We start from the raw sequence: 55,602 nt of genomic DNA on the forward strand, positions 1-55,602 counted from the left end.
CCATGGTCTCGTTCTACCAGATCGTGCGCCCCGCGCTCATGGCGATGGCGGGCGCGCAAGCGCAGCCCGTCCCGCTCGTGCCGGCACTGAGCGATCAGCCGATCAGAAAGCGGGCGGGACGCACGGAGTTCCAGCGCGGCCTTGCGCGCCGCGATAACAGCGGCCAGTGGCGCGTCACGCCGACCGGCTCGCAAAGCTCGGGCGCACTCAGCACGATGAGCGAGGCGAACTGCTTTATCGTGCTCGCCCACGAAGCCGGCGATCTCGACGCCGGCGACGCCGTCGACATCATGCTGTTCGATGGGCTCGTCTAGCGCGACGGCGCCGCAGAGGCCATCAAACGTATCCACACGTCCACACCTGCATAACGGACCGACTACTATGAAAAAACAGATCTCGTTCATCGCTGCGGGCCAGACCGCCAAGGCGCTCATCCTCGTGTACCTGACCTTCAGCGTGCCTATCGTGCTGCTCGGCGTGCTCGTGGCGTTCGTGCGCTATGGCTCGGTCGAACTCTCGACCATCTTCAGCGCGCTGCTGCTCAATGCGATCGTCGGCTTCATCCTGCTGTGGATCGCCTGCCACGCGTACAACTGGGTGGCCTCGCGCTTTGGCGGCATCGAGATCCATCTCTCCGACGTGCCCGAGGAAGCGTGATGACCGCAACGATTCGCGCCGCCACGCCCGCCGACGTCGGCGCCATGCACGCGCTGATGTATGAACTCGCCGAGTTCGAAAAACTCACGCATCTGTTCACGGGCACGGCCGACGGTCTCGCCGACGCCCTGTTCGGCGCGCGCCCCGCTGCCGAAGCGCTGGTGGCGGAAGACGCCGGCCGCATCGTCGGCTACGCGCTCTTTTTCCACAACTACTCGACCTTCCTGAGCCGCCGCGGTCTCTATCTCGAAGACCTGTACGTGCAGCCGTCGCAACGCGGCACCGGTCTCGGCACGGCAATGCTGCGCGCGCTCGCGGCGATCGCTGTCGAACGCGGCTGCGCCCGCTTCGAATGGACCGTGCTCGACTGGAACACGCCGGCGATCGGCTTCTATGAAAAGCTCGGCGCCACCGTGCTGCCCGACTGGCGTGTGGTGCGCATGACCGGCGACGCGCTCGACAAGCTCGCAGCGCCTGGCGAGACGGCGCTCGGGTAACACAACCGAACCGCACGCTCGAATGCAAACGGGCCGCCTGATTCAGGCGGCCCGTTCCCTTTTGGCGCGGCGGTTTTCCTCACTCGTCGCCGAATCCGCCTTCACCACCCGCTTCGCCATTGCGCAGCGCGTCGCCAAGCAGATTCGCGGCGGCCTCGCCCGGCAGCGCTTCGACGTCGCGCAGCTTGCGGTTCATCGCGCGAGTGCGCACCTCGGCGGCCTCGATGGAACGCGTGACGGTTTCGAGCTGCGACTTCGTGCGCGCGAGCACGTCGCCGAACTTGCCGAACTCCGTCTTCACCGCGCCGAGAACCTGCCACACCTCACTCGAACGACGCTCGATGGCAAGCGTGCGGAACCCCATCTGAAGACTGTTGAGGAGCGCCGTAAGCGTAGTCGGCCCGGCGACGCTCACGCGGTAGTCGCGCTGCAGCACATCGGTCAAACCGGGGCGGCGCAGGATTTCCGCGTACAGCCCTTCGGTCGGCAGGAACAGCAGCGCGAAATCGGTCGTGTGCGGCGGCGCGACGTACTTCTCGGCGATGGTGCGCGCCTCCGCGCGAATGCGCAGTTCGAGCGCGCGGCCCGCCTCCTCGATCGCGAGCGCGTCCGCGCGCTCCTGGGCGTCGATCAGACGCTCGTAGTCCTCGCGCGGAAATTTGGCGTCGATGGGCAGCCAGACCGGCTCGCCGGTTTCCCCAGCGCCGACGCCACGCCCGGGCAGACGAATCGCGAACTCCACGCGTTCACTGCTCCTCGGCACCGTCGCCACGTTTTTCGCGAACTGGTCGGGCGTGAGCATCTGCTCGAGCAACGCTTCGAGCTGCACCTCGCCCCACGTGCCGCGTGTCTTCACGTTGGTGAGCACCTTCTTCAGGTCGCCCACGCCCGCCGCCAGCGTCTGCATCTCGCCCAGCCCGCGATGGACCTGCTCCAGCCGGTCGGAAACGAGCTTGAACGATTCGCCAAGGCGCTGTTCGAGCGTCGCGTGCAGCTTCTCGTCGACGGTGCGGCGCATTTCCTCGAGCTTCGCCGCGTTGTTCGCTTCGATGTCCTTCAGACGCTGTTCGAGCGTCGCGCGCACTTCGGCGAAGCGCCGGTCGTTGACTTCGGTGAGTTGCGCGAGCTGCTGCGTGAGCAACGAGCCGAAGTGGCGCAGCGCGGCGCCCTGCTCGTCGCGCGCCACCTGGGCTTGTTGATGCAGGCTCTGGCGCACGGCGTCGAGCTGTTGCGTATTGGTCGCCGTGAGTTTGGCGAGCTGCTGGGCGAAGCCGTCGATCTGGCTGTTCTGCACCGTTGCCATGCTACCGAGCTGCGCTGCCAGCGCCTGCTGCACCTGCGCGAAGCCGCCGCCGAATTCGCTGCGCGAGCTTTGCGCGGTACGCGCGATCTCGTTGCGCAGTTCGCGCTCGATGCGCTCGGCCGCGCGCGCCTGCGTGTCGGTCGAGGCGGCGAGGCGATCGCTCAGCTGATCGAGCGCGTCGAGCGTGGCCTCGGTGTCGCCCTCGCCATGACCGTGACGCGCGCGCAGCAACGCGACGAGCGTCACGACGAACGCGATCGCCAGTGCGATGATCGCCAGCGACATGACTGCAAACGGGCTCATGTACGCGCTTTCCCCAGCACGGCGGGGTTGATCGGGTTAGGCGGCTGCCCCGCGCGCGGCCCTTCGCCGAGCGCGGCGATGAGGTTGTCGGCGGCGAGGTTCGCCATGGCGCGGCGCGTGGCCTCGCTCGCACTCGCAATGTGCGGCGTGAGCACGACGTTCTCCACTTCGAGCAGCGCCGGATGCACGCGCGGCTCGCCCTCGAAAACGTCGAGGCCCGCCGCCGCGATCTGGCGCGTGCGCAGCGCGTGCGCGAGCGCCGCGTCGTCGACGATGCCGCCGCGCGCGATGTTGGTGAGCGTGGCCGTGGGTTTCATCAGCGCGAGTTCCGCTGCGCCGATCGTGTGATGGTTTTCGGCCGTATAGGGCAGCACGAGCACGACATGGTCGGCCTGCTTGAGCAGGTCTTCCTTCGAGAGATAGTCGGCGTTCAGTTCGCGCTCGATCTCAGGCGCGACGCGCGAACGGTTGTGATAGACCACGCGCATGTTGAAGCCACGCGCGCGGCGCGCGAGCGCCTGACCGATACGCCCCATGCCGATCACGCCGAGCGTGGCGCCATAGATGTCCGAGCCGAGAAACGCGTCGAACGACCACTTGTCCCATTTGCCCGCGCGCAGGAAATGTTCGGACTCCGTCACGCGGCGCGCGGCTGCCATCATGAGCGCCCAGCCGAAGTCGGCCGTGGTTTCGTTGAGCACGTCGGGCGTGTTGGTGCCAAGCACGTTGGCCGCGTTGAAGGCGGCCATGTCGAAGTTGTTGTAGCCCACGGCCATGTTCGACACCGCGCGCAGGCGCGGCGCGGCGGCGAGCGCGGCGGCGCCAATCGGGTCGCCCGCGGTGAGCGCGCCGTCCTTGTCCGCGAGACGCTGGTGCAGCGCCTCGGGCGCAAGCGCCTCGCCGTTGTTCCAGTCCACGTCGAAATATTGCTTCAGCCGATCGATCACATCGGGAAAGATCGGGCGCGCCACGAGAATCTTTTGCATCGTTGCTCTCCACACTTCAGTCGTTGTCCGTCATTGTTGCGCGTGACGGTGCGCTCAGGGAAGTCTCGCGCGCCTTTCGAAAGCGGTTTCCAGGCGGCTTGCGGCTAGACGAAAAAGAGCCACGTGGCCGCGAGAAAGACAGGCGTGAGCAGCACGCCCGACCAGCCAAGATAGCCGAAGAAGCCCGGCATGCGCACGCCGCGCGACTGCGCGATCGCCTTCACCATGAAGTTCGGCGCGTTGCCGATATAGGTGAGCGCGCCCATCCACACGGCGCCCGCCGAAATCGCGGCCAGCGTCTTCGCGCCGCCGGACATGAGCGCATTGGCGTCGCCGCCCGCGAGATTGAAGAACACGAGGTAGGTGGGCGCGTTGTCGAGAAACGACGAGAGCAGACCCGTCGCCCAGAAGTACATCGCTTCGTTGGGGCGGCCCGGCGCGTCGTTCACGAAGCGGATCAGCGCGGCGAATGCGCCCGCCTCGCCCGCGCGCAGCATCGCGATGACCGGCGCGATCGTCACGAAAATGCCCGCGAAGAGTTTGGCCACCTCGACGATCGGCGCCCACTCGAAACCGTTGTCGGCGCGCGCCTGTTTCGACGTGAACGCAAGTGAGATGAGTGCGAGCGCAACAAGTCCCGCATCGCGCACGAGGTTCTGCAGCTGCACATGCGCGCCCGCGACTTCGAAGACGATACCCGGACGCCATATGCCGCTCATCAGCACGAGCGCGATGAGCAGCGCGAGCAGCACGAGATTCGCCTTGCCACCGATCGCGAGCGCGCCGGTGTCCGGCGTCGGGTCGAGCGAGGCGGCGCGCACTTCGCCGGCCTGACGGAAGTACCCGCTATCGAGCGCGTAAAACGCCGCGAGCAGCACGCCGCAGACGAACAGCATCGGAAGCGCTAGATGCTGCGCAGTCCAGAAGAATCCCACGCCGTTGAGGAAGCCGAGGAAAAGCGGTGGGTCGCCGAGCGGCGTGAGCAAGCCGCCCGCGTTCGCGACGAGAAAGATGAAAAACACGACCACGTGCACGTTGTGCCGTCGATTGTCGTTGGCGCGCAGGAGCGGCCGGATCAGCAGCATCGCCGCGCCCGTCGTGCCCATCACACTCGCGAGCACGGTGCCTAGCGCGAGGATCGACGTATTCATGCGCGGCGAGCCACGCAAATTCCCATACACGCAGATGCCGCCTGCGATCGTATAAAGCGCGCCGAGCAGCACGATGAACGGAAGATATTCGTCGATCACGGCGTGCACGAAGAGCGGATACGTCGCGCCGGGACCGTGCGTGGCCGCGAACGGCAGCAGGAAGGCCAGCGCCCAGGCCGCCGAGATCTTGCCGAAATGGTGATGCCAGAACGTGGCCGCGAACATGGGGAAGAACGCGATCGACAGCAGCATGCCGGCGAACGGCAGCGCCCAGGCCGCGCCAAGCGAGGCGCCGTCGAACGTCGCAGCGTGTGCGCTCGTGCTGAACAGTGTGAGTGCAGCGAAGAGCGCTCCCGCGCAGGCGCTCGCCGCGTTGCGCTTACGCGCCATGCACGACGATCACATGCACGCGATACGGCCCGTGCGCGCCAAGAATGATGGTCTGCTCGATGTCGCCGGTGCGCGAGGGCCCCGAAACGAAATTGACCGCACGCGGCAGTTCTCCGCGCTCGGCGCGCATGAGCGCGAAGGCGTCCTCGTGGCCCGCGACGATGCGCGAAGCGGGCACGACAGCGATGTGCGTTTCGGGCAACAGCGCGCCCGAGGCCCAGGTTTGCGGGCTGGAGAGCAGCACCAGCGTGCCGGTTTCGGCCGTGGCGCAAAAACACCCTGTGAGGCCGACGAGATCGCGGTCTTCCGGCTTGCGGAATTGAACCGCGAGACCCGCGCCGGCCCAGTCGAAGGTTTCGAGCGTTTGCCACGCGACAGCCTGCATCGGCAGGCTGCGCTCGGCGAGATAACGTTGCGCGGCGGCGGGCACGTCGGCCATCTGCTGGACTTCGTCGACGGTGCTCGACATCTTGCGCGCCTCGCCAACGAAGCGCGCAACGAGGTCGCCTTCGAGCGGCGGACGCGGACCTTCGGGATGCTGCGCGAGGTAATCGGCCACGGCTTCGCGTTCGTGCGCCGCGGGCGTAGCCTCGCGTCCCTGCGCCGCGCGAATGCGCGCGAGTATGCTGCGGCGGGCGGCCGTCGTGTCCATGAACGTCCTCGTCAGATGAAGAAAAGCGACGCGCCGATTATACCGGGGCGTCGCCTTGTGATTGACGGGTTCCGTGTGCGCTTCTTTACGCGCCTATTTGCCCGCGCACTCCTCTTCCACGGGCTGCTCGATGCCGAACACCTGGCGCAGATAGGCGAGATACGCCTTGTCGTCGCACATGTTCTTGCCCGGCGAATCGGAGAGCTTGGCAACAGGCTGGCCGTTGCAGCGAACCATCTTGATGACGATCTGCAGCGGCTGATAGCCAAGGTCGTTGGTGAGGTTCGTGCCCACGCCGAACGCGAGGCGGCAGCGGTCGCCGAAACGCTCGTACAGGCGCAGCACCTTGGGAATGTCGAGCGCGTCCGAGAAGATCATCGTCTTCGTGCGCGGGTCGCAGCGGTTGTCCTCGTAGTGCTTGAGCAGGCGCTCGCCCCACTCGAACGGATCGCCCGAATCGTGCCGTGCGCCGTCGAAGAGCTTGCAGAAGTACATGTCGAAGTCGCGCAGGAAGGCCTGCATGCCGTAGACGTCCGAGAGCGCGATGCCGAGGTCGCCGCGATACTCCTTCGCCCACATCTCGAAGCCATAGATTTGCGAGTCGCGCAGACGCGGCCCGAGCGCCTGACACGCCTGCAGGTACTCGTGCGCCATCGTGCCGAGCGGCGTGAGGTTGTGCTTCATCGCGTAGTAGACGTTGCTCGTGCCGGTGAACTGCTCGCCGAGATCGTCTTTAAGCGTGAGGATGACTTCCTCGTGCCAGCGCTTCGAGAAACGGCGGCGCGTGCCGTAGTCGGCGATCTTGCAGTCGGCGAATTCGGGCTTCGCGCCGAGCAGTTCGATCTTGTGGCGCAGGCGCTCGCGCCCCTCCTCATACTGCGGATGATGCTGCGTGTTGCGGAAATACACCTCGTTGACGATGGCGAGCACCGGGATCTCGAAAAGGATCGTGTGCAGCCACGGCCCCTTGATCTCGATGTCGATTTCGCCGTTGCCCTTGGGCGACGGCGTGATCGAGATGTACTTTTCGTTGAGGTGAAAGAGCGCGAGAAAGTCGATGAAGTCGCCCTTGATGAAGCGCATCTTGCGCAGATACTCGAGCTCGGGCTCGGCGAAGCGCAGCCTGCAGAGCTTCTGGATCTCGCTGCGGATCTCGTCGATGTAGGGCACGAGATCGACGTTCGGCGTGCGGCAGCGGAAACGGTATTCCACATTGGCCGCTGGGAAATGATGCAGCACCACCTGCATCATCGTGAATTTGTACAGATCGGTATCGAGCAGCGAAGTAATGATCATGATGGGCCAGCCGGACTGCAATCGGATAGCGCCCGCGAAGCGGGAACCGGAGCCGCTGCGCGGCAGATGCCTCGCAGCGGCTCCGGGCGGCGAGCGCCAGCGGTGCGCCCATGTTACCCGAATGCCTGCGCGCCCCGCTTGCCCGCCGGCACGTCCCCTTGTTCGCAAGGGGTAAAACGGTGCGGATCACCCCATCATATAAACTAATCACGAAACGATATAAGGACGGTTACGGGCCCGTGGTTGGGGTAATTCCTCATCAGTTACAATAGCGCCTTTGGCGAACCGCCATCCCCCGATACAAAAAGCTTGCAGGAGCTGCCTGAATGACTCACGTTGTGACCGAAAGCTGCATCAAGTGCCGCTATACCGACTGCGTCGATGTGTGCCCGGTGGACTGCTTTCGCGAAGGTCCCAACTTCCTCGCGATCGACCCGGACGAGTGCATTGACTGCGCCGTGTGCGTTGCGGAATGCCCGGTGAACGCCATCTACGCCGAGGAAGACGTGCCTGGCGACCAGCAATCGTTCATCGAGCTGAACGCCGACCTCGCCAAGAACTGGCCGAGCATCACCAAGACCAAGGCGCCGCTGCCGGAAGCCGACGAATTCAAGGACGTGAAGGACAAGCTCGCGCTTCTCGCACGCTGATTGCACGTTAATCGCACGCTGATCGCGGATTGCCCTTAAAGAGATAGCGACGGGGTATTGACAGGTCTAGCCATACCCCATAGAATCTCGTTCTCTGCTTTTGTTGATCCCCGATAGCTCAGTCGGTAGAGCGCCGGACTGTTAATCCGTAGGTCCCTGGTTCGAGCCCAGGTCGGGGAGCCAAGATTCGCAAAAGCCCGTTAATCACAACGGGCTTTTTTATGACGTAAAGAGTTGTAGCTGTATTGTTGTTCCCCGATAGCTCAGTCGGTAGAGCGCCGGACTGTTAATCCGTAGGTCCCTGGTTCGAGCCCAGGTCGGGGAGCCAAAATATCGAGGGGTTGCGTGTTTGCACGCAACCCCTTTTTCTTTTGCTGCGCGTGTTGTGCATACAGCGAGGCTGCATCGTCAGTGCAGCCGAATGTCTTCGCAGTCTCACCCTGACACTCCCCACCCTCCCCGATAATGTCGATTCGTCATCTTCGGGAATCCGCATGAAATCCGCCCGCCTCACCGCCCGCCTCACCGCCCGCCTCACCGCCCTCCTCGCCGGCGCGAGCCTCGTCGCCTCGGCCGCTGCCCACGCCGAACAGATCGGCAGCGTGAACACCAACTTCCGCGTGACCGGTTCCGACAAAGTCGTCGTCGAAGCCTACGACGATCCGCAGGTGCAAGGCGTCACCTGCTATGTCTCCCGCGCGCGCACGGGCGGCGTGAAGGGCACGCTCGGCATTGCGGAAGATCCGACCGAGGCGTCGATCGCGTGCCGGCAGGTCGGGCCGATCTCGTTCACAGGCCCGCTCAAGCAGCAAGACGACGTCTTCAACGAGCGCATGTCGTTCCTGTTCAAGACGTTGCACGTCGTGCGCGTGGTCGACGCGAAGCGCAACGCGCTCGTGTATCTGACCTACAGCGACCGGGTGGTGAGCGGCAGCGCCAAGAACAGCGTCACGGCCGTACCGGTGCCGGCGGGCACGACGATTCCGCTGCGCTAAACTGGGGATCTGAGCCGGATCCCTCACCATGACCGATTCCCGTTTTCGAGATTCCGCCCGCTACTGGCGCACGCCGCTTCTGCCCGGCGCGGATCTCGTCACGGCCGAATACAACGAACATACGTTCGCGCCCCACTGGCACGAGGCGTACACGATCCCCGTAATCGAGGGCGGCGCCGAATGCTATCGCTATCGCGGCGCGCAGCACGTCGCCGAAACGGGCAGCGTGCCGGTCATCAATCCCGGCGAGCTGCACACAGGCTCGCGCGCCGCCGAGGAAGGCTGGAGCTATCGGGTGATGTACGTGCCGATCGACTTCCTGCACGATCTCGCCGGCGAAATCGCGGGGCGCGCGCAGCCGCTGCCGTGGTTCGACACGGAGGTGATCCACGATCTCGATCTCGCGCATCGGCTCTCGCGCGCACACCGTCTGCTCGAAGCCGACGCCGACTGGCGGCGCGCCGCAGCGCAATCCAGCACGAGCGCCGGCTTGGCGGCGCTTCCCACCGCTTCCGATGCGCAGCGCTCCGATCTGCTCGCCGTAGAAGGTGCACTGCTCGACGCGCTCTCGACGCTGCTCACGCGCTACGGCCGCACGCGCGAGGCCGCGCTCAGGCATGGCCCGAACGATCCGCGTGTGGAAACGATGAAGGCGCTCCTCGCCGCCGATCTCGCCATGCCGCTGCGCGTAGCCGATCTCGCCCACGCAGTCGGCCTTTCGCCCTTTCACGCCACGCGGCTCTTCACGCAGGCGACCGGGCTGCCGCCGCACGCCTGGCGCACGCAGTTGCGCCTGCAACGCGCGCTCGGCCCGTTGCGCGAAGGCGCCTCGGTGGCCGACGTCGCCGCGGCGAGCGGCTTCACCGACCAGAGCCATTTCACACGGCACTTCCGGCGTATGTTCGGCGTGCCGCCGGGGCGCTGGCAGTCGTCCTGAAGGCGCAAGCCCGCCTCGCGCCGCAAGAACGTACAAGCCACCCGCACGGGCGGCCGTTATGCTGTCCCCTTGTATCAGGAGGACAGTTTGACCACGCATCCCAACCGCTTCACCGAATTCATCGCCGGCGCGCGCGACACGATCCCCATGATGATCGGCGCCGCGCCGTTCGGCGTGATCTTCGGCACGCTCGTCACCTCGGGCCCGCTTTCGCTCTGGCACGGCCAGTTCATGTCGCTCGCCGTGTTCGCCGGCTCCGCGCAGTTCATCGCGCTCGGGCTGATCGCCTCGCACGCGAGCTTCGCTGTCATTCTTGCCACCACGTTTATCGTGAACCTGCGGCACGTGCTCTACAGCGCAACGCTCGCGCCCTATGTCTCGCATCTGCCGCTGCGCTGGCGTCTCGTGCTCGGCGGCCTGCTCACCGACGAGGTCTTCGCCGTCGCGTGGGCGCATTTCCGCCGCCATCCGCCCGGCGACGACGTCTCGCCGTGGCATTTCCTCGGTTCGGGCGTCTCGATGTACCTGAACTGGCAGCTCTGGACCGCGGCCGGCCTGCTGTTCGGCGCGGCGTTTCCGGGCCTGCAGTCGCTCGGCCTCGACTTCGCAATGGTCGCAACCTTCATCGCCATCGTCGTGCCACAGTTGGTTGCCGTGCGCTACCTCGCCGCTGCCGCGACCGCGGGCGCGCTCGCCTTTTTCTGGCAGGGCTGGCCGTACAAGCTCGGGCTGCTCGGCGCCGTGCTCGCAGGCGTGGTCGTGGGCGTCGTCCTCTCGCGCCCGGGTTCCTCGCGCGGCGTCCGCGCCGCAAGCGACTCCGCCCGCAAGCCCACCAACGTCCAACGCACCGCAGGAGCCGGGCAATGAACTACGTCGTCCTGATTCTCGGCATGGCCCTCATCACCCTCGTCATTCGCACGGCGGTGTTCGTGCTCGGCGACCGGCTCGTGTTCCCGCCGCTCGTGCGCACCGCGCTCGGCTTCGTGCCCGTTACCGTACTCACGGCCATCATCGTGCCGATGGCGGTCTCGCCCCACGGCCAGGGCGCCGAGCTGACCTGGCGCAACCCGCAGCTCGTCGGCGCGCTCGCGGCCATTGTTGTCAGCGCGCTCACGAAGCGGCCGCTCCTCACCATCGCGGTCGGGCTCGGCGTGTTCTTCCTCTGGCAAGGCGTCGTGCTGCGCTAGAGCGTCCCCTCGCCCCTTACGCTCAAGTTTCACCCCGGCGCGCCGTTAAACCCGTCAAGGCCTGCTCTGGCAGGCCACTGCTCGAACGGCGAGAGCACGCGAGAAGCGATAAGGATTACACCGGGGCAACCACAATGGGGCATATCACCCTTAACCTGAAGGATGAAACGCTTGCGTCGCTGCGCAAGGATTTCGACGCGTTCCTGCGCGTCTCGCTCAAACTCGACCCGCAGTTCGCCACGCCGGAATTCGAGGACTACCTGCGTGCGAAGCTGCTCGACAACATGACGCCGCTCACGGAGCACGCTGTCCAGCGGCTCCTGCAAGGCGGCCAGTACGCATGGGCCAAGCGCACGCTCGACAAGGAGTTCCCCGAGGTCGTCTCGATCCTGATGCGTCAGGCGGGCGAATTCGGTTTCGGCTTTGCGTCGCGGCCCGAGTGGACACCGGACGAACTCTCGAAGCAGTGCCGCGACTGGGCGGCCGCCATCGTGAGCGAAGCCCAAGGCGAAGAAGCGCTGATCGATCCGCTGGCTGCGCAGATCAAATCGGGCGTGCAGGACATCCAGACGCTCGAAGAGACGATGCAGACGCCCGCGTGGCGGCTCACCGAGTCGCTGCGTCAGCGGGTGTACGAAGCGAAGATCGGCTGCGAGCAGGCTAGCGGCAGCCTGGCGCGCGAGCGCCTGGGTGAATTGCGCGGGCTCTTGAGGCTCGGCGTCACGCATGGCGTGTTCCAGAAGCAGGAAGCGCAACAGATCATGGAATATCTGCGCCTGCTCAAGCCCGAGATTTTCGTCGAGGAGCCCGACGACGTCTTCACGCGCCTCGCCGCGTGGCTGCGCAACTTCTTCATGCCGCCGCAGCGTGGCACCGCGCGCGAACAGGGGCGCTAGACGCGCCTCGCTGAGAACGCCCCGCCAGGCGCGCCCCGCTAGGCGCGCCCCTTAGTCCCACATCTTCCTGAGTTTCGCGGCGATCTCGACCTTCGCATGCGCGGCGGCGGCGAGTCCCGCCGCGCTCGGTGCGCTCGCCACGGGCGCGGGCGGCCATGCGCGCGATTCGAATAGCGGCAGCATCGGCGCGGCGATGAAGCGCGTGCGCGAGGCCCATACGTGCCGGTCGCCCGACGCCACCTGGTTGTGCACGTAAAAGCGCTGCGGCACGACGATGTGCAGATCCTCTTTCGCGCGCGTCATCGCCACGTAGAGCAGCCGCCGCTCCTCCTCCAGCTCCTCGTCGCTGCCCGCGCCGAGATCGGACGGAATGCAGCCGTCCACGCCATTGAGCACGAACACGTTGCGCCACTCCTGCCCTTTCGCCGAATGGATCGTCGAGAGGATCAGATAGTCCTCGTCGAGCAGCGGATCGGCGGATTCGGCGCTCGTGGCGTCCGGCGGATCGAGCGTGAGTTCGGTGAGAAAGCGCTCGCGCGAGGCGTAAGTGCTCGCAATGCTCTCCATTTGCAGCAAATCGGCCAGACGCACCTGGGCGTCCTCGTGATTGCGCTCGAGATGCGGCTCGTACCAGCGCCGCACGCGCTCGAATTCGGCGGGCCACGGTGTGGCGCGCATGGAGAGACTGTCGATCAGCGACGCGAACGCCGGCCAGTCCTCAGCCGCGCGCGGCGGCGGCGCGAAGGCCGCGAGCGCCTCGGCGGCGCGATACGCGCCCGTGCACGCGGCCACCTGGTCGAGCAGGCGCGCGGCGTTGGCGGGCCCCACGCCCGGCAGCAATTGCGTCACGCGAAAGCCCGCCACGCGATCGAGCGGATTCTCGGCCCAGCGCAACACCGCCAGCACGTCCTTCACGTGCGCGGCGTCGAGAAAACGCAGGCCGCCGAACTTCACGAACGGGATATTGCGCCGCGCCAGTTCGATCTCGAGCGTGGCGCTGTGGTGCGCCGCACGAAACAGCACAGCCTGCTGCTTGAGCTTCATGCCCGCTTCACGCGCCTCGAGAATCTGTTCGACGACGTAGCGCGCCTGAGTCGCCTCGTCGGCCACGGTGACGAGGCGCGGGCGCTGCTGCGAGGGGCGATCGGTCCACAGGTTCTTGGTGAAGCGCTCGGCGGCGGCGTCGATCACGGCGTTCGAAGCGGCGAGGATCGGCGCCGTCGAGCGGTAGTTGCGCTCGAGCGTCACCTGGCGCGCGGGCGGATCGAACTGCGCCGGAAAGTCGAGAATGTTGCGCACCGTCGCGCCGCGAAACGAATAAATCGCCTGGGCGTCGTCGCCGACCACGGTCAGGCCGCGGCCGTCGGGCTTGAGCGCGAGCAGGATCGAGGCCTGCAGGCGGTTGGTGTCCTGGTATTCGTCGACGAGGATGTGATCGAAGCGGCCCGCAAGATCGGCGGCAATCGCCGGCTCCGCGGCCATGTGCGCCCAGTAGAGCAGCAGGTCGTCATAGTCGAGGACGTTCTGCTTTTGCTTGGCGTCCACGTAGGCCGCGAACAGCGCGCGCAGTTGCGGCTCCCATTCGAGGCACCACGAGAACGACCGATTGAGCACGCTGGCGAGCGAGTCGCCCGTGTTGACCGCGCGCGAGTAGATCGCAAGGCACGTCGACTTCGAGGGGAAGCGCTTTTCCTTCGCCGAGAATCCGAGTTCGTGGCGCACGAGGTTCATCAGATCGGCGGAATCTTCGCGGTCGTTGATCGTGAACGCCGGCGAAAGGCCGATGTGATCCGCGTACTCGCGCAACAACCGTGCGCCTACGCCGTGAAAAGTGCCCGCCCAGCTGAGCCCTTGCGCGAGCACTGCGGCCGCGCCCGGCGCGCTGGCGGCGATGCGCGCCACACGCCGCGTCATTTCCTGCGCGGCGCGCCGCGAGAACGTAAGCAGCAGGATGCGGTGAGGGTCGGCGCCACCCGCGATCAGATGCGCGACGCGGTGAGCGAGCGTATTGGTCTTGCCCGACCCAGCCCCTGCGATCACGAGCAGCGGGCCCGGCAGCGCCGAGCCCGGCACGTAGCCCGCTTCGCCGCCGTGCTCGACGGCCTCACGCTGCGCGTCGTTGAGTTTCGCGAGCCACGAAGAAACGGCATTGGCCGCGTCGGCACGCACCTGGCTGGCGTCGGAGACAGAAGAATCGGCAACGGAAACTGTGGACACGGCGGGCGCTGGGACGATGGACGTGGCGAATCGGAAAGAGGCGACGCATACTGTATATCCATACACCCCGCATCCGCAAGCGCCTGATTCCATGGCGATCTGGCGGGATTTAACGACAACGCCGCGGCGCGTTTCGAGCATCATGAAGCGAAGCGGCGGCGTCCGTTGCCGGACGCCGCCGCTCTCGGTGTGCGAACAAGGTCAGCGCCCAGTACACGGACGCCGCCTGCATCAGCCGCGCGTTAGCGCGTTATTCCGATTGGCCGCCCTGCTGCTGGGCCGACATGCCGTTCATCTGATCCTTCATTTCCGAATCGTTGGCCTGACGGTCGGCCTTGTGGTTGATCTTCGCGTCCTTCACCTGCGCCTTGTACTGCGACTTCGCCTGCTTCTTCGCGTCGCTGTACTCGGCGTTCGCCGACTTCTTCGCGCTGCGGTATTCCGCGTTCGCGGCGGCGTTGGCGTTGCGCTTTTGCACCAGCGGGTCAGCGGATTGCGGAGCAGTCAGCGCTTGCGGGGCGGGCGCGGGTTGCGCGATGCCGGCGGCCGCCGGCGCGTGGCCCGTCACCTGGCCCGGCGCTTGACCAGGCGCAGCACCCGGCGCGCCGGAAGGCGCCATCGTTGGGGCTTCGCCGGCCTGTGCCGCGCCCTGGGTCGCGTTTTGAGCGGCGTTTTGCGCATACGCACCTTGCGCGAATACGGCGGCAGTCGTCACGGTGGCAAAAGCAGCGGTAACAGTGAGCAGCTTGCGAATCTGGGTCATGGCGTATCCTCCTTGCAGTGGTTCCGAAGGCGCGTTCGCAGCGGGCAAGCCCGCCGGAATCGCGCCCCCGCTCGACGAAGCCGCGCAACGCAAACTTGAGCGGCGCTGTCGATCCGGGTGAAACCATTTTGGTATGAAGATCACCGTGGGGTCCCGCAACGTTACTCAACGTTTCATTTTCTGACGAATTCATAACATCTGGCCCCGAGATGTGACAGCCGCCGCGGCAAAGCCGCCATCGCTTATGATGCTCACCCTTCGCGCGCTTGCCGCACGCCTTTGAAATTCCAATCCGCCATGCCCAACCTCGATTTCACGCTGACCGGCGACTACGTCGAACTGCACAACCTCCTGAAGATCACCGGACTCGCCGACAGCGGCGGCTCGGCCAAACAGATCGTTGCCTCGGGCGCGGTGAAGGTGGACGGCGAAGTCGAGCTGCGCAAGACGTGCAAGATCCGCGCGGGCCAGGCCGTGCTGCTGGGCGACACGCGCATTGCCGTCAAGGCGCACGAGTGAACCGCCCCGAAACTTGCCCGCAGGCGCCAGCTATGCACCAGATTTGAGCATCTGGATCGACAAGGTCGCTGTCTCGCAATAAGCTTTCAGTTTCGACAGACGAACCCTGCCGCGCGGCGCGCTTATATCGCGCCGCTTGTTTTTCATGACTCGAACCACGCTTTCCCGCCGCGCCGTTTCGGCGCCGCCCACGCTGCGCGGCCACGCCGCCGACACCGCCCGCCTCGCCGGCCCGCTTGCGATCGCCCAGCTCTCGCAGATGGCGATGAGCGTGACCGACACGGTCCTGCTAGGCTCGCTCGGCGCCGATGCGCTCGCCGCGGGCGGCCTTGGCGCGAACATGTTCTTCGTGGTGGTGACCGTGCTGCAAGGCGTGCTGACCTCGGTCAGCGTGAGCGTCGCGCAGGCGCGCGGCGCCGACAACGAAAGCCAGGTGCCGCACATCTACTGGACCGGCTTCGCGCTCTCCCTGCTGCTCTCTGTGCCGGCGTTCGCGCTGCTCTCCTTCGCCGAGCCGATCCTGCGCGCGCTCGGCGAGCCCACGCTGCTCGCGCATCACATCGGCGAGTACACGGCCGTGCTGCGCTGGGGCGCGCCCGCGAGCCTGATCGGCGTGGGGCTCATGCGCTCGTTCCTGCCCGCCATCGGCGCGGCGCGGCGCCTGCTGTGGGTGTCGATCGCGTGCGTGTTCATCAACGGCTTTCTCAACTACGGGCTGATCCACGGTGCGTGGAGCCTGCCGCGCCTGGGCTTTCTCGGCTCGGCGGTGGCCACCACGATCACCGTCTGGCTCACCGCGTTCGTGCTGATGGCGCTGCTGCACCTGCGGCCTTCGCACCAGCATTTCGTCGTTGCGCGCCGGCCGACGGCGCCGCTGATGGGCGAACTCTTCACCATTGGCTGGCCGGTTGCGATCACCTATGCGGTCGAGGCGACGCTCTTTCTCGCCACCGGCCTGCTCGCGGGCCTGCTCGGCGCAACGCCGCTCGCGGCGCACCAGATCGCCTTGAACGTGGCCTCCGTCACCTTCATGGTGCCGCTCGCGATCGGTCAGGCGGCCAACGTGCGCGTGGGTTACTGGTCGGGCGCGGGGGTGCCGCGCGCGGCGCGCCATGCGGGCTTCGTCGCGCTCGGGCTTGGCGTTGGCTTCATGTCGCTGTCGGCGCTCGTGATGGTGCTCGCGCCGCACTGGATCGTCGGGCTCTACCTGCACCTCGACGACCCGGCCAACGCGCACACGGTCTCGCTTGCGGCCACGCTGCTCGGCGTCGCGGCGATTTTCCAGATCGTCGACGGCGCGCAGACCGTCGGTTCGGGCTGCCTGCGCGGCCTGAAAGACACGCGTGTGCCGATGCTCGCGGCCACGCTCGGCTACTGGGGCATCGGCTTTCCGCTCGGCTACGTGCTCGCGTTCCACTTCGGGCTCGGCGCGCTCGGGCTCTGGTGGGGGCTCGCCGCCGGGCTCACCACGGTCGCCGTGCTCATGACGTGGCGCTTTCACCGTATGAGCCGGCGCGCGCAGGCTCACGCTGCCGCCACAAGCCGCGTTGGTTGAAGCGTTCACTTAACCGGCCAGGCCGTACCGGCGCGACCGGGTAAAATACGCGCCTGGCGCCGCACGCGGCGTCCGTCCCACGAGGGCAAGAACAGTTTGGAGACAGCCGCGCCCCGCGAGCGCCGCCGGCCACCCCGGCTACGCTTGCCGCGCGCGGAGCGCTCAGGTCGCACGCATCGACACCCCGCCACGATCCGACGCAAAGCGCGAAACAAACACGCGACGCAACAGCGCGCCATGCAAGCGCACACGCCCAGCGCGCGTGCCGCTGAAGCGTCCCGCGCCACGACATATAACGAATCCACTCACGGACCACCCTTTCATGCTTGCCCCGATTACCCGACTCTTTCCGCTCTGGGCCGTCCTCGTCTCATTGCTGGCTTACTTCGATCCGGGCCTCGTCGCGCCGATCGCGCCGCACGTCACGACGCTCCTGATGATCATCATGCTGTCGATGGGCGTCACGCTCTCGTTCGCCGACTTCCAGCGCGTCTTCACGCGGCCCGCGCCGGTCGCGGCAGGCATCTTCCTGCATTACCTCGTCATGCCGCTCGCCGCCTGGGCGATCGCCAAGGTGCTGCGCATGCCGCCCGATCTCACGGCAGGCATGGTGCTCGTGGGCAGCGTGGCAAGCGGCACGGCGTCCAACGTGATGATCTATCTCGCGCGCGGCGACGTCGCGCTGTCGGTGACGATCAGCGCGCTTTCCACCCTGGTGGGCGTGTTCGCGACGCCGCTGCTCACGCGTCTTTACGTCGATGCGTCGATCGTCGTCGACGTGCGCGGCATGCTCATGAGCATCCTGCAGATCGTCGGCCTGCCGATCGCCATCGGCCTCGTCGTCAACCGGCTCGCAGGCGGCCTCGTGCGCCGCGTCGAGCCTGTGCTGCCGCTTGTCTCCATGGTGTCGATCCTCGCGATCATCGCCGCCGTGGTGGGCGGCACGCATGCGAGCATCGCCACGGTCGGCCCGCTCGTCGCGCTCGGCGTGGTGCTGCACAACGGCATCGGGCTGCTTGGCGGCTACTGGGGCGGGCGCCTGCTCGGCTTCGACGAGTCGGTGTGCCGTACGCTCGCCATCGAAGTGGGCATGCAGAACTCGGGGCTCGCCGCGACGCTCGGCAAGCTCTACTTCTCGCCGCTCGCGGCCCTGCCGGGCGCGCTGTTCTCGGTGTGGCACAACCTCTCGGGCTCCGTGCTCGCGGGTTACTGGGCCGGCAAGCCGGCGCGCGGCAGCACGCGCAATGCGCAAAGCGCCGCGAACGCGTCGCCCGAGCGCGGTTGATCGATACGGTGGTCAAGCGCCGGGCCAGCGTTCCGACGCTTACGCCACACGCTCCTGCGGTGCGCGGTCTCGCGCCCCCGCCAGCCTGCGGGGCGCACGCCGCGTTAGCCTCACCTGCAGCCATGCTCGCAGCCTCGCGAAGCGCCATTCGCGCGGCTGTGCCAGAAGCTCGCCCTCGCAGCGCACTTCAAAGCGCACCCCCTCCCGCCATCCACTGATGCGCGCCCGCTCACCAGGCGCAAGCGGCAGTGCTTCGCCCGGTTCGAGCCAGTAGTCTTCGGTATCGCCTTCGACCGTCATCCAGACGCGGCCCTCGAGCGCCATCACCACGCCGCCCTGCGCCGCGCGAATCGTGCGGCAAGCGTCACACGGCACCCACAGCGCCAACGCGTCCTTGAAGTCTGCGTGCATCACCACGCGGGTTTCTGCTCTCATTGCGCGCTCCGTTCGTTCGAGATGCGCGCAGTGTCGCGCCGCAAGCCCCACGAACGTTTCCGGCCGCGCTGAAACGTCAGTTGCATGCGGCCCAAGAATTGCTCAAGGGACTTGCTCGCCGCCGCAGGACCAGTAGGCCGCTTCCCGTAGAATTTTTGTGAAGTCGTGCAATGAAAACGAACCATCATGCGGCGTGCCGCCATGGAGAATCCGCTTGCCCGCGCATCCCGCCCCAACCGCAGCCGCGACGCGACGCATAACGAAGCCGGGCGCCTCGCCGTGCGCGCCCACGGTTGCGCTGTATGCCCGCTTTGCGCTCGTTTGCCTTGCGCTGGTCGCCGGCTGCGCAACGCGCCCGCCCGCCACCGACTACCCGCGCGAGACGAGCGCGGCCCTGCCGGCCACGCAGGCCAGCGCCACGCCGCTTGGCGCCGCGCTCGCCGCGCCCGAAGCCGCGCACCCGGGCGAATCGGGCTTTCGCCTGCTCGCCACCGGGCCGGACTCGCTGCAGATGCGCGTCGCGCTCGCGCGTGCGGCGACGAAAACGCTCGACATGCAGTACTACATCGCCAACGAGGACACCACCGGCAAGCTGCTGCTAGGCTCGGCGCTCTATGCGGCCGATCGCGGCGTGCGCGTGCGCATGCTGGTCGACGACCTGAATTTTCACGACATCGACCAGCTGATGGCCGCGCTCAACAGCCATCCGAACATCCAGATCCGCGTGTTCAACCCGTACGGCAGCACGAGCGAGTCGATGTACCTGCGCACGCGCAACTTCTTCTCGAACGTCGACCAGTTCACGCGGCGCATGCACAACAAGGCGACGATCGTCGACAACGAGATGGCGATCGTCGGCGGGCGCAATCTCGGCGACGAGTACTTCAACGCCAGCCCGACGCTCGACTTCCGCGACCTCGACGTGCTCACGGCCGGGCCGGTCGCGCAAAGCGTCTCGGCAAGCTTCGACGAGTACTGGAACAGCTCGATCTCGTACCCCTTGAGCGTGCTCAATCATCAGAAGTTCGACGCGCACGATCTCGACACCGCGCGCGACGACCTGCGCAAGCACTGGCGCGAAAGCGCCGAGCCTTACAACGCCAAACCGCTCAACGCCACGCCGCTCGCGCAGCAAATCACGGGCAATACGCTCGCGCTCGTCTGGGCGAAATGGGCGTTCGTGGCCGACTCGCCAGGCAAGATCGCGGGCAGCGAGAAAGGCGAATTGGGCGACGCCATGCGCTCGCTGCTCGACCGCATCCATCAGGCGCATAGCAGCGTGCTGGTGTTCTCGCCGTACTTCGTGCCGCACGACACGGGCGTACAGACCATCCGCACGCTCACTGCGCACGGCGTGCGCGTGGCGATCCTCACCAATTCGCTCGCCGCCACCGACGCCGTTGCGGTGCAGGCCGGCTACAGCCCTTACCGCGTGCCGCTGCTCGAGGCCGGCGCCGAGCTTTACGAGTTCAAGCCGCTGCAGCCCGAACACGCCGACCAGCGGCGCTTCGGCGTGGTCGGTTCGCGCTCGCGCGCGAGCCTGCACGCCAAGGCCTACGTGATCGACGACAGCACGCTCGTGATCGGCTCGCTCAATCTCGACCCGCGCTCCGCGCGTCTGAATACCGAGCTTGCACTCACCGTGGAGAGCCCACCGATCGCGCACGAAGTGGCCGACCTGTTCAAGCGTGCGATCTCGCCGCAGGTGAGCTACCACGTGACGCTCGCAACGCCCGCGCAACTGGCGCAGCTCCAGGGCACGACGGTCAACTCGCCGCTCGTCTGGACCGACGAGGAGAACGGCATGATCCGCACCTACAACCTCGACCCTGGTGCGGGTTTCTACAGAAATGTCCTAACCGGGCTATTCTTGCTGTTGCCGGTCGACAGCCAGCTGTGAACCGGTCGTGAAGCGACTGTGAGCACGACCTGGCTGTCGCCCGCGCAAGATCGCTTGATTTACGTTGTAACGTCCGCCGTCGAGCCAGCCGCGAAGCCGCCTTCATCGCCATGAGCGTCGGGCCTTCGCAGCGGCCGCGCCAGCATAGCGCCGCCGCCCAGCCACCACGCGGATCCGAACCCGTCACGAAAGCGGCGCCCTCGCGCGAGCGAGGATGCGCCGCCTCAATCACCGGAGTATCAAATGACCGCAAGCAACGAAAACGTCCGCATGGAGCGCGACACGTTCGGCGAGATCGCCGTGCCCGCCCAGCAGCTTTGGGGCGCGCAAACGCAGCGATCCCTGCAAAACTTTCGCATCTCCACCGAAAAGCAGTCGCCGGAACTGATCACCGCGCTCGCGACGATCAAGCGCGCCGCCGCCGAAGTGAATCTCTCGCTAGGCGTGCTCGACGAGAACAAAGCGAAAGCGATCATGCAGGCCGCCGACGAGATCATCGCGGGCAAGCACCCCGGCGAGTTCCCGCTCGCCGTGTGGCAAACGGGCTCCGGCACGCAGACCAACATGAACCTCAACGAGGTGATTGCGAACCGCGCGAGCGAGATTCTGGGCGGCGAGCGCGGCGAGGCGCGCAAGGTGCATCCGAACGACGACGTGAACCGCGGCCAGTCCTCCAACGACGTGTTCCCGACCGCGATGCACGTGGCGGCCGCCTACGGCATCGTCAAGCATTTGCTGCCGGCGCTCAAGACGCTGCGCGATACGCTCGACACCAAGGCCAAGGCTTTTGCCGACATCGTGAAGATCGGCCGCACGCACCTGCAGGACGCCACGCCGCTTACGCTCGGCCAGGAGTTCTCGGGCTATGTCGCGCAGCTCGATCACGGCATCAAGCACGTCGAATCTTCATTGCCGCATCTCTACGAACTCGCGCAGGGCGGCACGGCCGTGGGCACCGGCCTGAACGCACATCCGCAGTTCGCGCACAAGGTTGCGGAAAGCATCGCGAAGCTCACGGGCGTGCCCTTCGTCACTGCGCCCAACAAGTTCGAAGTGATGGCCGCCGCCGACGCGCTCGTGTTCGCACATGGCGCGCTGAAGACCGTGGCCGCGAGCCTCATGAAGATCGCCAACGACATCCGCTGGCTCGCCAGCGGCCCGCGCTGCGGTCTGGGCGAATTGTCGATTCCCGAGAACGAGCCGGGCAGCTCGATCATGCCGGGCAAGGTGAACCCTACGCAGTCCGAAGCAGTGACGATGCTCTGTTGTCAGGTGTTCGGCAACGACGTGGCCGTGAACATGGGCGGCGCGAGCGGCAACTTCGAGCTGAACGTGTTCCGCCCGATGATCGCGCACAACGTGCTGCAGTCCATCCGCATGCTCGCCGACGGCGCGCTCAGCTTCAACGATCACTGTGCAGTGGGGATCGAACCGAACCGCTCGCGCATCGACACGCTGCTCAACGAGTCGCTCATGCTCGTGACGGCGCTCAATCCGCACATCGGCTACGACAAGGCCGCGCAGATCGCGAAGAAGGCGCACAAGGAAGGCACCACGCTCAAGGCCGCCGCGCTAGCACTCGGCCACGTGACCGAGCAGCAGTTCGACGAGTGGGTGAAGCCCGGCGAGATGGTGGGCGAGGCGAAGAAATAAGCCCTGTTTGAAGGGCTGAAATGCATAACGGGCGGCGAGGTTCACACCTTTGCCGCCCGTTTTTTCATGCCGCCGCAACGGCGCGCATGCGGATCAAACCTGCCCTTTCGCCACTTCCTCGGGCTTGAGTTCGACGATCGCGTCGAGCGCTTCCTTCACGTCGAGCGCGTATTTCGCGAGGCGCTTCTGCTCGTCCGTTTCCGGTACGTACGTCGGCACGGGAATCGGGTTGCCGTTTTCGTCGACGGCCACGAACACGATCAGGCAGTCGGTGGTGAGGCGCAGCTGGCCGCTCTTCGGGTCGCCCGCATGCACGGTGATGTGGATGTGCATGGACGTGCGGCCCGTGGCGACCACGCGCGCGCGCAGCTCGACCATGTTGCCGACGAGAATTGGCCGGCGAAAGCGGATGTTGCCCACGCTCACCGTCACGCAATAGCGGCCGGACCAGACCGCGGCACACGCATATGCCGTCTCGTCGATCCATTTCATCAGCGCACCGCCGTGCACTTTGCCGCCGAAGTTCACCGAAGTCGGCTCGGCGAGGAACCGGAACGTCGTTTCCGAACGGTCCAGCGGCTGGGTAGGCGTCTTCATCTCGGCTTGGCTCATGGCGATTACCGCATACGGCGGCCCGTATCGTAGTGTGGGGAATGGAGGCGTCGATTATACGAGTGCAATAAGACAGACAGTCGCAGCCGCTTGCGAAACCCCATTCGCGATTGATTCAGCTCGCCGCGAATCGCGCCCGGTAATCGAGCGGCAGCACGCCATAGCATCGCTCGAACGCGCGCCGCAGATTCTGCTCGGTGCCGAAACCGCAATCGGCCGCAATCCGCTTGAGCGGCCGGCGCGACTGCGCGAGCGCGTGCGCAGCGGCCTCCACGCGCATCGCCGCAACCGTGCGCGCAGGCGTGCGCCCCACCGCGTCGACATAGCGGCGCGCAAAGGTGCGCGGGCTCATGCGCGCTTCCTCGGCGAGGCGCTCGACGCTGAGCGCGCCGTGCAGGTTGGCGGCCATCCAGCCGTGCAGCGCGTCGAACTCCCCGCCCGCGGTGGCTTGCGCCGCAAGCGCCTCGCTGAACTGCGACTGGCCGCCGGGCCGCTTCATGAACACGACAAGGCGGCGCGCCGCCTGCATCGCGACCGCGTGGCCGCAGTCCTCCTCGATCAGCGCGAGCGCGAGATCGATGCCCGCCGTCACGCCCGCCGACGTCCAGACCACACGGCCGTCGCGCTCGTCGCGGATGAAGATCGGCTCAGGATCGACTTCCACGCGGGGAAAACGCCGCGCGAGCTGGGACGCGTTGCGCCAGTGCGTGGCGGCGCGGCGGCCGTCGAGCAGGCCCGCCGCGGCGAGATAGAACGCGCCCGTGCAGACCGACGCGACACGGCGTGCATGCGGCGCGGCCGCCGCGATCCAGGCGACGAGTTCGGGTTGCAGCACGGTGGTGTCGTCGACGGGGACGCCGGGCACGATCAGCGTGTCGATCGTGGCGGGGTCGAGCGTGTCGAGCCGCTCGGTGACGATGGGCATGCCCGCGAAGGTCGGCAGCACGCCGCCAGCGACCGAGGCGAGCGTCGTGCGGTAGGCGCAAGGCTGCGCGCCGTTTGCACTGCCGCTCGCGCCGCCGGCCGTGCGCATCGCCAGCTCGGCGCGCCAGAATGCTTCGATGGGTCCGCAGGCGTCGAGCAGCACAAGCTCGGGCGCGACGGCAAATACGACGTGGCGTGCAGCGGCAGGGAAAGTCGGTTCAGACGGCATGACGGCGAACTCGATGCTGACGAAGTGCCCTCATCATCGCACGCGCGCGATTGGCAGTCAGGTCAAAGTAACGTCAAATCCTGCCAGTCGACGGTGACGACAGGATCACGCGTGGCCGCTCACTTATGGAACGTGACGCCTTCGTCGATCGTGCCGTACATCGTGATGCCGCTCGTGCTGTTCGACGGCGGCGTGGAACCGCCTGCACAGGCGGCGCACAAGGCGGCGAGCGCGGCGGCGGCGAAAAGAGCCAGGAAGCGTTTCATAAAGGGCAAGCCGATAGCGTGAATAAACGATTCTAGCGCGGCGCTCCCGCGCGCCGCAGTACGTACCACCGCGCGCGACTCGGCACTCATCGAGCGGCTGCAATCGACACTTCATCGCAGAGTGAAACGTCGAATGCGCCATTTCGCTAAAGTGACGGTGTGGGTGAAATCCGCCGCCATCGCCAACCATGAAGGAGCCGCCATGACCCTGCCCGCCACCGACGAATCGAGCCACTTTCCGGGTCTCGCACGCGTTGCCGCGCTGCTCGCCGATCCCGGCCGCGCCGCCATGCTATGGGCGCTCATGGACGGCAGCGCGCGGCCCGCGGGCGAACTCACGATGATCGCGGGCCTCTCGCCTTCGGCGGCGAGCGGCCACCTCGCCCGCCTGACCGATGGCGGCCTGCTCGCGCTCGACGTGCGCGGCCGCCACCGGTACTACCGGATCGCCACCCCCGAGATCGCGACAGCGATCGAGGCGCTCATGAACGTCGCGCATGTGTCCAATGTCGTCGCGTCGCAGCGCCCGACACCCCGCCCCGCGCGGACGGTGCCGCTGGAGATGCGCCATGCGCGCACCTGCTACGACCACATGGCCGGCGAAGTCGCCGTGCAAGTGTTCGAGCGCCTCGTGGGCGGCGGCCTGCTGGTGCGCGACGGCGACATGCTCGAAGCCACGCCGGAGGGCGCGGCGCGTCTCGCGGCGTGGGGCGTGGACGTTGCCGCGCTGCGCGCACGGCGGCGGCGCTTTGCCTGTACCTGCCTCGACTGGAGTGAGCGCAGGCCGCACCTGGGCGGCGCACTCGGCGCGGCGCTGCTCGATTCGTGGACGCACAGCGGCTGGATCGAGCGCACGAGCCGCCCGCGCGTGCTGCGCATCACACCTAAAGGACAACACGAATTCGATGCGCTCGTCGGCGCATAACACAGCGCGCGAGCGAGGCCGTATTAACTGACAAATACCCAACGAAATCGCGGATTTCGCGCGCAAAAGGTCGCGTTTCTCCCGCGGCCACACGTTCTGTTACATCTGCTGCATAAGCCTTAACAAATCCGCGAGCATGGAAACAAGCCTGCCGGATACAGTGCCCTGCATGGGATGGCAATCGGCGCAACAGCACCAAAGCGCCCGGTCCCATGGACAGGAGAACAAAGATGAGAACGCGCACACCTACGATCACCCAGTTTCGTCGCACGTCCCGCCGCACGCTGTTCGCACTCGCCGCGCTCGCGGCGCTGAACCTCGCCGGCACGAGCGCGGTTTTCGCGCAGGTGGCGCCCCCCGATGCGGCGGCCAGCCCCACTGCTACGGGCGGCGATCCGCCCAGCCGCGTGGCGCGCCTCGACTACATGGCCGGCGCCGTGACCACCGAGCCGGCCGGCGCGAGCGACTGGTCGTACGCGCAGCTCAACCGCCCGCTCACGACCGGCGACCAGCTCTGGAACGACGCCAACGGGCGCTCCGAGCTGCACATCGGCTCGACGGCGGTGCGCCTCGGCGCGCAGACGAGCCTCGACGTCCTCAACCTCGACGATCAAACGGCGCAGCTCAAAGTGCCGCAAGGCACGCTCTCGACGCGTGTGCGCGAAGTCCCGCCCGGCACCTCGTATGAGATCGACACGCCGAACCTCGCGCTCGGCGTGACGAGCCCCGGCGACTACCGCGTGGATGTGGCGCCCGATGGCAGCAGCACGACCGTGACCGTGCGCAACGGCAGCGTGACCGTTTACGGCGAAAACGGTCAGATGCCGATGACGGCCGGTCAGCAGATCCGCTTTGCCGGCACCGACCTGCAGCAGGTGGCGAGCGACCAGGCGCCGCCGCCGGACACCTTCGACCAGTGGGCTCTCGCACGCGACGCCGCCGAAGACCGCTCGGTCTCGGCGCGCTATGTCTCGCGTGACGTCCCGGGCTACCAGGACCTCGACAACAACGGCACGTGGCGCAGCGATCCGCAGTACGGTGAAGTCTGGACGCCGAACTCGGTGCCCGCCGGCTGGGCGCCGTATCACGACGGCCATTGGGTGTGGCAGGCGCCGTGGGGCTGGACGTGGGTCGACGACGCGCCCTGGGGCTTCGCGCCGTACCACTACGGCCGCTGGGCGTACGTCGACGATTCGTGGGCCTGGGTGCCCGGCCCGGTCGTCGAGAGCGCACCGCCCGTCTATGCGCCGGCGCTGGTGGCGTTCGTAGGCGGCGGTGACGGCGGCACGGACTGGGGCGTCAACCTCGCCGTGGGCGGCGTCGCGGCCGCGGGCGTCGCGTGGTTCGCGCTCGGGCCCGGCGAGCCGTGGCATCCGCACTGGGGCGGCTGGAGTCCGAACTACTACCAGCGCGTGAACCAGACCGTCGTCGTCAACAACTACCGGCGCGACGTCAACATCACGAATATCAACGTTCACAACACCTACGTGAACTATCGCGCGCCGGGCGCTGTGACCGCCGTGCCGGCCACGGCGTTCGTCCACGGTCAGCCGGTCTCGCGCTTCGCGCAGCATGTCGATCCGCAGCAATGGCGTAATGCGCGGATCAACCCGGGTACGCCCGGCATCGCGCCAGTGCAGGGCAGTTTCGGACCCAACATGCGCCGCGCCAACTACCGGCCGCCCGCAGCGCTCAACCAGCGCCAGGTCGTAGCCACGCGCGCGCCGGTCGCACCGCCTGCGTTCCACGACAACCTCGCGCAGCGCTTCGCCCACACCGGCGGCGCGGTGCCGGGCGCGGGTGCGCCCGTGGTGCGCGTCTCGGCGCCGGCGCATGCGCCTTCCTCGCCGTTCGCGCCGGCTTCGCATGGCGCGTGGCCCGCGCAGAACGTGCGCGTCGTGCCGCCGCATTCGCCGGTGCTCGGCGCAGCCGGCAGGCCGGCTGCCCCGCAGGCGCAGGCTGGCCGTCAAGGCATGCCTGGCGGCGCACCTCAAGCGGGCGCCGCGGCCGCTAACGCCATGCCGCGTGGCGCCGAGCATGGCCAGCCGGGCATGGCACCCGCCGCGCAACAACAAGGTGTGCCGCGCCCGCCGCAGTTCGCCGGCCGTCCGGAAGGCGGCGCGCCCGCAGCAGGCCAGCCGGGTCCGGGCGCCATGAACGCGGCGAATGCAGCGCCGCGCGGCGAAGCGCATCAGCCAGCATGGACGCAGCCGCACGCGCCGATGGCCACGCGTGGCCAGCCGGGCGGCAACGAGGCAGGCAGACCGCCCGTCGTCGCGATGCAACAGCAGCGTGACGCGGCACGTGGCCAGCCGCAGGCGCAACCGCAGCAACGCATGCCCGAGCCCGCCGCGGCGCAACGCGCGCCGCAAGCCGAGGCGCGCCCCGAGGTCCATCCGCAGGCGCAAGCTCAGCCGCAGCCGCAGCCGCAACAGCGTGCTGAGGTTCGTTCGCAGCCCCAGCCCCAGCCGCGTCAGGAGTTCCATCCGCAGCCCCAGCCGCAGCAGCACGCGGAGGCGCGTCCGCAGCCGCAGCCCCAGCCGCAGCAGCACGCGGAGGCGCGTCCGCAGCCGCAGCCCCAGCCGCGCCAGGAGTTCCATCCGCAGCCGCAACCGCAGCAGCGCGCCGAAGCCCGTCCGCAGCCGCAGCCCCAGCCGCGCCAGGAGTTCCATCCGCAGCCACAGCCGCAGCCACAGCAGCACGCTGAAGCCCGCCCGCAGCCGCAGCCGCAGCCTCAACCGCGTCCGCAACCGCAACCCGCGCCTCACCCGCAAGAGCGCGCAAGCGGCAACAATCACGACGATCGCCACCACGGCTGATCGCCGCGCCAGCAACGAAAAAGCCCGCGAACGTCGCCGTTCGCGGGCTTTTTTCATGCCGCTGTCATCCCGCCACTACCGTGAATGCAAGCGCCTCACACCGCCATCGGCGCAGTGAGCGGTTCATGATGGCGGTAGTCCACGAGCGAGAAGTCCGACGGCTCGACCTTTTCGAGCCACTCCGGCTCATAGACGCCCGTCTTCGCGTACTCGGGCACGCGCTCGGAAATGGCCAGACGCGGGCTTGCATACGGCTCCCGGCGCAACTGCTCGTTGAGCATATCGAGCTGATTCTCGTAAATGTGCGCGTCGCCGATGAAGTACGTGAACCAGCGCGGCGTATAACCCGTCAGCCGGCCCACGAGGTGCAGCAGCACCGCGCCTTCGGTCAGGTTGAACGGCGTGCCGAGGCCCACGTCGTTGCTGCGGATATACAGGCACAACGAGATTTCGCGCTTCGTCGGGTTCGGCACGAACTGATACAGCAGGTGGCAAGCCGGCAGCGCGATCTCTTCGAGCACCGCCGGATTCCAGCCATGAAACAAAATTCGACGGTCGGTCGGGTTGTTCATGATCGTGTCGAGGCACTGACGCAACTGGTCGACCGCCTTGTAGAGCAGCACCTTGGCTCGCCCATCCTCGGTAAATTCTGCGACGCGCGCGTAGCCGCGCGATTGCGCGTCGGCGAGCTGCGCGGCGGCTTGGGCGTCGAGCACCTTGTAGGCTGGCCAGCGCCGCCATTGCACGCCGTACACGTCGCCCAGATCGTCCGTGCCTTCGCGGTACGGATTGGCTAGCCACTGGGCGTTCTCGTTCGCGTTGGCGTCCCAGACCTTGCAGCCCAGCGCGCGGAAATCGGCAGCGCTGCGCGAGGCGCGCAAAAATCCGATCAGCTCGCCCACCGCCGACTTGAACGCCAGTTTCTTCGTCGTCACCGCCGGGAAGCCGTCCTGCAGGTCGAAGCGCAGCATGGCGCCCGGCTGGCTGATCGTGCGGATACCGGTGCGGTTTTCCTGCCAGGTGCCGGTGTCGAGAATCGAGCGGACGAGCTCGAGATACTGTTTCATGCGCGGTTCCCTCGTCGGGCACATAGCGCCCGGGTCGGATTCAGGATGGAAAAGGAGGATTTTACCCGGCGCGCGCGTCCCGGGTCGGCCGCGCCGAAAGCGCGAGTCCGTCACGAAACGGGGACAAGGGCGAAACGCCCGCAGGACGGGCTACGAAGAGCCCTGGGAAAAGCTCGCGGCGCAACGAGTCGCAGCGAGATGAAACACCATGACAATGACCCGCCACAAGCGACGGCGCGCGCTCAACGCACGGCGCACGAAAGCGCCGGCCGCTTCAAGCAACCTGAATCAGACTCGAACAACCTCACCGCGCCTCAACCGCCCGACGCCAGCCCGCCCGGATGCGGCGCGAGCGGCTCGCTTTCCATGTGGCGCATGCCATGCGCACACAAGAGCCGGTACAGCGTCACGCGCGAGATGCCAAGCTCCTGGGCGGCGTCGCCAAGACGGCCGCGGTGGCGCAGCAGCGCAAGTTCGATGGCCTGACGCTCGGCGGCTTCGCGCGCCTGGGCGAGCGAGACCGGCACCACTTCGACGTAGTCGCCGAGTTCGAGATCGCGCGCCGTGATCGCGCGGCCCTCCGACATCACGATGGCGCGCCGCACGCGGTTGATCAGCTCGCGCACGTTGCCGGGCCAGCTGTAGTTGTGCAGCGCCGCGATGGCGTCGGGCGAAAAGCCGCGCAGGCGCCGGCTGCCGTCCTTCTTGAAGCGCTCGAGCATGTGCCGCGCGAGCAGTTCGATGTCTTTGCCGCGCGCGCGCAGCGGCGGCTCGTCGATCTGCAGCACGCACAGGCGGTGATACAAGTCCTGGCGGAAGCGCCCTTCCACCATCGCCGCGCGCATGTCGACGTGGGTGGCCGAGATGATGCGCACGTCCACCGGAATCGACTGATGGCCGCCCAGCCGCTCGATCTTGCCTTCCTGCAGGAAGCGCAGCAGGCTCGCCTGGCTTTCCATGGGCAGGTCGCCGATTTCGTCGAGAAAGAGCGTGCCGCCGTTGGCCGATTCGACGCGCCCGACCTTGCGCTGGCTCGCGCCCGTGAACGCGCCGCGCTCGTAGCCGAACAGCTCGGACTGCAGCAGGTGCGGGGGAATGGCGCCGCAGTTGATCGGCACGAACGGCGCGCTACGGCGCGACGAGCGCTCGTGGATCGCCACCGCCGTGAGTTCCTTGCCCGTACCGGATTCGCCAGAAATGAACACCGGCGCGTCAGTCAGCGCGACCTTGCGGATCGAGCGGAACAGCGCCAGCATCGCCTCGCACGAGCCGACCATTTCGCCTTCGCTGCCGCCCGTGGTGTCGTTCGAGGCGACTTCGCCGAGCGAGACCATGCCATACGCATGGCCAACGGAATCGACGATGCGATCGCCGTTCCAGGGGACCGTTACGTAATCGAAACAGTAATCGCGCACCAGACGGCGCAGCGTTGCGTCCTGCAGTTGCCCGGTCGTGGTCGCCGCCACCCAGCCGACGTTGGGCAGCGTGAGGCACGGCTCGAATGAGCCGATTTCATGCAGATGAAATTCGCTTGATAGATCGAGCAAGCCCCCCGCGGGCATACCTGCGCGAAGCGCCCGCCGCGCGTCCCGTGCGTTGCCGACGATCTCCACCTGCCAGCCACGCTCGTGGAACCGCTCGTTCAACGCTTCGACCGGTTTTCGCGTCACGTACACCAATTGCCGCGTTGCAGGTTCCATTATTCAGATCCTCTTGCCAACACCATCGTTTGGGAATGACGGCACGCACCTGAATGTACAGACACGCAGCAAAAAGCGACTTTCGCGTACCTGCAAAAAAACAGTGAACGCGCATGCTTTTGCTGACAGTGAATCCCCGAGTTGTGGCGTGTGTGTCAACTTGCCCAGTTGCGGGCTTTTTCTTTTAGGCATTACGGCTTTTTCTGAAGCTTACTATAGCCTCATGGCACTTGGATAGAATTTATGCAATTGGAATGCATAAGGGACTGATGGAAATGTTTCCACCTGTTTCCCGGCATTTTGTCAGTGCAGAAATAATTACGGATGTTTCCATTCTCTGAATAGTTAAGCGTCTGGCGCGCAAACGTTCTCCTTTGAAACCATATGGCATTCCAAATGGGTTTAAACGGCCTCACGTTTCAGCGCTGAAACATTTTGGCGAATATCCGCCATTCAAAGTTTGCAGAGAATAGTGCGGTTCGAAGCGTATCAATGGATTGCGGGCGATGGCACACGTTTCGCTAAATGTCTCGCACCAGGAGATACGCCATGCGACTCAACATCCAGCAGGTCCTGCGCAGTGTCATCGGCTACGGCAGCGCATGCGCCGCCATGCTCGTACCGGCCGCCCTCCTCGTCCTCTCGCCCGCCGCTCGCGCACAGGCGCCGGACGATGCGTCAGCCGCGCCAAACACGGTTGTCAGCGTCGCGAACGCCGCCCCGGATGTCGTTCCTGCAACACCTGCGGCACTCGTTCCCGCCACGCTCGCCGTAAGCGCGCCGGCCGACGATACAAACGCCGCCGCCACGGACTCGACCAGCGCCACGGCCACCAGCGCGCAGGCGCCGGCCGACCCTGTCGCCTCTGGCAACGATGGCGCCTTCGCGGGCATCGGCTCACTCGACGATCAGACGCTCTCGCGCCAGCGCGGCGGCGCCGTCGGCATGGTGATGGTTGCGGCCACGCCACAACTGATGCGTGGAAACAACAACGTGACGCTCTGGGACGAAATCGCGCCGCCTGCACCGCTGCCGATCCCCGTCGACGCCACGCAGAACGCGCAGGGCAACCTCGCAAGCTACACGAGAAAGTGACGATGAGATAGCACCCGTGCCGCCTGCGGCGCGGTGTCCGGTTCGCGGTGAATAACGCGAAGCCAGGACAAATGGACCGGACAAGGCGCCCATGCGCCGACTCCGGCCAGGAGGAGACCAGAATGACAGCACGCAACTCGACGCGCGGCGCAAGCCGCCGCTCGATCCAGGCCGCCGCCGCCCTGTGCGGCGCCCTGGCCGCGAGCGTCACAGCGGGCGTGTACGCCCAGCAGGTGACGAATCCCGGCGACATCATCGTCGAACGCGACATCACGCCGCGCAGCGCCTTCGACAACGTGCCAAAGAGCCAGGACCCCGTGCTCGTGCGCGCCACGACCTTCCCCAAGAACAGCTTCGACCCGGCGATCGCGACGCTCGTCACCGACACGGACCTCACCAACGCGCACGGCTCGAGTGGCGTGAACGCGAACGGCGCCTTGAGCGCGCAAACCGCCGGCGTGCAGGCGCTCACGCGCATTCTCACGGGCAGCGCGACCGGCGCGAACGTGGCGGCCGGCCCCGGCGCGAGCGCCGGCGTAGGCGGCGGCCTCGGCGGCACGATTTCCTCGACGATCACAGGCGCGCTCGCCCCACTCTCGGGCGCCATGGGAGGCATGAAATGAGCCGTTCGATCCAGACGCCATGCACGTGGCGCACGCTGCGCACGGCGCTTCCGGGCGTGCTCGTCTGCGCCGCCGCGCTCGCCTTTGCCAGCGGCGCGCAGGCCCAGGTCAGCGTCGGCGCGACGGCAAGCATCGCCCCGGGCGCCGCCACCTCGACGACGGGCGCGCTCACCGTGAACGAAACAGCGGGGGTCGACAACGCCCAGGCCAACCAGCTGACGATCACGACCGGCAACGTGTCGATCAACGTGAACGGCGACGACCAGCTCGCCACCGTCACGGCGCGGCTCAAGGGCGCGACCGCGACGATAGGTACAGGAGCTTTTGCAAACGCGAACGGCGCAATGATGGTGAATCAGTCGGCGGGCGTGGGCAATGTCCAGCGCAACACTGCACTCATCAGCAGTGGTGCGATTGGTGTGGTGGCGGTCTCGGACGGTGAATTGTCCGCGGCGGCTGCCCAAAACGGCAGTCGGGGGCAAATGGCCCAGGCAGGGGGTATTCGTGAGGTACGCATCGACAATGCGGCATTCAGGAATGCGACGGGCCTCGTGCAGGTGAACCAGACAGCCGGCGCCGGTAACGCTACGGCAAACAGTTTTGTGCTCCGTCCCCCGGCGGGCACTCTTTTTTAACTGACCACTCAGTATCGGAGCGAAATCATGAAGCGCACCCTCATAGCAGCGGCAGTTCTCGCGTCGGCGGTAGGTTCCGCTCACGCGGCTAATTCGGCGTATCTGTTCAACGCCACAGGCGTAACCCAGTACGTCGGCATCGAAGGCTTTGTCGCGCTGTTCGGCTGCGTCTCGGTTTCGAGCACCGCTGGCGCCGTCATCAACAACAACCAGACTACCGGCGGCGGCACGCTCATTCCGCAAGCGCAAAGCTATAACAGCGGCAAGGTGACGACGACGTTCAACAACACGAATTTCAGCGTGATGGGCACGGGCAGCAACACGTTCACGAAGTCGTCGAGTTCGAGCGAGTCGAGCATGTCGTCATCGTCGAGCAGCCAGTCGAGGACGCATGATGTCAATGCATCGACCACGAAGAGCTCGTCGAGCAGCTCGACCTTCAGCAAGTCGCTCGACGCAAGCGCGAGCGCCGACTATCACGTCAAGACCGATAACGGCAGCACGCACGACCACACGACATCGAGCACCTTTAGCGATACGGGCAACGCGGCTCTCGGTACGAGCTACAGCAGCGTTGGCAACAACACGTCCACGAAGTCGCAGAGCGGCAATGGCAGCCTGACAGCCAACGCGTCGTGGTCGCACAGCGGCAACCCGCACAATGGCTCGGCAAGCTTGAACCTCAGCGGCTCGGAAAGCACGTCGCACACGAAGACGAATTCGCATAACAACAGCGACACGACGAACGTCGGCGCAGCGTGGGATGTGAACAACGCCAAAAACACGAGCAACAGCTCGACCACCGCCAACACGGCTTACGCCGACGGCACGGCGAGCGCGTCACTCTCGGCCAGCGTGAGCGGCTCGAGCAGCAAGACGAAGGACTCAAGCAACACGTATGCCCATACGTACAGCGAATCGAGCACCAGCGCGAATTCGCATGAACATCAGTCGTCGCACCAATCGAGCTCGACCAAGAGCTGGGGCTATAGCGTGAGCGACACGCTCAACACCGTCGACGAGCACACGACCGGCTACGTCACGCAGCACATCAACACGCAACAAGCCGGCACGCTCGACGCCAACACAGGCAGCAACGCAGCAACCGGCGTGACGGGCAACCTTGGCGTGAACATCGCGGAAGGCATCAACAACGCGCAAAGCAACGATGTCGCGCTCGCTTCCGTCGACATGGGCAACGTCTTCGGCAACGCGCAGATCTTCAACACGCAAAGCTCCAGTGGCCGCGCGAACGTGAAGAACTTCAATCTGAACGCGTCGGTCGGTGACGGCTCGCTTGCGAACGTCTCGGGCAACGTCGGCGTGAACGTCGCATCCGGTATCGGCAACGCGCAGAACAACAGCCTCGCCGGCTCGGTGACGACGGCAAACCCGGGTTCGGCCTCGACGGTTGCAATGGTCGCGACGGATAACAACGTGCAGAACGCCAACATGTCGGCAACCGGCCAGTTCCAGGGCACGGCTAGCCTCGGCGCCAATACGCTCACCGGCGCGCAAGGCAACATCGGCGTGAACATTGCCGGCGGCATCGGCAACCTGCAGCACAACGGCATGGCAATCGCCGCGATGAACAACGGCCACTAAGCACGGCTGGCAGTACCGCAGGAACTGGGCTCGTCCCAGGCAGTAACGCAGCAAGCAACGCGCGCCGGCTGTCCCACCGCAGCCGGCGCGCAAACCAGAAGGCAGGAGACCACCATGTCCGGGCCCCTCTCGACCCCGGCGTCAAGGATGTTTGTGCTCGCGCTGACGCTTACCGCCAGCGCGGCGCTTGTGCCTGTGCATGCACAGCAGTCGACGCTCGACGCGACCCACCTCATCGGCGTGCCGGTGAAGCTTCCGGTCCACTCGATGCGGGACCTGCGCTATCGCAGCATCGTCAGCCAGCAGTATGACTACAGCTGCGGCGCTGCCGCACTCGCCACGCTGCTCAAGTACGGCTACGGCATCGACATCCCCGAACCTGAGTTGATCCGCCAGATGATGGTGTTCTCCACACCCGAGGTGGTCGTCAAGAACGGCTTCTCCATGCTCGACATGAAGAAGTTCGTCGAGACGATCGGCTTGCGCGGCCGCGGTTTTCGCGTCAACACCGACGCGCTCTACCACCTGCAGATTCCCGTGCTGGTGCTCATGAACATCGATGGCTACGAGCACTTCGTGATCGTCAAGCATGCCGAGAACAGCCGCATCTTCATTGCGGACCCCGCGCTCGGCAACCGTATCGTCGCCGAAGACGACTTTGCCAGGACATGGAACGGCCTCGTCTTCGCGGTGCTCGGAAAACCGTTCCTGGAGGATTCTCCGCTGTTGCAGAACAACGAGTCGCTCGCGCTCAAGCTGCGTGAAAACGCACTGCTCAATGGCACGGCCGCGACTCCCTTCTTCGAATACGGCCTCGATAAGGCCGTCATGTTCTGAAGTCCGAAGAATCATGAAACGCAACCTCTCACAGTGTGGCATCGCGGCAGCTGTCTCCGCGCTCGCCTGCGCTTTCTCGAGCGGTGCGCTAGCGGCCGATGGCATCGGCTTGCCGCAGCCGGTGCCGGCGTTTCTCTCGAACGCCGACGCGCAGGCGCCAGGCATCCGCTGCGAGGCCGTCGGCGACGACGTGCTCGCGCATCAGACCGGCAAATATGCCGGCAGCAACATGATTTCCGGGTTCGTTCTGAACCTGCTTTCTCAATGGCAATTGCCAAACGGCGCGGCCGCAGTCGCGCAAGGCGCGCTCGCGGTCGCCCAGAACGCGGCCAACCAGGTGAGCGCGCAGGTCAAGACATATGCAGCCGTGATCGACCCGGCGCAGGGCGGAACCACGAGCGCGAACAGCGGCGCCAACCCGAACGCGACGGCCACCGGCGGCCAGAACGTTTCGGTCAACGGCGTCTCGCAGATCACCCAGGTGGCCGGCAATGGCAATACGGGCGCCAATGCCGCAACCATCTCCTACGACAACAACGCGCCGCAGGTCGCCAACCTGCCAGGCGCCAACCAGTCGAGCGCGTCCGCCTCTAACGCGAGCGGCAGCATCAAATCGGGCATCTCGTTCGGCAGTAACGGCGTCAATGTCACGCTGCAAACGCCGGCCGGCATCGCCACGCAAAACGTCATGCCGGGCAACGCGCAACAGGCCGGCGCGATCGCCCAGCTACTCCAGGTCGCAGGCAATAACCAGCAGGTCGCCAACCAGTTGCAACTGAGTCTGCAGACGCAGCAGATGACGTCGCAAATGATCCGGCAGTCCGGCGTATTACAGGCGCTGCGAAATCTCCACTAACCGAGGGCTCATCACGAGGCGCACCAACAAGGAGACCACCACGCGGGCAAGAGTCCGCGCGAGCAGCAGCACTTTGAATGAGGAGCATCGACGTGCACGGGCGCGGAACCAGGGGGTTCCGGTTCGCGCCCGCATTCGATCCCGGGGGAAGAAGAATGAAGATGATGTCAAGGACGGCCACGCCGCACGCGACGCTGGCCGCCATACCAGCAGCGGTTTTGCTGTTCGCGCTCTCGCAGTCCGCCCACGCGCAGGCGCTTCAAAGCCAGTCGATCGAAGAGCGGCTGAACACCCTCATGCGGGTGGTAGACGAGCAGCAGCGGCAAATCCAGTCACTGGAGCGCCAGGTGACGAACCTCGAAATGGCGCAACGCGGCCGAGGCATGCCGGGCGCAGGCGCGCCCGACGCCGCGTCGGACGCAACGGTTGCGGAGCAGCCCGGCGCCGACGGCCTGCCGGTGCCCCTGCCGCCGCTCGCCCAGGCGCTGCCGGGCGCCACTGCGCCCGGTGCGCTCACCGGCACGGCAACCGGCGTGCCGGTGAACCCGCCTTCGCCCGACGCCGGAGCGACCAGCGGCGCGACCGGCACCGCGGCCGCGAGCGGCCCGCAGCAGGGCGCGCCGGTTGGCGTGAACCCCAACGGCAGCCCGACCGTGGGCGAAACCCAGAAGAACGCCGAGCCCTCGCGCACGCAAGCCGAAGAAGCGGTCGTGCAGCGCGAGCACGCACCGCTCTTCGACCACAAGCTGACATTGGACTGGGGTATCAGCGACAGCTACTACGATCGCCGCCAGCTGCAGCTTTCGGGCTTCCTCGCGCTCGACGCGATCTTTCTCGGCAACATCAATCTGGGGCAGACCAAGTCGCACCAGATCACGGCCGACCTGGACACGCGCTACGGCCTCACCGACCGCATGAGCGTGGACGTGGACGTGCCGTACGTGTACCGCCACAGCACCTTCATCGTGGGCGGCGCGGGCGGCTCGGCGAGCACGCTCACGGACGCATCGGTCAATTCGAACGCCATTGGCGACGTGAACTTCGGGATCTACTACCAGTTCCTGAAAGAGACCAACAGCATTCCCGACGTAGTCGGCAGCCTGCGCGTGAAGACGGCGACCGGCACCTCGCCGTTCGGCATCAAGGTGCAGCAGATCACGCCCGACAACACCAACCTCGTCGCGCCGAGCAAGCTGCCCACGGGCACGGGCTTCTGGAACGTGACGGCCGGTCTCTCGGTGCTGAAGACCTACGACCCGGTGGTGCTGTTCGGCAGCCTCTCGTACACGTACAACATCTCGCGCTCGTTTGCCGACATCTCCTCGGTGATCGGGCAGACCGAGCCCGCCGAAGTGAAGCTCGGCGACATCATCCAGTTCGGCGGCGGCGTTGCGCTCGCCTTCTCGGACAAGGATTCGGCAAGCATTTCGTACACCATGGCCATCGAACCGCAGTCGAAGACGAAGTCGCCCGGCGGCAGCTGGACCGGCGTGCCGGGCAGCGAGACCACCGCCTCGGTGCTCAACTTCGGCCTGAATCACGTGGTCAACAAGCACTTGACGATCAACGGCGCGGTCTCCGTCGGGCTCACGCCCGATGCACCGAACTTCGTCGTCGGCGTGCGTTTCCCTTATACCTTCTGATGTCATGAGGCCGATCGTGCGCGAATCCTCACATCTGGGCGCCACCGTGACACCGCTCGCAGGAGCCGGTCAGCGTCTCGCCGTGACCGGACCGCCCCCTGCAGGCGCTGCACCCGACGCCGGCCACCCGGGCGATGCGAAGTCCGAGACAGGTCTCGATCGCACCTTGCTGTACGTCGCGCGCGCGCCCGACCCGCTGCTCAGCGCCTACCTGAAGAGCCGCGGCTGGGAAATCGCAACCGCGCGCACCGCGCACGAGGCATCGCGCCTCGTGAAGCCGGAGGCGGCCTATGCCGGCATCGTCGATGTCACCGGCTTCGCGCCGCGCGAGTTCGCGGGCCTCGAGACGATCCTGCGGCTGCAGCAGGTCGGATGGATCGCGCTCACCGACGACTCGCGCTTGACCGACGCCGAAGTGCGGCGCCTGATCCGCCACTACTGCTTCGACTACGTGCACGTGCCGGTCTCGCACGCGACGCTCGACTACCTCGTGGGCCACGCGTTCGGCATGGTGTCGCTGTGCGATCTCGACGCGCCGGGCGCCGCCGCCGCGAGCCAGGACGACGACGAGATGGTCGGCACCTGCGAGGCGATGCAGCAGCTCTTTCGCACGATCCGCAAGGTCGCCAATACCGACGCCACCGTGTTCATCTCGGGCGAATCGGGTACGGGCAAGGAACTCACCGCGCTCGCGATCCACGAGCGCTCCGCGCGGCGCAAGGCGACGTTCGTGCCGATCAACTGCGGCGCGATCCCGCATCATCTTCTGCAATCCGAACTGTTCGGCTATGAGCGCGGCGCCTTCACTGGCGCGAACCAGCGCAAGATCGGGCGCGTCGAATCGGCCAACGGCGGCACGCTCTTTCTCGACGAAATCGGCGACTTGCCGCTGGAAAGCCAGGCGAGCCTCCTGCGCTTCCTGCAGGAAGGCAAGATCGAGCGGCTGGGCGGCCACGAGCAGATTCCCGTGGACCTGCGCATCATCTCGGCCACGCACGTCGATCTCGAAACGGCGATGCGCGACGGCCGCTTTCGCGCCGACCTCTTTCACCGCCTGTGCGTGCTGCGCGTGGACGAGCCGCCGCTGCGCGCACGCGGCAAGGACATCGAAATTCTCGCCCACCACGTGCTGCACAAATTCAAGCAGGACAGCGCGCGCCGCATACGCGGCTTCACGCCCGACGCCATCGAGGCGATGTACAACTACAACTGGCCGGGCAACGTGCGCGAGTTGATCAACCGCGTGCGCCGCGCGATCGTCATGGCTGAAAGCAAGCTGATTTCGGCGGAGGATCTCGATCTCGCCCACTTCACGGCGCAGCAGACGGTCACGCTCGCGCAGGCGCGCGAAGCCGCGGAGCGGCGCGCGATCGAGGCGGCGCTGCTGCGGCACCGGCACCGGCTCACGGAAGCCGCTGCCGACCTCGGCATCTCGCGCGTGACGCTCTACCGGCTAATGGGCACGCACGGCCTGCGCGACGAAAAAACGCTCTTCGACGGCGAAGCGGAGAACCAGGCGGAATTGCCGCCCGACGTGCAGGAGTGAAACGGACGCCGGGGCACGACAGGGCACGAGTGAGCGCGCCGGGCCGCCCGGCGCGCTCAGGTAGAATCGCTGCGAACAGCTTACAACCTCGCACCTCTACCCTTTCGATGACGACGCTCACCCTCATCGTCGCCCGTGCCCGCAACGGCGTGATCGGCCGCGACAACGCGCTGCCCTGGCGGCTCCCGGAAGACCTTGCGTTCTTCAAGCGCACCACCATGGGCGCGCCCATCATCATGGGCCGCAAAACGCACGAATCGATCGGCCGCGCCTTGCCGGGCCGCCGCAACATTGTCGTGACGCGCGACGCGGGCAAGCGCTTTCCCGGCTGCGACACCGCCACGAGCCTCGACGAAGCGCTCGCGCTCGCGGCGCTGGATCAGGCGCCTACGGCATTCCTGATCGGCGGCGCGCAGCTCTATGGCGAGGGACTGGGCCTCGCGCATGAGCTCGTGGTGACGGAAATCTCCGCGGACTTCGAGGGCGACGCCACCTTTCCCGCACCGGACCCCGACGTGTGGCAAGAAACGTCGCGCGAGACGCTGCATGCGAATGCGCCGAACGACTTCGACTTTGCGTTCGTACGCTACGTGCGGCGCGATTGATTAACTGGGCGCGCAATGCTACCCGAGCGCGCGCCTGCAATCTGCCGCCCAAAAGCACAACGGCACGCCTTGGCGTGCCGTTGTTGATTGAGGATTGAGCCTGCGGAAAAGCCGCTTACTGCCCCGCCACCGTCATACGGTCGATCAGTACCGAGCCGGTTTGACGCGTACCGCGCGCGAGCGTATCCGCGCCCACGGCGACGATGTGGTGGAACATCTCCTGCAGCGTCGAAGCCACCGTGATTTCCTCGACCGGGTACTGGATCTTGCCGTTCTCCACCCAGAAGCCCGACGCCCCGCGCGAATAGTCGCCCGTCACGAAGTTCACGCCCTGCCCCATCAGCTCGGTCAGCAAGAGGCCCGTGCCGAGCTTCTTGAGCATCGCTTCGAAGTCGTCCTCCGGCTTCGTGAGCGAGCTTTGCAGATGCAGGTTGTGCGAGCCGCCGGCGTTGCCCGTGGTCTGCATGCCGAGCTTGCGCGCCGAATACGACGACAGGAAATAGCCCTGCACGATGCCGTCCTTGACGACTTCGCGCCGCTGCGTGCGCACGCCCTCTTCGTCGAACGGCGCGCTGCCGGCCGCACGCGGCACATGCGGGTCCTCGACGATCTGGATGTGCGGCGCGAATACGGGCTTGCCGAGGCTGTCGACGAGGAACGACGTCTTGCGATACAGCGCGCCGCCGCTCACGGCCTGCACGAACGCGCCGAGCAGGCCCGCGGCGAGCGGGGCCTCGAACAGCACCGGCACCTTGCGCGTGTCGAGGCTGCGCGCGTTCAGGCGCGAGAGCGCACGCTCGGCCGCATAGCGCCCGACGGCTTCGGGCGCGGCCAGCTCGGCCGCGCTGCGCCGCGAGGTGTACCAGTCGTCGCGCTGCATGTTGCGGCCGGCGCCTGCGATGGGCGCGCACGAAATGTAGTGGCGCGAGTACGGATAGCCGTGCATGAAGCCGCCCGAGGTGGCGAGCACGAACTGCGAATGCTGCGCCGACACGCTCGCGCCTTCGGAGTTCTTCACGCGCGGATCGACAGCGAACGCGGCATCTTCGGCGCGGCGCGCGATTTCCACGGCCTCGTCGGCCGAGAGATTCCACGGGTGGTAAAGGTCGAGGTCGCGCGGCGCGGTTTCGAGCAGCTCGCGCTCCGCGAGGCCCGCGCAGTCGTCGTCGGCGGTGAAGCGCGCGATGTTGTACGCGGCCGCCACCGTGTCCTTGAGCGCCTGCGGCGAAAAATCGGAGGTGCTCGCGTTGCCGCGCTTGTTGCCGATATAGACGGTCACGCCGACCATCTTGTCGCGGTTGTGCTCGATCGTCTCGACCTCGCCGCGGCGCACCGAGACGGACAAGCCGTCGCCTTCGGAGATCTCGGTCGCGGCGTCGCTTGCGCCGAGCGCATTGGCGTGCCGGAGGATGTCGGACGCGATCTCCTTCAGTTCGTCCTGGGTGTGCGGGAAAAAGCGTTGCCGGGCTTCGATGTCTGCTGCCATTGTCGTTACGGTCCGGTTCTGGGCCGATGCGGCCCGCTGATGTCGTGTTTCGCTGGTGTCGCTTCGAGTGCGACCGGTGCTTCGGAACGCGCTGCGTTCGCAAAGCGCATCACGCGATCATAGCAAGGTATGTGAACACGCATCACAGGCGCTTTCGCCGCCTCGCGCTGCGCATGAACCCTCACACCGATATCGGGCCGCCGGCGGCGCCTTCAAGCCCAGGCCGCACGCCCGCGCACGCTACAATACGCCCCATGAAACGCAAAACCCGCATTCAACCGATGAACGACGCTGTCGCCGACCAGGACGACAACGGCTACGATCGCCCGAGCAAATCGCAGCTCAAGCGCGACATGGAAGCGCTCCAGGAACTGGGCCAGGCCCTCGTGGAGCTGCCCAAGGACGCGCTCAAGCGCATGCCGATGACCGAAGACCTCGCGGACGCCGTCCACGAGTGCCGCCGCATCACCGACCACGAAGGCCGTCGCCGCCAGCTCCAGTATGTGGGCCGCATGATGCGCGGTCTGACCGAAGCCGAAGTCGCCGCGCTGCGCACGAAGTTCGAAGAGCACCGCGGCGTGAACAGGGCCGCCACGGCGCGCCTGCACTGGATCGAGCGCACGCGCGACAAACTGCTCGCCGACGACGCCGCGCTCACCGAATTCATCCGCCAGTACCCCGCCGCCGACCCGCAGGAAGGCCGCACGCTGATCCGCAACGCGCGCCGCGAGCAGGAGCAAAACCGGCCGCCGAAGTCCTTCCGCGAACTGTTCCAGTGGATCAAGGACGTGAGCGCGCAAGGCGCCGGCGAGGCGGACGACCACGACGACGAGCGCGCCGACGAGGACCGCGAAGATGACGAAGCCTGAGCGCAGCCACCCTGACGAGCTCGTGATCGGCCTTGTGTCGGTCAGCGACCGCGCGACGAGCGGCGTCTACGAGGACAAGGGCATTCCGTCGCTGATGGAGTGGCTCGGCAGCGTGCTGAAAACGCCTTGGCGCGCCGAAACGCGCCTGATCCACGACGACGCGGCGACGATCTCCGCCACGCTCACGGCGCTCGTGGACGGTCTGGGCTGCGACCTCGTGCTGACCACGGGCGGCACCGGCCCCGCGCGCCGCGATGTGACGCCCGAGGCGACGCTCGCCGTGGCGACCAAGGAGATGCCGGGCTTTGGCGAGCAAATGCGCCAGATCAGCCTGAATTTCGTGCCGACGGCCATTCTGTCGCGCCAGGTCGCCGTGATCCGCGAAAACGACGACCATGCGGCGCTCATCATCAACCTGCCGGGGCAGCCGAAGTCGATCAAGGAAACGCTGGAAGGCCTGCGCAACGATCAGGGCGCGGTGAAGGTGCCGGGTATTTTTGCTGCGGTGCCGTACTGCATCGACCTGATCGGCGGCCCGTATATCGAAACCGATCCGAACGTCGTGGCGGCGTTCCGGCCAAAGAACGCGCAGCGAGCGCCGCGCGCGTAAGACTCGAACTTCTTGCTGCGTTATGACACAACGCGTGCCACAACGCGGCGGCGACGGGACGAACCCGCCGCCTCGGCGTTGCCGTGTCGGCTCAGATCAAAGCGCCGGACCGGCTTCGCCCGTTGCGTTATCCGGCACGATGCCCGGCGCCGGCACGAGGAAATGCTCGCGGTAGTACTTGAGCTCGTCGATCGACTCGTGGATGTCGGCGAGCGCCGTATGCATCGCGCGTTTCTGGAAGCCCTTGTAGATGGTTGGCTGCCAGCGGCGGCACAGCTCCTTGAGCGTGCTCACGTCGAGGTTGCGGTAGTGGAAGAAGCGCTCGAGCGTGGGCATCCAGCGCGCCATGAAGCGGCGGTCCTGACAGATCGAGTTGCCGCACATCGGCGACTTGCCCGGCGGCACGTACTGCGAAAGAAACGCCATGATCTCCTCGGTCGCGCTTTCTTCCGTGACCGTCGAGGCCCGCACGCGCTCGGTGAGGCCCGAGCGGCCGTGCGTGTTGCGGTTCCATTCATCCATGCGGTCGAGCACCGACTCCGGCTGATGGATGGCCAGCACGGGACCTTCCACGAGCTTGTCGAGCGTCGAGTTCGTCACCACCACGGCGATCTCGATGATGCGGTCGTTGTCGGGATCGAGCCCCGTCATTTCCATATCGAGCCAGATCAGGTTCATGTCGGTGCGCTCGATGAGCGGCGCGCCGGCAGCGGTAATGTCAGTCATGAAAGGCAACCCGGAGAGCGTTGGAAGCGCGGCGCGTGCGCGGCATCGACAGGATGCGATGCCCGGCCGGCGAGAACATATAATTGTCGCATAGATACCACGGACTTCCTGGATGCCTAATCTGTCCCCCTCCCCTGCGCTGTACTTCAGCGTGCTCTTCGTCGTGGCCGTGCTCGCCATGGTCGCGACCAAGCTCTGGCTCGCGTCGCGCCAGATCCGCTTCGTGGCCGCGCACCGCGGCGCGGTGCCCGCGCAGTTCACCGCGACCATCCCGCTCGCCGCGCACCAGCGCGCCGCCGACTACACGGTCGCGCGCACGCGGCTTGGCATGATCGAAATCGTGCTCGGCGCCGTGGTGCTGATCGCGCTCACGCTGCTCGGCGGCGTGCAGGCGCTCGACCTTGGCATTTCGGACGCGATCGGGCGCGACTATGTGGGCCAGATCGCGCTGATCGGGGCCGTGCTCGCCATTTCCGGCGTGGTCGAACTGCCGCTCGACTACTACCGCCAGTTCGTGGTCGAGGAGCGCTTCGGCTTTAACCGCATGACCAAGCGCATTTTCATCATGGACCGCATCAAGGGGCTGCTGATCGGCGCTGCATTCGGCATTCCGCTGCTCTTCGTCGTGCTCTGGCTCATGAAGCAGGCGGGCAGCCTCTGGTGGCTCTGGACATGGGCCGTCTGGGTCGCCTTCCAGATGCTCGTGCTGGTGCTCTACCCCACCTTCATCGCGCCGCTTTTCAACAAGTTCGAACCGCTGCGCGATGAAGCCCTGCGCTCGCGCATCGAGGCGCTCATGCAGCGCTGCGGCTTTGCGGCCAAGGGCCTGTTCGTGATGGACGGCAGCCGCCGCTCCGCACACGGCAACGCCTATTTCACGGGCTTTGGCGCAGCCAAGCGCATCGTGTTCTTCGACACGCTGCTCGCGCGCCTCTCCGGTAGCGAGATCGAGGCCGTGCTCGCGCACGAACTCGGCCACTTCAAGCGCCGTCACGTCATCAAGCGCATGATTGTCACGTTCGCGATCAGCCTCGCGCTGCTCGCCCTGCTCGGCTGGCTCTCGCAGCGCGTGTGGTTCTACGAAGGCCTCGGTGTGCGGCCGTCGCTGCTCGGTGGCAACGAAGGGCTCGCGCTCGTGCTGTTTTTCCTCGCCGTGCCGGTGTTCCTGTTCTTCGTCACGCCGCTTGGCAGCCTCTCGTCGCGCAAGCACGAGTTCGAGGCCGACGCCTTTGCCGCCACGCAAACCGACGCGCAGCATCTCGTCAACGCGCTCGTGAAGCTCTACGAGGACAACGCGTCGACGCTCACGCCCGACCCGCTCTATACCGCGTTCTACTACTCGCATCCGCCGGCTTCGCAGCGGATCGACCGACTTCTAGCGCACGCATGAACCGGCGCGCAACGAAAGCCGCCGGCAATGCTAAAGCCGCAGGCGCCACGCTGCACGGCGTGGTGATCGCCGCCCACGGGCGCCATTATCTCGTCGCGCCCGACGGCGGCGGCGCACATCTGCAGTGCTTCCCGCGCGGCAAGAAGAGCGAGGTGGCTGTCGGCGACCGCGTCGAGTATCAATCGACTTCCGCCGATCAGGGCGTGATCGTCGCGATTGGCGAGCGGCGCAACCTGCTCTACCGTTCCGACCAGTTCAAGTCGAAGCTCTTCGCGGCGAACCTCGACCAGCTGCTGATCGTGCTGGCCACCGAGCCGCACTTCAGCGAAGACCTGCTCGGGCGCGCGCTCGTGGCCGCCGAGGCCAACGACCTCAAGCCACTCATCGTCCTCAACAAGATCGACGTCCAGGGCGCGCTGCCGCTCGCGCGGGAACGGCTCGAACGCTATCGCGCGCTGGGCTATACGGTGCTCGAGGTTTCGGTGAAGGGCCGCCCCGAGGAGGCGCGCGCGGTGCTCGCCGAGCACCTGCACGGCCATCAGACGATCCTGCTCGGCCAGTCGGGCATGGGCAAGTCGACGCTCGTGAACCTGCTGATTCCCGATGCCGAAGCCGCCACGCGCGAGATTTCGACGGCGCTCAACAGCGGGCGGCACACCACGACGTTCACGCGGCTCTACAGCTTGCCCGAGGGTGGCGCGCTGATCGACTCGCCGGGCTTCCAGGAATTCGGCCTCTATCACCTAACCGAAGGCAAGCTGGAGCGCGCGTTTCCCGAATTCCGGCCGCTGCTCGCGCACTGCCGCTTCTACAACTGCCATCACCTGCACGAGCCGGGCTGCGCGATTCTGGAAGCTGTCGACGATGGCCGCATCGCGCCGGAGCGCCAGGCGCTCTACGCGCAGCTCATGCACGAGATCAGCCAGGTCGTGCGCTGACGCGCCGCCTGCCCCTGCGCCTATGCTCAAACTCGTACGCGCGCCGAATCTGCTGATCGCCCAGCACTGGATGAACATCCTGGCGACGGCGGGCGTGCCCTGCGAGCTGCACAACCGCTACCTGAGCGGCGCGATGGGCGAGATTCCCGCTGAGCAGTGCGCACCCGAACTGTGGCTCGTGGACGAACGCGACGAGAAGCTCGCCCGGCGTTTGATCGACGAGGCGGTGAGCGGACCGCCGCCAGGCTCGCCCACATGGCGCTGCGCGCGCTGCGGCGAGGTGCTCGAGGCGCAGTTCACCGTGTGCTGGAATTGCGGGCGCGACCGCGACGTGCGCGACGAATGACGCAAGCACCGTCGCAAATGCAAATGGGCCGCTTTTAGCGGCCCATTTGCATGTTCGCGGCTGGCGATCCGGCGCTCAGAGCCACACGGCGATCGTCAGCATGAGGAGCAGGATCATCCACAGGATCACGGCGCGCCACACGAGGCCCACCGCCGATTGCAGCGTGCGCGGCGTGCAGTCGTCGCCCACCGTGTACGGACCGCCCTCGCCCGGCTGCGCCAGCGCATCGACGCTGGACTGCTCTGCGAGCGGACCCGAGAGGCGAGCGCCGAGCGCCCCGCTGCCGGTCGCGAGCAGCACGCCTTCGTTGGTATCGGGCCACTGGTTCGTGTGATTGCGCCAGGCGTAGATCGCGTCCTCGAAGTTGCCGACGATCGCAAAGCCCAGCGACGTGAGCCGCGCCGGCACCCAGTCGATCACGAAGAACACGTGCTGCGCGAAGTTCGAGAACGCCTCGGTGCGGTCTTCCGCCGGACGCGCCCACTCGCGCGCGAGGTATTCGGCAATGCGGTACAGCACGGCGCCCGCGGGCCCGATCGGCACGAGGAACCAGAAGAACACGCCGAACACGTGCCGATGCGAGGCGATCACCGCATGAATGAGCGTGTGACGCACGATCTCGCTCACGGGCATGTCCACCGCGTCGAGGCCGGTCCATTCGTGGAGAATTTCGCGCGCGCGCGGCACGTCGTCGTTGTTCAGCGCGAGATGAATGTCGGTGAAATAGTGGCTGAACTGGCGAAAGCCGAGCGTGAAATACACGACCACCACGTTCCACAGGAAGGCCAGCACGAAGCTGATGTGGTACAGCACGTAGTAGACGAGCGCCGTGGCGAGCGTCCACGGCAACACGACCACGAGCCAGGCGATGAGGCCGTGCTTCTGCTTGCCGGCGTCGAAGCCGTGAGCGGCCCACTCCGCATTGAGGCGCACGAGCGCCATGACTGGATTATTGGGCGACAGCGCCCGCACCTGTTCGATGACGAGGGCCAGCAATACGGAAAAGAAGGTCATGCGACGCGCCGTGCAGATCGAGTTGCGAAAGGGTTTTAGAAAGTGTTGCAACGATATCACAGGGCCAGATGTGCCTGACCATCGCCGGTCAATCGGGCGGCAATCTCGCAACAGTGCACGGCGGCGCTTGCGCGTGCCGCCAGACGTGTTACGCGAGCAGGAAGCGGTAGAAGTTGCGCAGCATGCCCGCCGTGGCCCCCCAGATAAAGTGCGAGGACCCGACGCCTGACGCGTTAGCGGATTCCGGCGCATTGCGGTCCGGTGCATTGCGGTCGGGATAAGGCATCGCGTAAAAGCGCCGCTCGCCTCCCTCCCAACGGAACACGCGCACCTGGTGATGCACCGGGTTCATGAGAAAGCTGAGCGGCACCTCGAAGATGCTCGCCACTTCGAGCGAATCGGCGGCAAGGCTGAACGGCTCGTGCACGAGGCCGACCACGGGCGTGACCCTGAAGCCCGTGCCAGTGAGATATTCGGGCAATGCGCCGAGCACCTCGACGCGCGCGGGGTCGAGATTCACTTCCTCTTGCGCTTCGCGCAGCGCGGCGGCAATGGGTGTGGGGTCGGAAGGCTCGCGACTGCCGCCGGGAAAGCTCACCTGCCCCGCGTGATTGCTGAGATTGTCGGCGCGCTGCGTGAGCAGCACGGTCAGGCCGCCCGCGCGCATGGCGATGGGCACGAGCACGGCGGCCTCGCGCGGATCGCGCACCTCGGCGAGACGGGCTTCCTGCGGTTCGGGGTCCCACGGCAGACGCTGCTCGAAGCGCGCGCGCAAGCCGGCGGCGGTCAGGCGCTCCGCGGCGACCTGCGGGAGGCTCGCGCCCGTCGATTCGATCGGCAGGCTTTCGGGTTCAAATACTGGGCGGATCAACGGCGGTCCCGGATTACACGTACACGAGATTATTTTGCGGCCAAAAAGAAAAAAGCACCCCGAAGGGTGCTTCTTTCTTACAGCTTTTACGCCTGATCGGCCGGAGCAGCTGCGCGGTCTTTCGACACCAGCTTTTCCTTGATACGCGCCTTCTTGCCCGACAGGTTGCGCAGGTAGTACAGCTTCGCGCGACGCACGTCGCCGCGGCGCTTCACCACGATGCTGGCCAGCAGCGGCGAGTACGTCTGGAACGTACGCTCGACGCCTTCGCCCGACGAGATCTTGCGCACGATGAACGACGAGTTCAGGCCGCGGTTACGCTTCGCGATCACGACGCCTTCGTATGCCTGAACGCGCTTGCGGTTACCTTCAACCACGTTCACGTTGACGATCACCGTGTCGCCGGGGGCGAATTCGGGGATGGTCTTCTCGCCCAGCACGCGCTGGATTTCTTCCTGCTCGAGTTTTTCAATCAGATTCATGGAATGACTCCGTATGCCATCTTGTCGGCGTTCGTACCTGTGCAGGATGACCTGCAACTACGGCCCCGATAGAGGATGGATTCACAACTGGCGCCGTTCACGCATGAAGCGGCACCGCCTTTTGCGCCCCTTGTCGCGCACGCCCGAAGCCTTAGGCTTCGTTCGAGCCCTTCGCGAGACTAGTGAGCCACGCCTCGTCGGCACGGCTCAACATCTTGTTCTTTCTGGCCCGCTCGATCAGATCGGGCCGCTTGTTCCACGTGTTGCGCAACGCCTCGCGGCGCCGCCACAACTCGATTTCCGCGTGATGGCCGCCAAGCAGCACATCGGGCACGCGCACGCCGTCGTATTCCTCGGGGCGCGTGTAATGCGGACAGTCGAGCAAACCGTCGACGAAGCTGTCCTGCACCGCCGAAAGCGCGTCGCCGAGCACGCCCGGCAGGTTGCGCACCACGGCGTCCATCAAGGCCATCGCGGGCAATTCGCCCCCCGAGAGCACGAAGTCGCCGAGGCTCACTTCTTCGTCCACGCAGCGGTCGACGAGACGCTGGTCGATCGCTTCGTAGCGGCCGCACAACATCACGAGACCCGGCTCCTGCGCGAACTGCATGACGCGTTCGTGCGTGAGCGGCTTGCCTTGCGGCGACATCAGCAGCACACGCGGAGCGCTCACGCCGGCTTGCGCCTGCGCGGCCTTCGCCGCATCGATCGCCGCTTCGAGCGGCTTGGCCAGCATGACCATGCCGGGGCCGCCGCCGTAGGGGCGATCGTCGATCGTGCGATAGTTATCGGTCGTGAAATCACGCGGATTCCACGTGCGCAACGTGTAACGCTGCTGCTTCGCCGCCCGGCTGGTAATACCCCAGTCGGTCAGCGCGCGGAACATCTCGGGAAAGAGCGTGACGACATCGAACTGCATCGCTCTCTCCGTTCAGCGAAATTGAATCACGGCGCGCAGTATTGCCGTGTTGCTTAGTAATCGGCTTCCCAGTCGACGACGATACGCTTCGCCGCCAGGTCCACCGTTTTCACGAACACGCCCACAAACGGGATCAGGCGCTCGCCGGTGACCGGCTTGCCATCCTTGTCCGTAGACGGGTAAGTGACACGCAACACCGATTGCGCGCCATTGTCGATCAGGTCGGCAACCTTGCCGAGCTCGACACCCGCCTCGTTGGCGACGTCGAGGCCGATCAGGTCGACCCAGTAATATTCATCGGCTGCGGGCGCCGGGAATTCGGCCCGGCTCACGTACACGCGCGCGCCGCGCAACAGCAGCGCGGCGTCGCGGTCGGCCAGGCCCGAAAGCTCGCCGACGACGCTGTCACCATGAACCTTGGCGCTCACGCGCACCGCGGAATGACGCTCGCGATGCCCCTGACCCTCGCGGCCCTTGAGAAGCCACCAGCGTTTAGCGGAAAGCAGCGCGCGGCCGTCCTGCGCGTGCGGCGCGATCTTCAACCAGCCCTTGAGGCCATAGGCGTCGATCACGGCGCCGACTTCAACGGCGTCGTCCGGCCAGCTCGCTTCGGTTTCGGCGCGCAGGCCCTCGGTTGCAGGCGCAGCTTTCGCGGCGCTCTCGCGCGCAGGCTTGCGCACGAACGCACCAAACGAAGGCGCGCTGCGGGCCGCAGCTTTGCCAGCGCCGCTGGTCGCAGCACTTGTTGCAACGTCGGGCGCCCCGCTTTCCGACGCGTCGTTCGCCTTTACGGCAGATTTAGCGTCATGCGCGGACATCGGCACCCCTTGCGACCAGCTTGATATCGCACACGCTCATGGAGCGCGTACGCGGGTAAAACACGGACAACAGACTGAAAGACGCTTAAAAACTTAAGCAGCCGGCGCAGCGGCGGCGGTCTTTTGCGCTTCCTTCACGAGGCGCTCGACTGCCGGCGACATTTGCGCGCCGTTTTCCTTCCAGTACGTCACGCGATCTTGAGCGATACGCAGCGTTTCACCCTTGGTAGCGACCGGGTTGTAGAAGCCCACGCGCTCGATGAAACGGCCGTCGCGACGGTTGCGCGAATCGGTTGCGACGATGTTGTAGAACGGGCGCTTCTTCGAGCCGCCGCGTGCCAGACGGATGATGACCATACTAAAATCCTTGAAAACCGGGGTTCGGGACTACTGAAACATGCGATTATAGCCCGAAACCGGAGGCATAACAAACACTTAACGGGAAATTGCGCGCTGGCGCCGGGAAAGCGGCAAGACGCGGCGGTCAAAGTGCCGCTCGTGGCCACGGCGGGCGGGCCCTGGAGCGAATTGTGGCGACTTTCAGACGACTCGTGCAATGGCTGCGTCGCACTTGCGGCACCGGCGGGCGTGACAGCTCCCTTTTTCGGGCACCCCGTGCGTCGGCCGGACGCTTCGCACTGGCGTGGCTCGGCCTTGCCGCCGCCCTGCTCGCGGCGCCGCTCGCTCACGGGGCGCTTCCCATCGAGCGCATCAAGCTCCCGCCAGGCTTCCACATAGCGGCGCTGTCCGAGGACGTTCCCGGCGCGCGCGAAATGACGCTCTCGGGCAACGGCACCTTATATGTAGGGAGCATGAGCGGCGACGTGTACGCGCTCGAACTCAAGGACGGCAAAGCGGCGAAGCGCCATATCGTGGCATCCGGGCTGACGATGCCGGTGGGCGTGGCCTGGCGCAACGGCGCATTATACGTCTCGGCGGTGTCGTCGATCGTGCGGCTGGACGACATCGACCGTCATCTCGACGATCCGCCCAAGGCCGTAGTCGTCACGGATTCCCTGCCCACCGAGCGCCACCACGGCTGGAAGTTCATCGCCTTCGGCCCCGACGGCAGGCTATATGTGCCGCAAGGCGCGCCGTGCAACGTCTGCCTGCCGGCAAGCGACCCGCAGCGCGTGCATTTCGCGATGATCGGCCGCATGGACCCCGACGGCTCGCACTACGAGACCATTGCGCGCGGCGTGCGCAACACGGTCGGCTTCGCGTGGCATCCGCAGACGCACGAACTCTGGTTCACCGACAACGGCCGCGACATGCTCGGCGACGACATCCCCGACGACAAGCTCAACCGCCTCGCGCACACCGGCGAGGACTTCGGCTTTCCGTATTGCCATGGCGGCAACGTCGCCGACCCCGAGTTCGGCGCGGGCCATCCTTGCAGCGGCTTCACGCCCCCGGTCGCGAAACTCGGCGCGCACGTGGCGTCGCTCGGCATGCGCTTCTACACCGGCTCGATGTTCCCGGCCGATTACAAGAACAGCCTGTTCATCGCCGAGCACGGTTCGTGGAACCGCAGCAAGAAGGTCGGTTACCGCGTAGTGCGCGTGAGCGCCAACCCCGACGGCACGAACGCACGTCAGGACGTGTTCGCACAGGGCTGGCTCAACGCCGACGAGACCCAATGGGGCCGCCCCGCCGACGTGCTGCCGCTGCCCGACGGCTCGCTCCTGATCAGCGACGACTACGCGGGCGCGATCTATCGCGTGACGTACGCCAAACCGTGACGCGCGCGCCGCGTTAAAGCTGCTGGCCTGGTGCCGGGCATAAGCGTGCGCTTGTGCTGCAAGCGAGGCGCGCGGCATACAATGCCCGGCGGCCCGTGTGCGATGACGTGATGCGCCCATGACGGCCAAACGTTCACGTTATGCCCGAGCCCATGCCCAACGAAAACAACCCCGCACGCTTTCGCTCCAAGACCCTCACCGCCGCCCTCGCGTTCCTGTTTGGCAGCCTCGGCGCACATCGCTTCTATCTGTATGGTCCGCGCGACGTGTGGGGCTGGGCGCATCTGTTCGGCACGCTAATCGGCATTCCGGGCGTGTTGCTGCTCGTCGCAACCGAACGCGCCTCGATTCCCGGCTGGGGCCTCGCCGTGATCGGCGCAGTTTCCGTCATTTCGGCGTTTCTGGCGGCAATCGTGTATGGGCTGCGCCCCGACGCCAAATGGGACGCGCAGTTCAACGCCGCGTTCGTGGAGCAAGGCCGCACAAGCCGCTCGGGCTGGACGGTCATCTTCGTCGTGATCTTTTCGCTGCTGATTGGCGCATTCCTGCTGATGACGGGACTCGCGCTCTCTTTCCAGACCTATTTCGAGTCGCAGGTCGAGGCCGCAAAGGCCATCTCGCAGTAGCGCCGCGAGCCCGATCAGAACAAGTCGAGTTGCGGCTTCTCGCGCACGGTTTTCGACTGCACGAACGCCGACATATCGAGAATGCCGTGACGCCGCTCATTGAGCCCGAGGCGCCGCACGGCATTGTGAAAGCGCTGCTTGAGCAGGTCGGCCCAAAGCCCCGTGCCCTTCATGCGCTGCGAGAACGCCGACTCGTAGTCCTTGCCGCCGCGCATGTCGCGCACACGGCTCATCACGCGCTCGGCGCGCTGCGGGAAATGCGCCGCCAGCCAATCCTGGAAGAGCGGCGCGACCTCCCATGGCAAACGCAGCACGATATAGCTCGCGCTCGTTGCGCCGGCCTCGGCGCAGGCTTCGAGCACACGCTCCATGTCGGGCTCGGTCACGAACGGAATGACAGGCGCGATGCTCACGCCGACCGGCACACCGGCTTCGGCTAGCGTGCGAATGGTGCGCAGGCGACGCGCAGGGGTCGCCGCACGCGGTTCGAGCGAGCGGGCGATATCGGCGTCGAGCGTGGTGATCGTGATCGCCGCCATGAACTGCTTGCGCGCGGCCATCGGCGCGAGCAGATCGAGATCGCGCTCGATCAGCGAGGACTTCGTGATGGCCGCGAACGGATGCTGACGCTCGGCCAGTACCTCGACCACGCGCCGCGTGATGCGCATGTCGCGCTCCACCGGCTGCCAGGCGTCGGTGTTCACGCCGAGCGCAATGGGCTCGGGCTCGTACGAAGGCTTCGCGATCTCCCGCGCCAGCAGTTCTGCGGCATTCACCTTCGCGTAGATACGGCTTTCGAAATCGAGCCCCGGCGAGAGACCGAGATAGCTGTGCGTGGGCCGCGCGAAGCAATAGATGCAACCGTGCTCGCAACCGCGATATGGATTGAGCGAGACGTTGAACGGAATGTCCGGCGACTGGTTGCGCGTGAGGATGCTTTTCGCACGCTCTTCGAAGACTTCGGTGCGCAACTTCGGCTCACTGTTGTGGTCGGCCTCGTCCCCTTGGCCCTCCTCGCCTTCGCCCGCCTGCTGCCAACCATCGTCGAACGCTTCGCGCTGGTCCACTTCATAGCGCCCTTGCAGGTTCGTAACCGCACCGCGCCCTTTGCGTGCCGTGGGCGGCGCAACGGGATACCAGGTATCGGTATCGGGATCGGGGTGGCGGGAATCGGTCACGGCTAAAGTGAACAGGACATAAAAAACGCGGCTCAATACTGTACAAATATACAGTACTGAGCCGCGTTGTCGAGTCCTAAAAACGGGGCGCTGACAGCCGCTCACTCCCCCACGGCGATGGTCAGCGTCTCCTTGATCTCTTCCATCACCACGTAGCTTTTCGACTGAACCGCGCCGGGCAGTTGCAAGAGGATGTCACCCAGCAGCTTGCGATAGTCTGCCATCTCGCCGATGCGGGCCTTGATCAGATAGTCGAAGTCGCCCGAGACGAGATGGCACTCCAGCACTTCGGGAATCTTCTGCACTTCGCGGCGGAACTGGTCGAACATATTGCCGCTCTTGTGGTCGAGCGTGATCTCCACGAACACGAGCAGCGCCGCGCCCAGCACCGCGGGATTCACGCGCGCGAAATAGCCCGTGATGACCCCGTCGCGCTCCATGCGCTTCACCCGCTCGATGCACGGCGTCACCGAAAGCCCGACCTGTTCCGCGAGGTCCTTCATGGCCATGCGGCCGTCTTCCTGGAGCAGTTTCAGGATGCGGTGATCGAGCCGGTCGAGCGCGCGGACCGGCTGGCGTTGCGTTCTCATGATTTCTTCCCGAAAATCTGAAAAATACGATAACAAAACCTAGGCATACAACAATAGCATAGCTACAAATACTGGCTACACGCGAATTTTCATGCCTTCCACCCTATCGGTGCCAAAACACCGCTTCCAGGGCCCCGGCAACACGGCGTAGCCCCAACGAATCTATACGGAGCAGCTATGCGAGTCGTCGTGTTGGGCAGTGGTGTGGTCGGTGTGGCCAGCGCCTGGTATCTCGCCCGCGCGGGCCACGAAGTGACGGTGATCGACCGCGAAGCCGGTCCCGCGCTTGAGACCAGTTTTGCGAACGCCGGCCAGATCTCGCCGGGCTACGCTGCGCCGTGGGCCGCGCCTGGCGTGCCGCTCAAGGCGATCAAGTGGATGTTCGAGAAGCACGCGCCGCTCGCTATTCGTCTGGACGGCACGAAATTCCAGCTGCAGTGGATGTGGCAGATGCTGCAGAACTGCACGGCCGAGCGTTACGCGCTCAACAAAGGTCGCATGGTGCGCCTCGCCGAATACAGCCGCGACTGCCTGCAGGCACTGCGCGCCGACACGGGCATTCAATATGAAGGCCGCACGGGCGGCACGCTCCAGGTGTTCCGCACACAGCAGCAGTTCGAAGGCGCGGCGAAGGACATTGCCGTGCTGAAGGACGCGAACGTTCCGTACGAACTGCTCACCGCCGACGAGCTGGGCCGCGCCGAACCCGCGCTCGCCGCGGTGTCGGGCAAGCTCACGGGCGGCCTGCGTCTGCCCGGCGACGAAACCGGCGACTGCCAGATG

General features: G+C 66.1%; 56 protein-coding genes and 2 tRNA genes (2 of these 58 running past the window's edge). 36 read left to right on the forward strand and 22 right to left on the reverse strand.

The window, feature by feature from the left end:
- The 3 genes from glp to U5A65_RS30885 form a co-directional block, all read left to right on the forward strand.
- Window positions 1-314 carry the 3' portion of a gephyrin-like molybdotransferase Glp gene (glp, locus tag U5A65_RS30875; RefSeq protein ID WP_321948773.1) on the forward strand. 991 nt of this gene lie to the left of the window's left edge, so only the last 314 of its 1,305 coding nucleotides appear in the window; the start codon falls outside the window, past its left edge; its stop codon occupies window positions 312-314.
- Window positions 315-381: 67 nt separating this feature from the next.
- Complete coding sequence (locus U5A65_RS30880; protein WP_028212919.1) at window positions 382-657, forward strand: hypothetical protein; 276 nt, start codon at window positions 382-384, stop codon at window positions 655-657.
- Entirely contained in the window at window positions 657-1,154 is a 498-nt protein-coding gene (locus tag U5A65_RS30885) for a GNAT family N-acetyltransferase (protein WP_321912561.1), read from the forward strand. Before U5A65_RS30880 ends, U5A65_RS30885 begins: the two co-directional genes overlap by 1 nt.
- A gap of 79 nt (window positions 1,155-1,233) precedes the next feature.
- Here U5A65_RS30885 and U5A65_RS30890 read toward each other — a convergent pair whose 3' ends face one another.
- The 5 genes from U5A65_RS30890 to pncB form a co-directional block, all read right to left on the reverse strand.
- On the reverse strand, window positions 1,234-2,760 hold the full coding sequence (locus U5A65_RS30890) for a DNA recombination protein RmuC (RefSeq protein WP_415765915.1): 1,527 nt from the start codon (window positions 2,758-2,760) through the stop codon (window positions 1,234-1,236).
- Window positions 2,757-3,746 (reverse strand): D-glycerate dehydrogenase, encoded by a 990-nt coding sequence (locus U5A65_RS30895; protein WP_321948774.1) that lies wholly within the window; start codon window positions 3,744-3,746, stop codon window positions 2,757-2,759. The genes U5A65_RS30890 and U5A65_RS30895 overlap by 4 nt, the downstream gene beginning before the upstream one ends.
- Before the next feature lie 104 nt (window positions 3,747-3,850).
- On the reverse strand, window positions 3,851-5,287 hold the full coding sequence (locus U5A65_RS30900; RefSeq protein WP_321948775.1) for a sodium:proton antiporter: 1,437 nt from the start codon (window positions 5,285-5,287) through the stop codon (window positions 3,851-3,853).
- A complete protein-coding gene (locus U5A65_RS30905) occupies window positions 5,277-5,939 on the reverse strand; it encodes a lactate utilization protein C (protein WP_321936114.1) in 663 nt (220 codons plus the stop codon). The genes U5A65_RS30900 and U5A65_RS30905 overlap by 11 nt, the downstream gene beginning before the upstream one ends.
- Window positions 5,940-6,032: 93 nt before the next feature.
- Window positions 6,033-7,235, reverse strand: coding sequence for a nicotinate phosphoribosyltransferase (gene pncB, locus U5A65_RS30910; RefSeq protein ID WP_321912566.1), 1,203 nt, complete (start codon window positions 7,233-7,235; stop codon window positions 6,033-6,035).
- A gap of 326 nt (window positions 7,236-7,561) precedes the next feature.
- Here pncB and fdxA point away from each other — a divergent pair, with 326 nt between their 5' ends.
- From fdxA to U5A65_RS30950, 8 genes are all read left to right on the forward strand, one after another.
- Window positions 7,562-7,885, forward strand: coding sequence for a ferredoxin FdxA (gene fdxA, locus U5A65_RS30915; RefSeq protein ID WP_321912568.1), 324 nt, complete (start codon window positions 7,562-7,564; stop codon window positions 7,883-7,885).
- Window positions 7,886-7,992: 107 nt separating this feature from the next.
- Window positions 7,993-8,068, forward strand: a tRNA-Asn gene (locus U5A65_RS30920).
- Window positions 8,069-8,137: 69 nt separating this feature from the next.
- A tRNA-Asn gene (locus tag U5A65_RS30925) sits at window positions 8,138-8,213 on the forward strand.
- 166 nt (window positions 8,214-8,379) lie between these two features.
- The gene (locus U5A65_RS30930) at window positions 8,380-8,880 is read left to right on the forward strand and encodes a CreA family protein (RefSeq protein WP_321948776.1); all 501 of its coding nucleotides are present in this window, start codon (window positions 8,380-8,382) and stop codon (window positions 8,878-8,880) included.
- A gap of 28 nt (window positions 8,881-8,908) precedes the next feature.
- A complete protein-coding gene (locus U5A65_RS30935) occupies window positions 8,909-9,817 on the forward strand; it encodes an AraC family transcriptional regulator (RefSeq protein WP_321912571.1) in 909 nt (302 codons plus the stop codon).
- 147 nt (window positions 9,818-9,964) lie between these two features.
- Window positions 9,965-10,684 (forward strand): AzlC family ABC transporter permease, encoded by a 720-nt coding sequence (locus U5A65_RS30940; protein ID WP_321912652.1) that lies wholly within the window; start codon window positions 9,965-9,967, stop codon window positions 10,682-10,684.
- Window positions 10,681-11,004: an AzlD domain-containing protein gene (locus tag U5A65_RS30945; protein WP_158758285.1), complete on the forward strand. Its 324-nt coding sequence runs from the start codon at window positions 10,681-10,683 to the stop codon at window positions 11,002-11,004. Before U5A65_RS30940 ends, U5A65_RS30945 begins: the two co-directional genes overlap by 4 nt.
- 134 nt (window positions 11,005-11,138) lie before the next feature.
- Window positions 11,139-11,900: a DUF4088 family protein gene (locus U5A65_RS30950; protein ID WP_321912572.1), complete on the forward strand. Its 762-nt coding sequence runs from the start codon at window positions 11,139-11,141 to the stop codon at window positions 11,898-11,900.
- A gap of 51 nt (window positions 11,901-11,951) precedes the next feature.
- Here the strand turns inward: U5A65_RS30950 and U5A65_RS30955 are convergent, their stop codons facing one another.
- Window positions 11,952-14,210: an ATP-dependent helicase gene (locus U5A65_RS30955; protein ID WP_321948777.1), complete on the reverse strand. Its 2,259-nt coding sequence runs from the start codon at window positions 14,208-14,210 to the stop codon at window positions 11,952-11,954.
- A gap of 157 nt (window positions 14,211-14,367) precedes the next feature.
- Complete coding sequence (locus U5A65_RS30960; RefSeq protein WP_321948778.1) at window positions 14,368-14,880, reverse strand: hypothetical protein; 513 nt, start codon at window positions 14,878-14,880, stop codon at window positions 14,368-14,370.
- 297 nt (window positions 14,881-15,177) lie between these two features.
- On the opposite strand from U5A65_RS30960, the gene U5A65_RS30965 reads away from it, so the two are divergent.
- The 3 genes from U5A65_RS30965 (at window position 15,178) to panS (ending at window position 18,239) form a co-directional block, all read left to right on the forward strand.
- Window positions 15,178-15,399, forward strand: a complete 222-nt coding sequence (locus U5A65_RS30965; RefSeq protein WP_321912578.1) for an RNA-binding S4 domain-containing protein — start codon at window positions 15,178-15,180, stop codon at window positions 15,397-15,399.
- Between the two features lie 145 nt (window positions 15,400-15,544).
- Window positions 15,545-16,954, forward strand: coding sequence for an MATE family efflux transporter (locus tag U5A65_RS30970; protein ID WP_321948779.1), 1,410 nt, complete (start codon window positions 15,545-15,547; stop codon window positions 16,952-16,954).
- Window positions 16,955-17,276: 322 nt separating this feature from the next.
- Window positions 17,277-18,239: a ketopantoate/pantoate/pantothenate transporter PanS gene (gene panS / locus U5A65_RS30975; protein WP_321948780.1), complete on the forward strand. Its 963-nt coding sequence runs from the start codon at window positions 17,277-17,279 to the stop codon at window positions 18,237-18,239.
- Between the two features lie 39 nt (window positions 18,240-18,278).
- Here panS and U5A65_RS30980 read toward each other — a convergent pair whose 3' ends face one another.
- A complete protein-coding gene (locus U5A65_RS30980) occupies window positions 18,279-18,674 on the reverse strand; it encodes a DUF2917 domain-containing protein (RefSeq protein WP_321912584.1) in 396 nt (131 codons plus the stop codon).
- 256 nt (window positions 18,675-18,930) lie between these two features.
- Here U5A65_RS30980 and U5A65_RS30985 point away from each other — a divergent pair, with 256 nt between their 5' ends.
- A complete protein-coding gene (locus tag U5A65_RS30985) occupies window positions 18,931-20,574 on the forward strand; it encodes a phospholipase D family protein (protein WP_321912586.1) in 1,644 nt (547 codons plus the stop codon).
- 243 nt (window positions 20,575-20,817) lie between these two features.
- Entirely contained in the window at window positions 20,818-22,227 is a 1,410-nt protein-coding gene (gene fumC, locus U5A65_RS30990) for a class II fumarate hydratase (protein ID WP_321912588.1), read from the forward strand.
- 93 nt (window positions 22,228-22,320) lie between these two features.
- Here fumC and U5A65_RS30995 read toward each other — a convergent pair whose 3' ends face one another.
- Both U5A65_RS30995 and U5A65_RS31000 read right to left on the reverse strand, forming a co-directional pair.
- The gene (locus tag U5A65_RS30995; RefSeq protein WP_069262939.1) at window positions 22,321-22,824 is read right to left on the reverse strand and encodes an acyl-CoA thioesterase; all 504 of its coding nucleotides are present in this window, start codon (window positions 22,822-22,824) and stop codon (window positions 22,321-22,323) included.
- A gap of 130 nt (window positions 22,825-22,954) precedes the next feature.
- Entirely contained in the window at window positions 22,955-23,992 is a 1,038-nt protein-coding gene (locus U5A65_RS31000; RefSeq protein WP_321948781.1) for a GlxA family transcriptional regulator, read from the reverse strand.
- 111 nt (window positions 23,993-24,103) lie between these two features.
- Between U5A65_RS31000 and U5A65_RS31005 the strand changes: the two genes are divergently transcribed.
- From U5A65_RS31005 to U5A65_RS31015, 3 genes are all read left to right on the forward strand, one after another.
- Window positions 24,104-24,280, forward strand: coding sequence for a hypothetical protein (locus U5A65_RS31005; RefSeq protein ID WP_321912591.1), 177 nt, complete (start codon window positions 24,104-24,106; stop codon window positions 24,278-24,280).
- A gap of 186 nt (window positions 24,281-24,466) precedes the next feature.
- On the forward strand, window positions 24,467-25,183 hold the full coding sequence (locus U5A65_RS31010; RefSeq protein ID WP_321948797.1) for a helix-turn-helix transcriptional regulator: 717 nt from the start codon (window positions 24,467-24,469) through the stop codon (window positions 25,181-25,183).
- A gap of 230 nt (window positions 25,184-25,413) precedes the next feature.
- Entirely contained in the window at window positions 25,414-28,002 is a 2,589-nt protein-coding gene (locus U5A65_RS31015; RefSeq protein ID WP_321948782.1) for a DUF6600 domain-containing protein, read from the forward strand.
- Between the two features lie 95 nt (window positions 28,003-28,097).
- On the opposite strand, the gene U5A65_RS31020 is transcribed toward U5A65_RS31015, so the two are convergent.
- A complete protein-coding gene (locus U5A65_RS31020; protein ID WP_321912593.1) occupies window positions 28,098-29,069 on the reverse strand; it encodes a thymidylate synthase in 972 nt (323 codons plus the stop codon).
- Between the two features lie 314 nt (window positions 29,070-29,383).
- Window positions 29,384-30,769, reverse strand: a complete 1,386-nt coding sequence (locus U5A65_RS31025; RefSeq protein WP_321912595.1) for a sigma-54 dependent transcriptional regulator — start codon at window positions 30,767-30,769, stop codon at window positions 29,384-29,386.
- Between the two features lie 549 nt (window positions 30,770-31,318).
- Between U5A65_RS31025 and U5A65_RS31030 the strand changes: the two genes are divergently transcribed.
- The 9 genes from U5A65_RS31030 (at window position 31,319) to U5A65_RS31070 (ending at window position 40,214) form a co-directional block, all read left to right on the forward strand.
- Entirely contained in the window at window positions 31,319-31,864 is a 546-nt protein-coding gene (locus U5A65_RS31030; RefSeq protein WP_321912597.1) for a hypothetical protein, read from the forward strand.
- 122 nt (window positions 31,865-31,986) lie between these two features.
- Window positions 31,987-32,487 carry a hypothetical protein gene (locus U5A65_RS31035; RefSeq protein ID WP_321912599.1) on the forward strand — a complete coding sequence of 167 codons (501 nt, stop codon included), beginning with the start codon at window positions 31,987-31,989 and terminating at the stop codon, window positions 32,485-32,487.
- Window positions 32,484-33,122, forward strand: a complete 639-nt coding sequence (locus U5A65_RS31040; RefSeq protein WP_321912600.1) for a hypothetical protein — start codon at window positions 32,484-32,486, stop codon at window positions 33,120-33,122. Before U5A65_RS31035 ends, U5A65_RS31040 begins: the two co-directional genes overlap by 4 nt.
- Window positions 33,123-33,149: 27 nt before the next feature.
- On the forward strand, window positions 33,150-34,727 hold the full coding sequence (locus U5A65_RS31045) for a cell wall anchor protein (RefSeq protein WP_321948783.1): 1,578 nt from the start codon (window positions 33,150-33,152) through the stop codon (window positions 34,725-34,727).
- Window positions 34,728-34,841: 114 nt separating this feature from the next.
- On the forward strand, window positions 34,842-35,564 hold the full coding sequence (locus tag U5A65_RS31050) for a C39 family peptidase (RefSeq protein WP_415765922.1): 723 nt from the start codon (window positions 34,842-34,844) through the stop codon (window positions 35,562-35,564).
- 13 nt (window positions 35,565-35,577) lie between these two features.
- Window positions 35,578-36,420: a peptidase C39 gene (locus U5A65_RS31055; protein ID WP_321948784.1), complete on the forward strand. Its 843-nt coding sequence runs from the start codon at window positions 35,578-35,580 to the stop codon at window positions 36,418-36,420.
- A gap of 164 nt (window positions 36,421-36,584) precedes the next feature.
- The gene (locus U5A65_RS31060) at window positions 36,585-38,063 is read left to right on the forward strand and encodes a hypothetical protein (protein ID WP_321912658.1); all 1,479 of its coding nucleotides are present in this window, start codon (window positions 36,585-36,587) and stop codon (window positions 38,061-38,063) included.
- A 16-nt stretch (window positions 38,064-38,079) separates the two neighbouring features.
- A complete protein-coding gene (locus U5A65_RS31065) occupies window positions 38,080-39,609 on the forward strand; it encodes a sigma-54 dependent transcriptional regulator (RefSeq protein WP_321912606.1) in 1,530 nt (509 codons plus the stop codon).
- A gap of 107 nt (window positions 39,610-39,716) precedes the next feature.
- Window positions 39,717-40,214: a dihydrofolate reductase gene (locus tag U5A65_RS31070; protein WP_321912608.1), complete on the forward strand. Its 498-nt coding sequence runs from the start codon at window positions 39,717-39,719 to the stop codon at window positions 40,212-40,214.
- A gap of 115 nt (window positions 40,215-40,329) precedes the next feature.
- On the opposite strand, the gene pmbA is transcribed toward U5A65_RS31070, so the two are convergent.
- Window positions 40,330-41,700, reverse strand: a complete 1,371-nt coding sequence (pmbA, locus tag U5A65_RS31075) for a metalloprotease PmbA (protein WP_321912609.1) — start codon at window positions 41,698-41,700, stop codon at window positions 40,330-40,332.
- A gap of 254 nt (window positions 41,701-41,954) precedes the next feature.
- Here pmbA and yjgA point away from each other — a divergent pair, with 254 nt between their 5' ends.
- Both yjgA and mog read left to right on the forward strand, forming a co-directional pair.
- Window positions 41,955-42,569: a ribosome biogenesis factor YjgA gene (yjgA, locus tag U5A65_RS31080; protein WP_321912610.1), complete on the forward strand. Its 615-nt coding sequence runs from the start codon at window positions 41,955-41,957 to the stop codon at window positions 42,567-42,569.
- Window positions 42,556-43,179, forward strand: a complete 624-nt coding sequence (mog, locus tag U5A65_RS31085; RefSeq protein WP_321948785.1) for a molybdopterin adenylyltransferase — start codon at window positions 42,556-42,558, stop codon at window positions 43,177-43,179. The genes yjgA and mog overlap by 14 nt, the downstream gene beginning before the upstream one ends.
- A gap of 96 nt (window positions 43,180-43,275) precedes the next feature.
- Here mog and orn read toward each other — a convergent pair whose 3' ends face one another.
- The gene (gene orn / locus U5A65_RS31090; protein ID WP_321912615.1) at window positions 43,276-43,905 is read right to left on the reverse strand and encodes an oligoribonuclease; all 630 of its coding nucleotides are present in this window, start codon (window positions 43,903-43,905) and stop codon (window positions 43,276-43,278) included.
- Window positions 43,906-44,017: 112 nt separating this feature from the next.
- Between orn and U5A65_RS31095 the strand changes: the two genes are divergently transcribed.
- Genes U5A65_RS31095 through U5A65_RS31105 form a run of 3 tightly spaced genes read left to right on the forward strand, consistent with a single transcriptional unit; the run spans window position 44,018 to window position 46,579 of the window.
- Window positions 44,018-45,295, forward strand: coding sequence for a M48 family metallopeptidase (locus tag U5A65_RS31095; protein ID WP_321912616.1), 1,278 nt, complete (start codon window positions 44,018-44,020; stop codon window positions 45,293-45,295).
- Window positions 45,292-46,233 (forward strand): ribosome small subunit-dependent GTPase A, encoded by a 942-nt coding sequence (gene rsgA / locus U5A65_RS31100; RefSeq protein ID WP_321912618.1) that lies wholly within the window; start codon window positions 45,292-45,294, stop codon window positions 46,231-46,233. The genes U5A65_RS31095 and rsgA overlap by 4 nt, the downstream gene beginning before the upstream one ends.
- A gap of 22 nt (window positions 46,234-46,255) precedes the next feature.
- Complete coding sequence (locus U5A65_RS31105) at window positions 46,256-46,579, forward strand: DUF2007 domain-containing protein (RefSeq protein WP_321912620.1); 324 nt, start codon at window positions 46,256-46,258, stop codon at window positions 46,577-46,579.
- 75 nt (window positions 46,580-46,654) lie between these two features.
- Here the strand turns inward: U5A65_RS31105 and U5A65_RS31110 are convergent, their stop codons facing one another.
- From U5A65_RS31110 to rpsP, 6 genes are all read right to left on the reverse strand, one after another.
- On the reverse strand, window positions 46,655-47,593 hold the full coding sequence (locus U5A65_RS31110) for a CobD/CbiB family protein (RefSeq protein ID WP_321912622.1): 939 nt from the start codon (window positions 47,591-47,593) through the stop codon (window positions 46,655-46,657).
- Between the two features lie 148 nt (window positions 47,594-47,741).
- Window positions 47,742-48,464 (reverse strand): CoA pyrophosphatase, encoded by a 723-nt coding sequence (locus tag U5A65_RS31115; protein WP_321912624.1) that lies wholly within the window; start codon window positions 48,462-48,464, stop codon window positions 47,742-47,744.
- A gap of 86 nt (window positions 48,465-48,550) precedes the next feature.
- Window positions 48,551-48,946, reverse strand: coding sequence for a 50S ribosomal protein L19 (gene rplS / locus U5A65_RS31120; RefSeq protein ID WP_028206741.1), 396 nt, complete (start codon window positions 48,944-48,946; stop codon window positions 48,551-48,553).
- 151 nt (window positions 48,947-49,097) lie between these two features.
- Window positions 49,098-49,865 carry a tRNA (guanosine(37)-N1)-methyltransferase TrmD gene (gene trmD / locus U5A65_RS31125; protein ID WP_321912627.1) on the reverse strand — a complete coding sequence of 256 codons (768 nt, stop codon included), beginning with the start codon at window positions 49,863-49,865 and terminating at the stop codon, window positions 49,098-49,100.
- A 53-nt stretch (window positions 49,866-49,918) separates the two neighbouring features.
- The gene (rimM, locus tag U5A65_RS31130) at window positions 49,919-50,683 is read right to left on the reverse strand and encodes a ribosome maturation factor RimM (protein ID WP_321912629.1); all 765 of its coding nucleotides are present in this window, start codon (window positions 50,681-50,683) and stop codon (window positions 49,919-49,921) included.
- Between the two features lie 93 nt (window positions 50,684-50,776).
- A complete protein-coding gene (rpsP, locus tag U5A65_RS31135; RefSeq protein WP_028206744.1) occupies window positions 50,777-51,040 on the reverse strand; it encodes a 30S ribosomal protein S16 in 264 nt (87 codons plus the stop codon).
- Window positions 51,041-51,321: 281 nt separating this feature from the next.
- Between rpsP and U5A65_RS31140 the strand changes: the two genes are divergently transcribed.
- The gene (locus U5A65_RS31140) at window positions 51,322-52,425 is read left to right on the forward strand and encodes a PQQ-dependent sugar dehydrogenase (RefSeq protein ID WP_321948798.1); all 1,104 of its coding nucleotides are present in this window, start codon (window positions 51,322-51,324) and stop codon (window positions 52,423-52,425) included.
- A 152-nt stretch (window positions 52,426-52,577) separates the two neighbouring features.
- Window positions 52,578-53,051 (forward strand): TM2 domain-containing protein, encoded by a 474-nt coding sequence (locus tag U5A65_RS31145; RefSeq protein ID WP_321936132.1) that lies wholly within the window; start codon window positions 52,578-52,580, stop codon window positions 53,049-53,051.
- Window positions 53,052-53,065: 14 nt separating this feature from the next.
- Here U5A65_RS31145 and U5A65_RS31150 read toward each other — a convergent pair whose 3' ends face one another.
- Both U5A65_RS31150 and U5A65_RS31155 read right to left on the reverse strand, forming a co-directional pair.
- Window positions 53,066-54,229: a PA0069 family radical SAM protein gene (locus U5A65_RS31150; protein ID WP_321948786.1), complete on the reverse strand. Its 1,164-nt coding sequence runs from the start codon at window positions 54,227-54,229 to the stop codon at window positions 53,066-53,068.
- Window positions 54,230-54,330: 101 nt separating this feature from the next.
- Window positions 54,331-54,819 (reverse strand): Lrp/AsnC ligand binding domain-containing protein, encoded by a 489-nt coding sequence (locus U5A65_RS31155; RefSeq protein WP_321912635.1) that lies wholly within the window; start codon window positions 54,817-54,819, stop codon window positions 54,331-54,333.
- Between the two features lie 177 nt (window positions 54,820-54,996).
- Here U5A65_RS31155 and U5A65_RS31160 point away from each other — a divergent pair, with 177 nt between their 5' ends.
- Window positions 54,997-55,602: the 5' end (the start) of a D-amino acid dehydrogenase gene (locus U5A65_RS31160; RefSeq protein WP_321948787.1), read on the forward strand. Its footprint extends 681 nt past the window's final position; only the first 606 of its 1,287 coding nucleotides appear in the window; the start codon lies at window positions 54,997-54,999; the stop codon falls past the right edge of the window.

Origin of the sequence: Paraburkholderia sp. J10-1, from assembly GCF_905220165.1 — a bacterium.
Classification (GTDB): Bacteria; Pseudomonadota; Gammaproteobacteria; order Burkholderiales; family Burkholderiaceae; genus Paraburkholderia.

What these genes read in the sequence shown, in the direction of transcription:
- U5A65_RS30880 (WP_028212919.1), top strand. Translation starts at nt 382, where the DNA reads ATGAAAAAACAGATCTCGTTCATCGCTGCGGGCCAGACCGCCAAGGCG.
- U5A65_RS30885 (WP_321912561.1), top strand. Translation starts at nt 657, where the DNA reads ATGACCGCAACGATTCGCGCCGCCACGCCCGCCGACGTCGGCGCCATG.
- U5A65_RS30890 (WP_415765915.1), bottom strand. Translation starts at nt 2,760, where the DNA reads ATGAGCCCGTTTGCAGTCATGTCGCTGGCGATCATCGCACTGGCGATC.
- U5A65_RS30895 (WP_321948774.1), bottom strand. Translation starts at nt 3,746, where the DNA reads ATGCAAAAGATTCTCGTGGCGCGCCCGATCTTTCCCGATGTGATCGAT.
- U5A65_RS30900 (WP_321948775.1), bottom strand. Translation starts at nt 5,287, where the DNA reads ATGGCGCGTAAGCGCAACGCGGCGAGCGCCTGCGCGGGAGCGCTCTTC.
- U5A65_RS30905 (WP_321936114.1), bottom strand. Translation starts at nt 5,939, where the DNA reads ATGGACACGACGGCCGCCCGCCGCAGCATACTCGCGCGCATTCGCGCG.
- pncB (WP_321912566.1), bottom strand. Translation starts at nt 7,235, where the DNA reads ATGATCATTACTTCGCTGCTCGATACCGATCTGTACAAATTCACGATG.
- fdxA (WP_321912568.1), top strand. Translation starts at nt 7,562, where the DNA reads ATGACTCACGTTGTGACCGAAAGCTGCATCAAGTGCCGCTATACCGAC.
- U5A65_RS30930 (WP_321948776.1), top strand. Translation starts at nt 8,380, where the DNA reads ATGAAATCCGCCCGCCTCACCGCCCGCCTCACCGCCCGCCTCACCGCC.
- U5A65_RS30935 (WP_321912571.1), top strand. Translation starts at nt 8,909, where the DNA reads ATGACCGATTCCCGTTTTCGAGATTCCGCCCGCTACTGGCGCACGCCG.
- U5A65_RS30940 (WP_321912652.1), top strand. Translation starts at nt 9,965, where the DNA reads ATGATGATCGGCGCCGCGCCGTTCGGCGTGATCTTCGGCACGCTCGTC.
- U5A65_RS30945 (WP_158758285.1), top strand. Translation starts at nt 10,681, where the DNA reads ATGAACTACGTCGTCCTGATTCTCGGCATGGCCCTCATCACCCTCGTC.
- U5A65_RS30950 (WP_321912572.1), top strand. Translation starts at nt 11,139, where the DNA reads ATGGGGCATATCACCCTTAACCTGAAGGATGAAACGCTTGCGTCGCTG.
- U5A65_RS30955 (WP_321948777.1), bottom strand. Translation starts at nt 14,210, where the DNA reads ATGGAATCAGGCGCTTGCGGATGCGGGGTGTATGGATATACAGTATGC.
- U5A65_RS30960 (WP_321948778.1), bottom strand. Translation starts at nt 14,880, where the DNA reads ATGACCCAGATTCGCAAGCTGCTCACTGTTACCGCTGCTTTTGCCACC.
- U5A65_RS30965 (WP_321912578.1), top strand. Translation starts at nt 15,178, where the DNA reads ATGCCCAACCTCGATTTCACGCTGACCGGCGACTACGTCGAACTGCAC.
- U5A65_RS30970 (WP_321948779.1), top strand. Translation starts at nt 15,545, where the DNA reads ATGACTCGAACCACGCTTTCCCGCCGCGCCGTTTCGGCGCCGCCCACG.
- panS (WP_321948780.1), top strand. Translation starts at nt 17,277, where the DNA reads ATGCTTGCCCCGATTACCCGACTCTTTCCGCTCTGGGCCGTCCTCGTC.
- U5A65_RS30980 (WP_321912584.1), bottom strand. Translation starts at nt 18,674, where the DNA reads ATGAGAGCAGAAACCCGCGTGGTGATGCACGCAGACTTCAAGGACGCG.
- fumC (WP_321912588.1), top strand. Translation starts at nt 20,818, where the DNA reads ATGACCGCAAGCAACGAAAACGTCCGCATGGAGCGCGACACGTTCGGC.
- U5A65_RS30995 (WP_069262939.1), bottom strand. Translation starts at nt 22,824, where the DNA reads ATGAAGACGCCTACCCAGCCGCTGGACCGTTCGGAAACGACGTTCCGG.
- U5A65_RS31000 (WP_321948781.1), bottom strand. Translation starts at nt 23,992, where the DNA reads ATGCCGTCTGAACCGACTTTCCCTGCCGCTGCACGCCACGTCGTATTT.
- U5A65_RS31015 (WP_321948782.1), top strand. Translation starts at nt 25,414, where the DNA reads ATGAGAACGCGCACACCTACGATCACCCAGTTTCGTCGCACGTCCCGC.
- U5A65_RS31020 (WP_321912593.1), bottom strand. Translation starts at nt 29,069, where the DNA reads ATGAAACAGTATCTCGAGCTCGTCCGCTCGATTCTCGACACCGGCACC.
- U5A65_RS31025 (WP_321912595.1), bottom strand. Translation starts at nt 30,769, where the DNA reads ATGGAACCTGCAACGCGGCAATTGGTGTACGTGACGCGAAAACCGGTC.
- U5A65_RS31030 (WP_321912597.1), top strand. Translation starts at nt 31,319, where the DNA reads ATGCGACTCAACATCCAGCAGGTCCTGCGCAGTGTCATCGGCTACGGC.
- U5A65_RS31035 (WP_321912599.1), top strand. Translation starts at nt 31,987, where the DNA reads ATGACAGCACGCAACTCGACGCGCGGCGCAAGCCGCCGCTCGATCCAG.
- U5A65_RS31040 (WP_321912600.1), top strand. Translation starts at nt 32,484, where the DNA reads ATGAGCCGTTCGATCCAGACGCCATGCACGTGGCGCACGCTGCGCACG.
- U5A65_RS31045 (WP_321948783.1), top strand. Translation starts at nt 33,150, where the DNA reads ATGAAGCGCACCCTCATAGCAGCGGCAGTTCTCGCGTCGGCGGTAGGT.
- U5A65_RS31050 (WP_415765922.1), top strand. Translation starts at nt 34,842, where the DNA reads ATGTCCGGGCCCCTCTCGACCCCGGCGTCAAGGATGTTTGTGCTCGCG.
- U5A65_RS31055 (WP_321948784.1), top strand. Translation starts at nt 35,578, where the DNA reads ATGAAACGCAACCTCTCACAGTGTGGCATCGCGGCAGCTGTCTCCGCG.
- U5A65_RS31060 (WP_321912658.1), top strand. Translation starts at nt 36,585, where the DNA reads ATGTCAAGGACGGCCACGCCGCACGCGACGCTGGCCGCCATACCAGCA.
- U5A65_RS31070 (WP_321912608.1), top strand. Translation starts at nt 39,717, where the DNA reads ATGACGACGCTCACCCTCATCGTCGCCCGTGCCCGCAACGGCGTGATC.
- pmbA (WP_321912609.1), bottom strand. Translation starts at nt 41,700, where the DNA reads ATGGCAGCAGACATCGAAGCCCGGCAACGCTTTTTCCCGCACACCCAG.
- yjgA (WP_321912610.1), top strand. Translation starts at nt 41,955, where the DNA reads ATGAAACGCAAAACCCGCATTCAACCGATGAACGACGCTGTCGCCGAC.
- mog (WP_321948785.1), top strand. Translation starts at nt 42,556, where the DNA reads ATGACGAAGCCTGAGCGCAGCCACCCTGACGAGCTCGTGATCGGCCTT.
- orn (WP_321912615.1), bottom strand. Translation starts at nt 43,905, where the DNA reads ATGACTGACATTACCGCTGCCGGCGCGCCGCTCATCGAGCGCACCGAC.
- U5A65_RS31095 (WP_321912616.1), top strand. Translation starts at nt 44,018, where the DNA reads ATGCCTAATCTGTCCCCCTCCCCTGCGCTGTACTTCAGCGTGCTCTTC.
- rsgA (WP_321912618.1), top strand. Translation starts at nt 45,292, where the DNA reads ATGAACCGGCGCGCAACGAAAGCCGCCGGCAATGCTAAAGCCGCAGGC.
- U5A65_RS31105 (WP_321912620.1), top strand. Translation starts at nt 46,256, where the DNA reads ATGCTCAAACTCGTACGCGCGCCGAATCTGCTGATCGCCCAGCACTGG.
- U5A65_RS31110 (WP_321912622.1), bottom strand. Translation starts at nt 47,593, where the DNA reads ATGACCTTCTTTTCCGTATTGCTGGCCCTCGTCATCGAACAGGTGCGG.
- rplS (WP_028206741.1), bottom strand. Translation starts at nt 48,946, where the DNA reads ATGAATCTGATTGAAAAACTCGAGCAGGAAGAAATCCAGCGCGTGCTG.
- trmD (WP_321912627.1), bottom strand. Translation starts at nt 49,865, where the DNA reads ATGCAGTTCGATGTCGTCACGCTCTTTCCCGAGATGTTCCGCGCGCTG.
- rimM (WP_321912629.1), bottom strand. Translation starts at nt 50,683, where the DNA reads ATGTCCGCGCATGACGCTAAATCTGCCGTAAAGGCGAACGACGCGTCG.
- rpsP (WP_028206744.1), bottom strand. Translation starts at nt 51,040, where the DNA reads ATGGTCATCATCCGTCTGGCACGCGGCGGCTCGAAGAAGCGCCCGTTC.
- U5A65_RS31145 (WP_321936132.1), top strand. Translation starts at nt 52,578, where the DNA reads ATGCCCAACGAAAACAACCCCGCACGCTTTCGCTCCAAGACCCTCACC.
- U5A65_RS31155 (WP_321912635.1), bottom strand. Translation starts at nt 54,819, where the DNA reads ATGAGAACGCAACGCCAGCCGGTCCGCGCGCTCGACCGGCTCGATCAC.